This window comes from Pseudomonas sp. MT3 (genome assembly GCF_054720805.1).
The window spans coordinates 56,137-113,807 of record NZ_JBTVPY010000008.1 but is presented as its reverse complement, the minus strand read 5'-3'; the positions used below and the strand labels follow the sequence as shown (position 1 = coordinate 113,807).

Below are 57,671 nucleotides of genomic sequence, written 5' to 3'. Positions count from 1 at the left end.
ATCATTCGGTATTTCGGTGGTCGGTAATCTAGGCGGTCTGGAACGTTTGTCAGACAGAGTTGATGCCGGTATCGCGGCTGTCGGCAATAACAAACTGCGTGAGAGCTGGCAGGCGGCTCTGGTTGCGGCCCGGATCCCGCTAGCCTGCGTGGTGCATCCGAGGGCGTGGGTAAGTCCGTCTGCGCATGTCGGACCGGGAACCGCCGTTATGGCAATGGCCGTAGTGGGTACTGACGCGCGACTCGGGCAAGGAGTAATTGTGAATGCTGGGGCTGTAGTTGATCACGATGCGGAAGTGGGAGACTTTGGCCACTTGGGTGTCGGTGTCAGCTTGGCCGGTGGTGTTCGTGTGGCATCCGCAGCCTGGCTACAGGCGGGATGCAGTGCGGGTTATGGCGTTTCGGTTGAGAGTACGGCAGTGCTGGCTCCTGGCACGGTGCTGAAAGCAAAGGACTGAGGAACAGACATGGTGTGGCAATGGAGTAATCAAATTCGTCAGCGACTTTTGTGCTTACCCAGGCGGTACAAGCGCATCCTCCAGGTCACTGTCGATATCTTCCTCGTCTGGATCGCCCTGTGGCTGGCCTTCGTCGTTCGTCTGGGCGAGTTCGATGCCGTTCGCCCCTTCAACGGCCACGGATGGTTGTTCATCAGTGCACCGCTGATCGCCTTGCCGCTCTTCATCCGCTTCGGCATGTACCGGGCGGTGATGCGCTACCTGGGTAACGATGCGTTGGTCGCCATTGTCAAAGCTGTTTCGCTTTCGGCGCTGCTGCTGTCCCTGGCGATCTATTGGTACCGTGGAAGCCCGGTAAGCGTGCCGCGCTCGATGGTGTTCAACTACTGGTGGCTGAGCCTCGTGCTACTGGGTGGTTTACGCCTGGCGATGCGCCAGTTCTTTATGGGGAGCTGGTTCGACCCTCGGGCAAGAACCGATGTCGCTCGCGGTGACGGACGCATACGTGTGGCCATTTATGGCGCCGGCGCTGCCGGAAACCAGTTGGTGGCGGCCTTGCGCATGGGCCGCACCCTGCTGCCGGTAGCCTTTATCGATGACGATTCGTCCATAGCCGGACGGGTCATTTCCGGGTTGCAGGTGTACAAGCCCAAGCATATCGCGCAGTTGATCGATGAGACTGCAGCGAGCGAGGTGTTGCTGGCCATTCCGTCGGCGTCTCGTGGACGTCGTCGCGAAATGCTGGGGATGCTCGAAGCGTATCCGCTGCATGTCCGCTCGGTACCGGGGGTCACGGATCTTGCCAGCGGCAAGGTCAAGGTCGACGATCTGCAGGAAGTCGATATTGCCGACCTGCTCGGGCGCGATGCGGTGCCACCGCAACAGGCGTTGTTCGAGCGTTGCATCAAGAAACAGTCGGTACTGGTGACAGGAGCCGGTGGCTCTATCGGTTCGGAGTTGTGCAGGCAGATTCTTTCTTCCGGGGCTCGGGTGCTGATTCTGTTCGAGCATTCCGAATTCAATCTCTACAGCATTCACAGCGAGTTGGAGCGACGCATCGCTCGCGAATCGCTGAAAATCCAGCTGGTACCGATACTCGGCTCGATTCGCAATCCGCTTCGACTACAGGATGTATTGCGAACCTGGCAGGTCAATACCGTCTATCACGCGGCGGCCTACAAGCATGTGCCGATGGTTGAGCACAACATCGCCGAGGGGGTGCTTAACAACTTGCTAGGCACCCTGTATACCGCACAGTCGGCGATCAAGGCAGGCGTGGCGAATTTCGTGCTGATCTCGACCGACAAGGCGGTGCGGCCGACCAATGTCATGGGCAGCACCAAGCGGCTGGCGGAAATGGTGCTGCAGGCGCTGAGTCGAGAAGCTGCGCCGGCATTGTATGGAGACGATAGTGTTCGCCAGGTGAACAAGACCCGTTTCACCATGGTGCGTTTCGGCAATGTCCTGGGATCTTCCGGCTCGGTGATTCCGCTGTTCCGCGAGCAGATCAAGCGTGGCGGCCCAGTCACTGTTACTCACCCGAATATCACACGTTACTTCATGACCATTCCGGAGGCCGCTCAGCTGGTTATCCAGGCGGGGGCTATGGGACAGGGCGGCGATGTGTTTGTGCTCGATATGGGCAGCCCCGTGAAGATCGTCGACCTGGCGGAGAAGATGATCAGGCTGTCGGGCCTCAGCGTACGTTCCGAGTCCAACCCGCACGGGGATATCTGCATCGAGTTCTCCGGGTTGCGCCCGGGCGAGAAACTCTACGAAGAGCTTCTGATTGGCGACAACGTGCAGCCGACCGAGCACCCCATGATCATGCGAGCCAATGAGGAGTACCTGTATTGGGATGTGCTCAAGGAGCGCCTGGGAGCATTGCTCAAAGCTGTTGATTCGGACGATTTCGTGCAAATCCGGCAACTGCTACGTGAAACCGTCAGCGGTTATGTACCGGATGGGGAGATCGTCGATCACATCTATATCCAACGTCGAACGGACGTGTGAGGCGGATGGTTTGACCGGCGATTTTCAAGGCGGTTGCCACGTGAATGTCGTACGCCGCTCTCAAGGTATCCTGCTGTAGTGCATCCATCTCCGGACTCAAACAAACCGTGGCGCCAGTGGCCAGTTCCTGATCTGCAAACGCTCCATAGACACCGTCTTCCGCCCCCCTCAAGGAAAGACGTGGTCTATGGAGCGCGTATTCTTGCACTACCACCCGATCAAGCCAGAATGTAGGTGTCCTAACCACTCAGCCCCGGAGCACCGAGTCCCCCATGACCCTCCTCATAACCGGCAGCGCCGGCTTCATCGGTGCCAATTTCGTGCTGGACTGGTTCGCCAACCATGACGAACCAGCGATCAGTCTCGATAAGCTGACCTACGCCGGCAACCTGCAGAACCTCGCAAGCCTGGAAGGAAACCCACACCACACCTTCGTGCACGGCGATATCGGTGATACTGCACTGGTAAATCGTCTTCTCGCCGAGTATCGACCGCGGGCCGTGATCAACTTCGCTGCGGAATCGCACGTCGATCGCTCGATCCGTGGACCGGAGGACTTCATCCAGACGAACATCGTCGGGACGTTCCACCTGCTCGAGTCAGTGCGTGGCTATTGGGGAACTCTCGGCGCGGCGGAAAAATCCGGCTTCCGCTTCCTGCATATCTCCACTGACGAGGTCTACGGCTCGCTCGCCCCCACTGCGTCCGCCTTCACCGAACAACACCCCTATCAGCCCAACAGCCCCTATTCCGCATCCAAGGCGGCGTCCGACCATCTGGTCCGAGCCTATCACCACACCTATGGCCTGCCGGTACTGACCACCAACTGCTCGAACAACTACGGGCCATTCCATTTTCCGGAGAAACTGATCCCTCTGGTGATCCGCAATGCCCTGGCCGGAGAGATGCTGCCAATCTACGGCGACGGCCAGCAGATTCGCGATTGGCTGTACGTCAGGGACCACTGCAGTGCCATTCGCCGTGTCTTGGAAGCCGGACAAGTGGGCGAGACTTACAACGTTGGCGGCTGGAACGAGAAGTCCAACCTGGATGTGGTGTCGCGAATCTGCGATACGCTCGACCAGGAAGCCCCGCGCAGCGATGGCCGCAGCTACCGCGAGCAGATCCGCTTCGTCAAGGACCGCCCCGGCCATGACCGTCGCTACGCCATCGACGCTACCCGGCTGGAACGGGAGCTGGGCTGGAAACCTGCGGAAACCTTCGAGAGCGGTATTGCCAAGACCGTCCGCTGGTACCTGGACAACCAGGATTGGGTAGAAAACGTGGCCAGCGGGGCCTACCGTGAATGGCTGAACAAGCAGTACACGTGACCGACATCCTGATCCTCGGCGCCAATGGCCAGGTCGGCTGGGAGCTGCAGCGCGCCCTCGCCCCCCTGGGGCAACTGACCGTCTGTGATCGCCGGCGCGGCGATCTGGAAGACCTGGCGGGCCTGCGCGCCCTGGTAAATGCAGAACGCCCCTCGATCATCGTGAACGCGGCCGCCTATACCGCAGTGGATAAGGCCGAATCCGACAGCACCCGCGCGCATCTGGTGAATGCTGAAGCCGTCGGTCTGCTGGCAGAACTGGCCGCCGATCTGGATGCCTGGCTCGTACACTATTCCACCGACTATGTATTTGACGGCAGCGGCAGCCAGCCCTTTCGCGAGAGCGATCCGACCGGACCGCTCAATGTTTACGGCCAGACCAAGCTGGAAGGTGAGCAGGCGATTATCGCCAGCGGTTGCCGCCATCTGATCTTCCGTACCAGTTGGGTCTACGCCGCGCGCGGCGCGAACTTCGCCAGGACCATGCTGCGCCTGGCAGCGGATCGCGAGGAGTTGCGCGTGATTGCCGATCAGGTCGGCGCACCGACCAGCGCCGAGTTGATCGCCGACGTCACGGCTCAGGTGCTTGCACAGCTACGCCATCGTCCTGACGCCCGGGCGCTTGCCGGCCTCTATCACCTGACCGCGGATGGCGCAACCAGTTGGCACGGCTACGCGCGCTTCGTGATCGAGCAGGCCATCGGCCTGGGGTTTCCACTTCGTACCTCGCCAGAGCAGGTTCTGCCGATCTCGACCCAGGAATACCCGCTGCCGGCAACGCGCCCCCATAACTCTCGACTCGATACCCGCAAGCTGCGGGAAACCTTCGGTCTGACCCTGCCTGCCTGGGAAACTCACCTGAAGCGGATGCTGGTCGAGCTGGCAGGAGAAAAATCCGCATGAAGCGGAAGGGCATCATCCTCGCCGGCGGCGCCGGCACCCGGCTGCATCCCGCCACGCTCTCAGTGTCCAAGCAGTTGTTGCCGGTCTACGACAAACCGATGGTCTACTACCCGCTCAGCACCCTGATGCTGGCAGGTATCAGGGAAATACTGATCATCACGACTCCCCAGGATGCGCCCCAATTCAAGCATCTGCTTGGCAGCGGCAAGCAATGGGGCATCGAACTGCAGTATGCCGTACAGGCCTCACCGGACGGTCTGGCTCAGGCCTTCCTGATCGGTGAGCAGTTTCTGGGCGACAGCCTGAGCGCCCTGGTGCTGGGCGACAACATCTACCACGGTCACGACCTGCAGGAACTCCTGATCAACGCCACGCAACGGGCAAGCGGCGCGACCGTCTTCGCCTACCACGTACATGACCCCGAACGTTACGGCGTCGTGGAGTTCGATACCTGCGGCAAGGCCATCAGTCTTGAAGAGAAGCCGGCACGGCCGAAATCCAACTACGCTGTGACGGGGCTGTATTTCTACGACCAGCGTGTCATCGAAATCGCCAGAAGCCTCCGCCCCTCGGCACGCGGTGAACTGGAAATCACCGATGTCAACCGCATCTACTTGGAACAGAACGATCTGTCGGTGGAAATCATGGGCCGCGGCTATGCTTGGCTGGACACCGGCACCCATGAGTCGCTGCTCGATGCCAGCCAGTTCATTGCCACCCTGGAGAACCGGCAAGGGCTCAAAGTCGCGTGTCCGGAGGAGATTGCCTTCCGTCAGGGCTGGATCAGCCCCGAAGACTTGCAACGCTTGGCTGCACCACTATCCAGGAGCGGCTACGGCCTGTATCTCCAACGCCTTCTGACGCAAACGGTCTACCGATGAAAGCCACCCCGTTGACTATCCCCGATGTTCTAGCGATCGAACCTCAAGTCTTCGGTGACAGCCGTGGCTTCTTCTTCGAAAGTTACAACCAGCAGAAATTCGAACAGGCGATCGCCCGCCAGATCCATTTCGTACAAGACAACCACTCGCGTTCGTCCCGCAGCGTGCTGCGCGGGCTGCACTACCAGATACAGCAGCCCCAGGGAAAACTGGTACGTGTCGTCCGAGGCGAGGTATTCGACGTCGCCGTGGACCTGCGCCGCAGTTCACCTACCTTCGGTCAATGGGTCGGCCAGGTCCTCAGCGAAGAGAACAAGTTGCAGATGTGGATTCCCGAGGGATTCGCCCACGGTTTCCTGGTGCTCAGCGAAAGCGCCGAGTTTCTCTACAAGACCACGGACTTCTGGGCGCCGGAGCATGAGCGCTGCATCGCCTGGAACGATCCGGAGCTGGCCATCGACTGGCCTCTCGACGCAGAGCCGGCGCTGTCCGGGAAGGACCGCGAAGGGCGCCGTCTGGCAGATGCCGAACTCTTCGACTGAGACCTCGGGACGAGGTGAGCATCAAGGGCATCCATACCGGCCTGGAAGGTGGCTCGGCCAAGCGAGCCGGTCCGCATGATGCAGCCCGCCGGCCTTGATCGGTGTAGCATCCACAGCGAACACGCCCCATACGATGTATGCCGACTTGAACCATCAGCTCACACGCTGGCGCTCGCTGGCCCTTCTCGCCTTACTGCTGGCACCGCTGCTCTGGCCCCTCCACCACTTCGCCGAGCGTTACTACAGCGAACAACTGGCCGAGCAGAACCAGCAGACCCTCGACCTGTACGTCGCCAACCTGCTCGGCACCCTGCGCCGTTACGAGGACCTGCCGCCGATCCTCGGCGAGCTGCCAACGCTTCGCGCCGCGCTGCAGGCGCCTGATAGCGTCACCGCACAGAACGCCGCCAACTCCGAACTGCAACGCATCCGCGGGCGCACCGGGGCGGACGTCATTTACCTGATACAGGCGGACGGCATGACTCACGCCGCCTCCAACTGGGATCAGCCGGACAGTTTTGTCGGCCGCAACTTCGCCTTTCGTCCCTACTACAAGGAGGCGACTCAAGGTCAGCAAGGGCGCTTCTTCGGCCTGGGCACCACCTCCAAGCGACGCGGTTACTACTTCGCCAGCGACGTGCGCGAAGGCGGAAAGCTGCTGGGCGTGCTGGTGGTAAAGGTCGACCTCGAACACATGGAGCAGCTCTGGGGCAACACGCCGGAGCAATTGCTGGTCATGGACTCCAACGGCGTGGTCATCCTGTCTTCCAGCGACGCCTGGCGTTTCCATACCGCGAAGGAGCTATCGCCTGCCAAGCAGCGCGAAATCGCCGAGAACATTCCTTATCCGGTGCTCCATCCGGCACCGTTGAAGATCAACCAGCGCCGCTGGATCAGCCAGAGTCGCCTTCTGCCGGAAACCGGCTGGACAGTGAGCATCTATACCCCCCGCACCCAGGTGGACGGCCCGGTGCGCAGCGTCGTGCTGATCGGCGCGGCCACCCTCGTCGCGCTGCTCCTGCTGCTGTCGCTGCTGACCATCAGCCGCCGCCACTACCTGGAGCGCATCGAGCTGGAAGAACAGGCCAAGCACGAACTGGAGCTGCGCGTACAGGAACGCACCCAGGAACTGGAAGACGCCAACACCCGCTTGCAGGAAGAGGTCAGCAACCGCGAACAGGCGCAACGCGAGCTGATGCACGCCCAGGATGAAGTCGTACAGGCCGGCAAGCTGACCGCCCTGGGCACCATGTCCGCCAGCATCAGCCACGAGCTCAACCAGCCGCTGGCGGCGATCCGCAGCTATGCCGACAACGCCCGCGTGCTGCTCGACCATGAACGCTACGACGATGCACGCGGCAACCTGCAGCAGATCGGCGAACTGACCGGGCGCATGGCCTCGATCATCGGCCATCTCAAGGCCTATGCCCGTGGTGCACGGCGCGCGCCGGAGAACGTCGCGCTGCAACCGGCGATCAACGACGCCCTGGCGCTGGTCGCGCCGCGCCGGCAAGCGATGAACGTCGAGCTACTGCGCGATCTGCCAGATGCGGCGATCTGGGTACAGGCCGGCGAGACCCGACTACGACAGGTTCTATCCAACCTGCTCTCCAACGCCCTCGACGCGCTCACCGAAAAGGCACCGCCGCGGCGCATCTGGCTGACTGCCGAGCAGACGCCGGAGCGCATCATCCTGTCGCTGCGCGACAACGGCCCCGGTTTCTCCGAGCAGGCGCTGGCCCACGCTCGCGAACCCTTCTTTACCACCAAGACCAGTGCCAAGGGCCTCGGCCTCGGCCTGGCCATCTGCGACACCTTGTTACGTACTCTCGGTGGGCATCTGGAATTGGGCAATCACCCCGAAGGCGGCGCTCTCGTACAATTGCACCTGTTGCCGGGCATTCCCGGCGTGACTTCGACGCCGCAAGAGGAAACCCGCGCATGAGTTCGACAGCGCCCTTCGACTCCACCACCCAGGTGCTGTTGATCGACGACGATCCCCACCTGCGCCAGGCGCTGTGCCAGACCCTCGACCTGGCCGGCTTCAAGGTCGTCGCCCTGGCCGATGCGCGCCAGCTCGATACGCAGCAGGCACGGGACTGGCCCGGCGTGATCGTCAGCGATATCCGCATGCCCGGCATCGACGGCCTGCAGTTGTTGGAGCAGTTGCACGCGCAGGACGCCGAGCTGCCGGTGATCCTGGTCACCGGCCACGGCGACGTCCCGCTGGCGGTCAAGGCCATGCGCTCGGGCGCCTACGACTTCCTGGAAAAACCTTTCCCCAGCGATGCATTGCTCGACAGCGTGCGCCGCGCCCTCGATGTGCGCCGGCTGGTGCTGGAGAACCGCAGCCTGCGCCTGGCGCTGTCCGAACAGAAGGAATTGCGCGGCCGCCTGGTTGGCCAGTCAGCACCGATGCAGCGCTTGCAGCAGCAGGTCGCCTCGCTGGCGGCGATCCAGGCCGACGTGCTCATCCTCGGCGAAACCGGTTCGGGCAAGGAAGTGGTTGCCCGTGCCCTGCACGACCTGTCGAGCCGGCGCGACGGTCCCTTCGTTGCCATCAATGCCGGCGCGCTGGCCGAGTCGGTGGTGGAAAGCGAGCTGTTCGGCCATGAGCAAGGCGCCTTCACCGGCGCGCAGAAACGGCGCATCGGCAAGTTCGAATACGCCAACGGCGGCACCTTGTTCCTCGATGAGATCGAAAGCATGAGCCTGGACGTGCAGGTCAAGCTGCTGCGCCTGCTGCAGGAACGCACCGTCGAGCGCCTGGGCTCCAACCAGCTCATTGCGCTGGACATCCGCATCATCGCGGCGACCAAGGAGGACCTGCGCCTGGCCTCCGACGAGGGCCGTTTCCGCGCCGACCTTTATTACCGCCTGAACGTCGCCAGCCTGCGCATCCCGCCGCTGCGCGAGCGGGGCGACGACATCCTCCTGCTGTTCCAGCACTTCGCCGAACGCGGAGCGCAACGACATGGCCTGACAGCGCGCGCCCTGGACTCCGCACAACGCGCACAACTGCTCGCCCACGGCTGGCCGGGCAACGTACGGGAGTTGCAGAACGCCGCGGAGCGTTACGCACTGGGGCTGGACCTGGGGCTGGACGAAGGCGGCGCCCAAGGAGCGCCAGCCATCGCCGACGGGGGGCTGAACGAACAGGTGGAAGCCTTCGAGCGCTCGCTGATCGCCGCCGAGATGAGCCGCCCGCACAACTCGCTGCGCAGCCTTGCCGAAGCCCTGGGCGTGCCGCGCAAGACCCTGCACGACAAGCTGCGCAAACACGGGCTGCTGTTCTCCGGCAGTGGCGGAAATTCCGCCGACGATGGCGACAACTGAGCAAGAATCCGCCTATCTGGTTAACCACTTCATCACGCAGAGCCCGGAAGCCGGGGCTACGGCGTGCTGGCACAGCCCTTGCTCTTCATTTATCCAGTGCGCGTTGCGCATTGCTTCGTGCCGCACCCGCTTGCGGCACGCCCTCCGGGCCACGAACCCGGCGGTGTCCTTCAGGCTTCTTGCCATCTCGCGCCTGCGATTCGACAGGCGCATCGCCGGGTGCAGTGATCCTGCCCCGGCCAATTTTCCCTCCTCGCAGCTTCGTTCAGGACTTTCCTACATAACGGTCTTGCGCCTCCCTGTATCTGCGAATCAAGCGCAACGGCGCGTCCTGCGCGGGCCTGCGAATTCGACTGCCATGCTGCGGTCATGAAACCACGCTCAAATCTTCACGAAATCCCCTCTAAATCGGGCGCTAATGCAAAACCTCTCCTATGGTTTATGCGGGGTGGGCAGAGCAGGAAGTACTGCCCAATACATTGGATAGCAAGCTATTGACCTGAATCAGGAGTGCACCGCCAAGACGGGCGCTAAATAGCCTCACTCTCCAACTTCCTATAGGGAGATTCTTAAATGTCGCAAGAAAGCAGCCAAAAATTGAAACTCGGCGCGCTGACGGCCCTGGTGGTTGGTTCCATGATCGGCGGGGGCATTTTCTCCCTTCCGCAAAACATGGCCGCCAGTGCGGACGTCGGCGCTATCCTCATCGGCTGGGCCATCACCGCGGTCGGGATGCTGACCCTGGCATTCGTCTTCCAGACCCTCGCCAACCGCAAACCTGAACTCGACGGCGGCGTGTACGCCTACGCCAAGGCCGGCTTCGGCGACTACATGGGCTTCTCCTCGGCCTGGGGTTACTGGATCAGCGCCTGGCTCGGCAACGTCGGTTACTTCATGTTGCTGTTCAGCACCCTGGGCTACTTCTTCCCGATCTTCGGCAAGGGCGACACGCTGGCCGCGATCATCGGCGCTTCGGTGCTGCTGTGGGCCCTGCACTTCCTGGTACTGCGCGGGATCAAGGAAGCGGCGTTCATCAACACCGTCACGACCGTCGCCAAGATCGTGCCGCTGTTCCTCTTCATCCTGATCTGCGTGTTCGCCTTCAAACTGGACATCTTCACCGCCGACATCTGGGGCTCGAGCAATCCGGAGCTGGGCAGCGTGATGAACCAGGTGCGCAACATGATGCTGGTCACCGTCTGGGTGTTCATCGGCATCGAAGGCGCGAGCATCTTCTCCTCCCGTGCGGAAAAGCGTTCGGACGTCGGTAAGGCCACGGTCATCGGCTTCATCACCGTGCTGCTCCTGCTGGTACTGGTGAACGTACTGTCGATGGGCGTAATGACCCAGCCGGAACTGGCCAAGCTGCAGAACCCGTCGATGGCGCTGGTACTGGAGCACATCGTCGGTCACTGGGGTGCCGTCCTGATCAGCGTCGGTCTGCTGATCTCCCTGCTGGGTGCCCTGCTCTCCTGGGTCCTGCTCTGCGCCGAGATCATGTTCGCCGCGGCCAAGGACCACACCATGCCCGAGTTCCTGCGCCGCGAGAACGCCAACCAGGTACCGGCCAACGCCCTGTGGCTGACCAACATCTGCGTACAGGTCTTCTTGGTCATCGTGTTCTTCACCTCGGGCAGTTCCGACGGGATGGACCCGTACACCCGGATGCTGCTGCTGGCCACCTCGATGATCCTGGTGCCGTACTTCTGGTCCGCCGCCTACGCACTGCTGCTGACCGTGAAGGGCGAGACCTACGACAAGGACCCGGGCGATCGCGGCAAGGACCTGATCATCGCCGCCATCTCGGTCATCTACGCCATCTGGCTGATCTATGCCGGTGGCCTGAAATACCTGCTGCTGTCGGCGCTGCTGTATGCGCCGGGGGTCATCCTCTTCGCTATCGCGAAACGTGAAGTGGGCCAACCCATCTTCACCAATGTCGAGAAGCTGATTTTCGCGATCGTTGCAATCGGATTCCTGATCGCAGCTTACGGCCTCTACGACGGCTTCCTCTCTCTGTAACTCCTGGAGACATCTCATGAGCACGGAAAAAACCAAACTTGGCGTTCATTCTGAAGCTGGCAAACTGCGCAAAGTGATGGTCTGCTCGCCTGGACTCGCCCACCAACGCCTGACCCCGAGCAACTGCGACGAGTTGCTGTTCGACGACGTAATCTGGGTGAACCAGGCCAAGCGCGACCATTTCGACTTCGTCACCAAGATGCGTGAGCGCGGTATCGACGTCCTGGAAATGCACAATCTGCTGACCGAGACCGTCCAGAATCCCGAGGCCCTGAAGTGGATCCTCGACCGCAAGATCACCAACGACAGCGTCGGCCTGGGCCTGACCCAGGAGCTGCGTAGCTGGCTGGAAGGCCTGGAGCCGCGCAAGCTGGCCGAGTTCCTCATCGGTGGCGTGGCCTCTGACGATATCCCTGACAGCGAAGGCGCCAAGGCGCTGAAGATGTACCGCGACTACCTGGGCCACTCCAGCTTCCTGCTGCCGCCGCTGCCCAACACCCAGTTCACCCGCGACACCACCTGCTGGATCTACGGCGGCGTGACCCTGAACCCGATGTACTGGCCGGCGCGACGTCAGGAAACCCTGCTGGCCACCGCCATCTACAAGTTCCACCCGGAATTCACCAACGCCGAATTCGAAATCTGGTACGGCGATCCGGACAAGGACCACGGCATGTCCACCCTGGAAGGTGGCGACGTGATGCCAATCGGCAACGGCGTCGTCCTGATCGGCATGGGTGAACGCAGCTCCCGCCAAGCCATCGGCCAGGTTGCCCAGGCACTGTTCGCCAAGGGCGCGGCCGAGAAAGTCATCGTTGCCGGCCTGCCCAAGTCCCGCGCCGCGATGCACCTGGACACCGTCTTCACCTTCTGCGACCGCGACCTGGTCACCGTCTTCCCGGAAGTGGTGAAGGAGATCGTTCCCTTCGTCCTGCGTCCGGACGAGAAGAGCCCCTACGGCCTCAACGTCCAGCGCGAAGACAAGGACTTCCTCACCGTCGTCGCCGAATCGCTGGGCCTGAAGAAACTGCGCGTCGTGGAAACCGGCGGCAACAGCTTCGCCGCCGAGCGCGAGCAGTGGGACGACGGCAACAACGTGGTCTGCCTGGAGCCGGGCGTGGTGGTCGGTTATGACCGCAACACCTACACCAATACCCTGCTGCGCAAGGCTGGCGTGGAAGTGGTCACCATCAGCGCCGGCGAACTGGGCCGGGGCCGTGGCGGCGGTCACTGCATGACCTGCCCGATCATCCGCGACCCGATCGACTACTGATTACCCAACAGAGCGCACATACCTCACACGGCGGCCCGAACAGGGCCGCCTGCCTTGCCAACCACAAACGGCACTGACGAGGCAGAGACTTCCATCCCACAAGGAGAACGATCATGGCTTTCAACATGCACAACCGTAACCTGCTCAGCCTGATGCACCACAGCACCCGCGAGCTGCGTTATCTCCTGGATCTGTCCCGCGACCTCAAGCGCGCCAAGTACACCGGTACCGAGCAGCAACACCTCAAAGGCAACAACATTGCGCTGATCTTCGAGAAAACCTCGACCCGCACCCGTTGCGCCTTCGAAGTGGCCGCCTATGACCAGGGCGCCAACGTCACCTACATCGACCCGAACTCCTCGCAGATCGGCCACAAGGAGTCCATGAAGGACACCGCCCGCGTACTCGGCCGCATGTACGACGCCATCGAGTACCGTGGCTTCAAGCAGGAAATCGTCGAGGAACTGGCCAAGTTCGCCGGCGTCCCGGTGTTCAATGGCCTGACCGATGAATACCACCCGACCCAGATGCTGGCTGACGTGCTGACCATGCGCGAGCACAGCGACAAGCCGCTGCACGACATCGCCTACGCCTACCTGGGCGACGCCCGCAACAACATGGGTAACTCCCTGCTGCTGATCGGCGCCAAGCTCGGCATGGACGTGCGCATCGCCGCTCCCAAGGAACTCTGGCCGACCGACGAACACGTCGCCGCCTGCAAGAAGTTCGCCGAAGAAAGCGGCGCGAAGATCACCATCACCGAAGACCCGAAAGTCGCGGTCAAGGGCGTGGACTTCATCCACACCGACGTCTGGGTATCGATGGGTGAGCCGGTCGAAGCCTGGGGCGAGCGCATCAAGGAACTGCTGCCCTACCAGGTCAACATGGACATGATGAAGGCCGCCGGCAACCCGCGCGTGAAGTTCATGCACTGCCTGCCCGCCTTCCACAACAGCGAAACCAAGGTCGGCAAGCAGATCGCCGAACAGTACCCGAACCTGAAGAACGGCATCGAAGTCACCGATGACGTCTTCGAGTCCCCGTACAACATCGCCTTCGAGCAAGCGGAAAACCGCATGCACACCATCAAGGCGATCCTCGTTTCGACCCTCGCCGACATGTAATGCCGGACAGCCCCGGACCGCGACGACGTCGCCGGTCCGGGCGCTCCCACTCTTTCGGAGGAAATGAATATGCGTATCGTCGTCGCATTGGGCGGCAATGCCCTGCTGCGTCGTGGCGAGCCCATGACTGCCGACAACCAGCGCACCAACGTACGGATCGCTGCCGAACAGATCGCCAAGGTTGCCCCGGGCAACGAGCTGGTGATCGCCCACGGCAACGGTCCGCAGGTCGGCCTGCTGGCCCTGCAGGGCGCGGCCTATGAGAAAGTCAGCCCGTACCCACTGGACGTTCTCGGCGCCGAGACCGAAGGCATGATCGGCTATATGATCGAACAGGAAATGGGCAACCTGCTGCCGTTCGAAGTACCGTTCGCCACCATCCTCACCCAGGTCGAAGTCGACGCCAAGGACCCGGCCTTCCAGAACCCGACCAAGCCGATCGGCCCGGTCTACTCCAAGGAAGAGGCCGAAGCCCTCGCCAAGGAAAAAGGCTGGAGCATCGCACCTGATGGCGACAAGTTCCGCCGCGTGGTCGCCAGCCCCCGTCCGAAGCGCATCTTCGAGATCCGCCCGGTCAAGTGGCTGCTGGACAAGGGCACCATCGTCATCTGCGCGGGCGGCGGCGGCATCCCGACCATGTATGACGAAGCCGGCAAGAAGCTCTCCGGTGTCGAAGCGGTCATCGACAAGGACCTCTGCTCCTCGCTGCTGGCCCAGGAGCTGTCGGCTGACATCCTGATCATCGCCACAGACGTGGACGCGGCCTACATCGACTGGGGCAAACCGACCCAGAAGGCCATCGCCCAGGCCCACCCGGACGAACTGGAACGCCTGGGCTTCGCCGCCGGCTCCATGGGGCCGAAGGTCATGGCCGCCATCGAGTTCGCCCGCAACACCGGCAAGGACGCGGTGATCGGCTCGCTGGAAAACATCGTCGCCATCACCGAAGGCAAGTCCGGCACCCGCGTCAGCACCAAAAAGGCTGGCATCGAGTACCGCTGAGCACTACCCGCGACACCCCGGGAGCCCATCGTGGCTCCCGGCTCCCCCCTCCTTCAGCAGTCTCCGCTCGATCCATACGGAAATTCGTCGTCTTCTTCCGCCAAATCCTGGCATTGGCGTGACTCGGCGGTCATCATCCTCGTCAGCTAAAGCATTCGAATCACTCTAGCCACCGCCTGGCTTTGTGCCACCGGGCCGCCCCGCCTTGGGCAACCGCCGCCCGGCCGTACAAGATGGACTTGCTGAAGGAGTTTCCGAGAGATGTCTCGACTACCGGTCATCGTTGGTTTTGGTGGGTATAACGCTGCGGGTCGCAGCTCGTTCCATCATGGGTTCCGCCGCACCGTCCTCGAATCCATGGAGAGCGCCGCCCGCCAGGAAACCCTCGCCGGCCTCGCGGTGATGATGAAGCTGGTCAAGGTCGTCGACGGCCAGTACCAGGACGCCGACGGCGACAGCCTCGACCTCGCCGCCATCGAGCAGCGCTTCGAGCAGCAGATCCGCCAGTCCACCCTGATCCGTCGCATCGAGCTGCAATACCTCGACGTCGACGCCGCGCACTGCCACAAGAGCCTGACCGTCAGCGCCGCCAGCGGCCCGGTGACCTTCACCAGTCTGCGCAAGCAACTGCCCGAGCCGCTGCCGGCCAACTGGTCGGTGGAAGAACTCGAAGGCGGCGAGGTGCGCGTCACCCTGCACGACAGTTGCGAGTTCAAGGTCGACAGCTACCGCGCGCTGCCGGTGAAGTCCGCCGGCCAGTTGCCCACCGGCTTCGAACCCGGCGAGCTGTACAACTCGCGCTTCCACCCGCGCGGCCTGCAGATGTCCGTGGTCGCCGCCACCGACGCGGTGCGCTCCACCGGCATCGACTGGCAGACCATCTGCGACAAGGTGCAGCCCGACGAGATCGCCGTGTTCTCCAGCAGCATCATGAGCCAGCTGGACGAGAACGGCTTCGGCGGCCTGCTGCAGTCGCGCCTGCGCGGCCACCGCGTGTCGGCCAAGCAACTGCCACTGGGCTTCAACAGCATGCCCACCGACTTCATCAACGCCTACGTGCTGGGCAGCGTCGGCATGACCGGCAGCGTCACCGGCGCCTGCGCCACCTTCCTCTACAACCTGCAGAAGGGCATCGACGTCATCACCAGCGGCCAGGCCCGCGTGGCCATCATCGGCAACGCCGAAGCGCCGATCACCTCCGAGATCATCGAGGGCTACGCCGCCATGGGCGCGCTGGCCACCGAGGAGGGCCTGCGCCACATCGAAGGCCGCGACGACGTCGATTTCCGCCGCGCCAGCCGCCCGTTCGGCGAGAACTGCGGCTTCACCCTGGCCGAATCCGCCCAGTACGTGGTGCTGATGGACGACGCCCTGGCCCTGGAACTGGGCGCCGAGATCCACGGCTCGGTGCCGGACGTGTTCATCAACGCCGACGGCTTCAAGAAGTCCATCTCCGCCCCCGGCCCCGGCAACTACCTGACGATGGCCAAGGCCGTGGCCGCCGCCACGCAGATCGTCGGCGAAAAGAGCGTGCGCCAGCACAGCTTCGTCCACGCCCACGGCTCCAGCACCCCGGCCAACCGCGTCACCGAGTCGGAAATCCTCGATCGCGTCGCCACCGCCTTCGGCATCAGCGACTGGCCGATCACCGCGGTGAAGGCCTTCGTCGGCCACTCCCTGGCCACCGCCAGCGCCGACCAGATGATCTCCGCCCTGGGCACCTTCCGCTACGGCGTGATCCCGGGCATCAAGACCGTCGAAACCTTCGCCGACGACGTCTTCAGGGACCACATCGCCCTGTCCAGCAGCGACGTGCGCCGCGACGACCTGGAAGTCTGCTTCATCAACTCCAAGGGTTTCGGCGGCAACAACGCCACCGGTGTGCTGCTGTCCCCCGCCGTGACCGAGAAGATGCTGCGCAAGCGCCACGGCGATGCCGCCTTCGCCGACTACCAGGCCCGCCGCGAAGCCACCCGCAGCGCCGCCCGGCAGTACGATGAAGCCGCCAGCCAGGGGCGTTTCGACATCATCTACAACTTCGGCAACGACATGATCAACGAGAAGGCCATCGAGATCAGCGACAAGGGCGTACAGGTGCCGGGCTTCAACCAGGCCATCGCCTACAAGAAGGACGAGCGCTTCAGCGACATGCTCGACTGATCGCCGCCGCTCCACGAAAAAGCCGGGCATCTGCCCGGCTTTTTCATGCCCGAACGCAGTGCTTTTTTGTAGGAGCGAGCTTGCTCGCGAACCGCTCAACGCCTTACCCGCCGGGAAACTCGTTCGCGAGCAAGCTCGCTCCTACGAAGAGCCTACGCGGCGGTCAGTAGGTGCCCTGCCCCACACCCAGTTCGAGAATGCTGCTCTTGAGGTTCTCGAAGTCGTACTCGCTCAGCCCGACGTAATCCAGCACCCTGGCGCGGATGCTCTCCCACTCGTGGTCTTCCGGCTGGTTGCCCAGCACGCGGTGCGAGCCGCAGATGTGCTCGGCCATCTTGAGGATCGCCAGCAGGTTCTTCAGCTGCGTGTCGCGGGCACTGTCGTCGCTGAAGATCGACAACGCGTTGTGATGATTGGCGATGGCCTCGCAGACATGCTCCGGCAGGCGCCAGGAGCGCGCGGTGAAGTAGCCGACCACGGCATGGTTGGTGTTCAGCACGCGGTTCTCGGTGTCCACCACCCGGCGCTCGTCACTGGCGCTGGCATAAGCCTCCTCCAGCACCGCCATGTAGTGCGGGAAGCGCTTGAGCATCAGCGGAATGCCGCAGTTGTGGAACAACCCCAGCGCGTAGGCCTCGTCCACCGACTCGTAGCCGATGCGTTTGGCCAGGGTCAGGCAGCTCATCGCCACGTCCTGCGCGGTATCCCAGAAACGGTTGAGGGTGACGATGGTGTCGTCGCTCATCTCGCCCTTGATCGACTGCGCATTGATCAGGTTGATCACCGAGCGGCTGCCCAACAGGTTCACCGCCCGCTGGATCGAGGTGATGCGGTTGGCCAGGCCGAAGAACGGCGAGTTCACCAGCTTAAGCAGCGCGCCGGACAGCCCCGGGTCCTGGCTGATCAGCTTGGCGATCGCCTTCAGGTCCGGGTTGGGCATGAACTGCTCCATCTGCAGATCAACCATGATCTGCGGCTGCGGCGGCACGCTGATGCCCTGCAGGGCCTGACGGATCTGTTCGGCGGAGAGTTCCTGGGACATGGGCGGGCAGGTTGAAAGTTGACGGGGCGCACAGTTTACCCAGAGCGCAACGTTCTGGAACCGGCGTTTTAGACTGAACTTTCATCGGCGGCAGTGTCGGAACCTTTACACCCAAAAGGACGAAACGGGAGATTCGCCATGAGCCAGACACTCAACGGCAAGACTGTCGCCATCCTGGTCACCGACGGCTTCGAGCAGGTGGAACTGACCGGCCCGCGCGGCGCCCTGGAACAGGCCGGGGCCAAGGTACGCATTCTTTCCGACAACGCCGACAAGGTCCGTGGCTGGAACCATGACCGGCCCGCCGACAGTTTCAAGGTGGACGGTACCTTCGAGACGGCCCGCATCGACGAGTATGACGCCGTGCTGCTGCCCGGCGGCGTGATCAATTCCGACCAGATCCGCAGCCTGCCCAAGGCCCAGGAACTGGTGCGACGCGCCGACCACGCCGGCAAGCCCATCGCGGTGATCTGCCACGGCGCCTGGCTGCTGGTCTCCGCCGGCCTGGTGAAGGACCGTACCCTGACCAGCTGGAACTCCCTCAAGGACGACATCAGCAACGCCGGCGGCCATTGGGTGGACCGCCCCGTGGTCAAGGACGGCCACCTCATCAGCAGCCGCAAGCCAGACGACATCCCAGCCTTCAGCAAGCAGTTGATCGAAGCCCTCGCCGCCTGACCCCGAAGTCGACCAAAAGCGCACGCGCCCCGCTCCGGCGGCGCGTGCCGCTACGGTATAATCGCGCTCTTTTGCCGGAGCCTTTCCCCATGACCCTGCCCAGCCTGCGTCTGAAAGCCAACGCCGAGCGCCGCCTGCGCGCCGGCCACCTGTGGGTCTACAGCAACGAGGTGGACGTCGCCGCCACCCCGCTGAACGGTTTCGGCGCCGGCGAACAGGCCATCCTCGAAATGGCCAACGGCAAACCGCTGGGCATCGTCGCGATGAGTCCGAACAACCTCATCTGCGCCCGCCTGATTTCCCGCGATACCAAGCACGTCCTCGACAAATCCCTGCTGGTTCACCGCCTGAACGTCGCCCTCAGCCTGCGCGAGCGCCTGTTCGACAAACCCTTCTACCGCCTGGTCTACGGCGACTCCGACCTGCTGCCGGGCCTGGTCGTGGACCGTTTCGGCGACGTGCTGGTGGTGCAGCTCGCCTCGGCGACGATGGAAAAGCACCGCGACGACGTGCTCGCCGCCCTGCTGCAGGTGCTCAAACCCAGCGCCGTGCTGTGGAAGAACGACTCCAGCGCCCGCGATGCCGAAGGCCTGGAGCGCTACGTGGCCAACGCCTACGGCGAAGTCCCGGAATGGGTCGCGCTGGAAGAGAACGGCGTGAAGTTCGAAGCCCCGGTGCTGGCCGGCCAGAAGACCGGCTGGTTCTACGACCACCGCATGAACCGCGCCCGCCTGCAGCCCTATGTGCAGGGCAAGCGCGTGCTCGACCTGTTCAGCTACATCGGCGGCTGGGGCATCCAGGCCGCGGCCTTCGGCGCCAGCGACGTGATGTGCGTCGATGCCTCCGGCTTCGCCCTCGATGGCGTGGAGCGCAATGCCGCGCTGAACGGCGTGGCGGACAAGGTCGCCTGCGTCGAAGGCGACGTGTTCGAAGCCCTGCGCGAGCTGAAGGCCGCCGACGAGCGCTTCGACGTGATCGTTGCCGACCCGCCCGCCTTCATCAAGCGCAAGAAGGACCTGAAGAACGGCGAGGCCGCCTACCGCCGCCTCAACGAACAGGCCATGCGCCTGCTGTCCAAGGACGGCATCCTGGTCAGCGCCTCCTGCTCCATGCACCTGCCCGAGGACGACCTGCAGAACATCCTGCTGGGCAGCGCCCGCCACCTGGACCGCAATATCCAACTGCTCGAACGCGGCGGCCAGGGTCCGGACCACCCGGTGCACCTGGCGATCCCGGAAACCCGCTACATCAAGAGCCTGACCGTGCGCCTGCTGCCCAACGGCTAAGGCATCACGGCAGGTCAGAAAACGGGGCGTTTCCGCAAGGGAGCGCCCCGTTTTTCATTTCACCGGCATCAGCGAATCCGCCTCGCTGATCACCGCCTTGCCGGTCTTGCGCTCGAACAGGCACAGCTCGCGGCCCTGCTTGCCCTGCATGTGTTTTTGGGGATAGCGCCCACCGATCATCAGTGCCGTATAGCCCACACTGTCGTCGAACAGCACCGGCGAACCCAGCACCTCCTTGTTCTGCAGATGACTCAGCGCCAGGCAGGCTTCGCGCTGCTGCTTGTCCTGCGCCTGCCAGGCCTCATCGGACGAAGCCTGCACAGCGCCGACGAAAAGCACGGCGAGCAGGGCGATGCGGGTAACCTTCATGGGGTTGCTCCTTCAACGAATGGGACGGGAAAGCGCCACTGGCCATTCAGACCACGCCAGCGCGGCGAAAGTCTATGCCCCGTACCGACCGCCAGCCTTTCCCTGGCGGCAAGGCCCGGCGTAGAATCCGGGCATTCCTGCCATTTATCCCCCGGCGGGCCTGTGAGCCCCGGCCGAGCAGGCGGTGACCCCGCCACGCCCCGCGCCAACCTCGCCCATGCAAGGCCATCTGCTGTTTGCATCCGGTGCGTACCGCGCTCACGATACGAAATCAGAGTCCGCTCAAGGTCTCGCCGGCCAGCCCTACCCGCTGCACGCCGCCGCACTTAAAGACCCGGATCGACTCCCACCGTGACCTGATGCGCAGGAACCTGTCATGCCCGATTACCGCTCGAAAACCTCCACCCACGGCCGAAACATGGCTGGCGCCCGCGCCCTCTGGCGCGCCACCGGGATGAAGGACGAAGACTTCAAGAAGCCGATCATCGCCATCGCCAACTCCTTCACCCAGTTCGTGCCTGGCCATGTGCACCTGAAGGACCTCGGCCAACTGGTCGCCCGCGAGATCGAGAAAGCCGGCGGCGTGGCCAAGGAGTTCAACACCATCGCGGTGGACGACGGCATCGCTATGGGTCATGACGGCATGCTCTATTCCCTGCCGTCGCGCGAGATCATCGCCGACTCCGTGGAGTACATGGTCAACGCCCACTGCGCCGACGCCATCGTCTGCATCTCCAACTGCGACAAGATCACCCCCGGCATGCTGATGGCCGCCCTGCGCCTGAACATCCCGGTGGTGTTCGTCTCCGGCGGCCCGATGGAGGCCGGCAAGACCAAGCTGGCGAGCCACGGCCTGGACCTGGTGGACGCCATGGTGGTCGCCGCCGACGACTCCTGCTCCGACGAGAAGGTCGCCGAGTACGAGCGCAGCGCCTGCCCGACCTGCGGTTCCTGCTCCGGCATGTTCACCGCCAACTCGATGAACTGCCTGACCGAGGCCCTGGGCCTGTCCCTGCCGGGCAACGGTTCGACCCTGGCCACCCACGCCGACCGCGAGCAGTTGTTCCTGCGCGCCGGCCGCCTGGCGGTGGAGCTGTGCCAGCGCTACTACGGCGAAGGCGACGACAGCGTGCTGCCGCGCAGCATCGCCAACGTCAAGGCGTTCGAGAACGCCATGACCCTCGACATCGCGATGGGCGGCTCGACCAACACCATCCTGCACCTGCTCGCCGCCGCCCAGGAGGCGGAGATCGCCTTCGACCTGCGCGACATCGATCGCCTGTCGCGCAAGGTGCCGCAGCTGTGCAAGGTCGCACCGAACATCCAGAAGTACCATATGGAAGACGTGCACCGCGCCGGTGGCATCTTCTCCATCCTCGGCGAACTGGCCCGCGGCGGCCTGCTGCACACCGACGTGGGCACCGTGCACAGCCCGAGCATGCGTGAGGCCATCGCCGAGTGGGACATCACCCAGACGACCGACGAGAAGGTCCACACCTTCTTCAAGGCCGGCCCCGCCGGCATCCCGAGCCAGGTCGCGTTCAGCCAGAACACCCGTTGGCCGAGCCTGGACGATGACCGCGCCGAAGGCTGCATCCGCAGCGTCGAGCACGCCTACTCCCAGGAAGGCGGCCTGGCCGTGCTGTACGGCAACATCGCCCTCGACGGCTGCGTGGTGAAGACCGCCGGCGTGGACGAATCCATCCACGTGTTCGAAGGCCGCGCGAAGATCTTCGAAAGCCAGGACAGCGCCGTAAAGGGCATCCTCGCCGACGAAGTGAAGCCGGGCGACATCGTGATCATCCGCTACGAAGGCCCGAAAGGCGGCCCGGGCATGCAGGAAATGCTCTATCCGACCAGCTACCTGAAGTCCAAGGGCCTGGGCAAGGATTGCGCCCTGCTCACCGACGGCCGCTTCTCCGGCGGCACCTCGGGCCTGTCCATCGGCCACGCCTCGCCGGAAGCCGCCGCCGGCGGCGCCATCGGCCTGGTGCAGGACGGCGACAAGGTGCTGATCGACATCCCCAACCGCAGCATCAACCTGCTGGTGAGCGATGAGGAACTGGCCACCCGCCGCGCCGAGCAGGACAAGAAGGGCTGGAAACCGGCCCAGCCGCGCGCGCGCAAGGTGAGCACCGCGCTGAAGGCCTACGCCCTGCTGGCCACCAGCGCCGACAAGGGCGCAGTGCGCAACAAGGCGCTGCTGGACGGCTGAGCCTGGCAGTGACACTGAAAAGCCCGGCGAATGCCGGGCTTCTTGTTTCGGTCTGCGATGCTTTTCGTAGGAGCGAGCTTGCTCGCGAACAGAGCCCACCGGTGACGCCGAGGCTGATCGGGTTAGCGAGCAAGCTCGCTCCTACAGGTTCATGCGACCCCGCTACCTGATGACTGGTTGCGGATCTCGTTAAACCTTACGAGTCACCTTTCGCAGCCTTCGGACAATCACCATACCCCGGCTTCATGCCACGCTCCGCGTTGCAGATCGAACCTTTTTCTTCCCAGGTGATATTGCCGGTCTTGCTGTCCTTCGCAGGCGTCAACTTGATAGTCAGGGCATTGCCTTCCGCGTCGGTCGCCGCGGTATTCGCTTCGATGACACCACTGGCAACCGAATAGCCACCCGTGACGTTCGACGTTTCCGCGAAGGCTTCGGGAATCCCGAAGTCGCCTGTCTTGCATTCACTCAATTTCGCCGCCTCCGCGATACAGAGGCTGACTGCCGTCTTCACTCCGGACAACTCGGTCTTGGCCGCCGCCGCTCGCGCGCGCGATGAATAGTTCGAATACAAGGGAAGGGAAACCGAAGCCAGGATGCCGATGATCGCCACGACGATCATCAGTTCGATCAGGGTAAAACCACGTTGCACGTTCTTCATCATCAAATCCTTTTGTAGCGTTGATGGAAATCCGCCGCCGGTGAGCCGGGCCGGACTCGCTCCATTCAAGTCGCCGCAAAAGACCGCCGCATTCAGACAAATCCGCGCAAGATGCTGAAATTTCTCCCTTTTCTGAAACACTGAAAGACGCAGCCGCAGCCCTTTAGTGCCCATCTGAACGAAATCCTCCTTCCCGTTCGTCCTCCCTTGTCTCATGGCACTGTGCGATCCCGGTCCAGGCCAGTAAAATCGCGCTCTTTTTTCCCGGACCGCCCCCATGAGTTCCTTCGAAAACCCGTCCGCCGCCCAGTCCCAGCCCGATCTGGTCTACGGCCTGGAAGACCGCCCGTCCCTGCCGATCGCGTGGCTCGCCGCGCTGCAGCACCTGCTGGCGATCATCGTGCCCATCGTCACCCCCGGCCTGCTGATCTGCCAGGCGCTGGGCGTATCGCCGCGCGACACCAACCTGATCGTGTCGATGTCTCTGGTGATTTCCGGCATCGCCACCTTCGTCCAGTGCAAGCGCTTCGGGCCGTTCGGCGCGGGCCTCTTGATCGTCCAGGGCACCAGCTTCAACTTCGTCGGCCCGCTGATCGCCGGCGGTGCGCTGATGGTGAAGAACGGCACGCCGGTGGAAGCGGTGATGGCGGCGATCTTCGGCGTGGTCATGGCCGGCTCCTTCGTCGAGATGGGCGTGTCGCGCATCCTGCCCTTCGTGAAGCGCCTGATCACCCCGCTGGTCACCGGCATCGTGGTGCTGATGATCGGCCTCACGCTGATCAAGGTCGGTCTGATCAGCATGGGCGGCGGCTTCTCGGCGATGGGCAACGGCACCTTCGCCAACGGCGAAAACCTGATGCTGTCGGGCCTGGTGCTGGCGATCATCGTCATCCTCAACCGCATCCCGGTGGTATGGATGCGCAGCGGCGCGATCGTCATCGCCCTGGCCGTGGGCTACGCGCTGGCCGGCTACCTGGGCCGCCTGGACTTCACCGGCATGCACGAGGCGCCGGCCTTCCAGGTTCCGGTACCGCTGCACTTCGGCCTGGGCTTCTCCTGGAGCCTGTTCATCCCGATGCTGGTGATCTACCTGGTCACCTCGCTGGAAGCCATCGGCGACATCACCGCCACCAGCAAGATCTCCCGCCAGCCGGTTGAAGGCCCGCTGTGGATGCAGCGCATCAAGGCTGGCGTGCTGGTGAACGGTGCCAACTCGCTGCTGGCCGGCCTGTTCAACACCTTCCCCAGCTCGGTGTTCGCGCAGAATAACGGTGTGATCCAGCTGACCGGCGTCGCCAGCCGCCATGTCGGCCTGTGGATCGCCGCGATGCTCATCGTGCTGGGCCTGTTCCCCAGCGTCGCCGGGGTGATCCAGGCCGTGCCGGAGCCGGTGCTGGGCGGCGCCGCGATGGTGATGTTCGGCGCGGTCGCCGCCTCGGGCATCAACATTCTCGCCGGCATCCACCTGGACCGCCGCGCGCTGCTGATCATCGCCGTCAGCCTGGCCCTGGGCCTGGGCGTATCGCAGGTGCCGGAGTTCCTCGCGCACATGCCCCATGCGCTGCGCAACGTGCTGGAGTCCGGCGTCGCCACCGGCGGCATCTGCGCCCTGCTGCTCAACTGGTTCCTGCCCGAGCTCGACGCCGCCAAGGTCTCGCACAACGGCTGATCCAGCCACGACGCCACCTTCGGGTGGCGTCGTCGTTTATGCTCCCTGGCATGACCTCTTCCCTGCGCATCGGCGTCATCGCCGACACCCACGGCCTGCTGCGCCCCGAAGCGCTGGCGGCGCTGCAAGGCTGCGCGCGCATCCTGCACCTGGGCGACATCGGCCCCGAATCACTCCTCGATCAACTCCGCGAACTGGCGCCGCTGGACGTGGTGCGTGGCAACAACGACACCGAGGACTGGGCTGACGCACTGCCGGAAACCCTGCGGCTGGAACTGGGCGGGCTGCGGCTTTACCTGATCCATGACCTCAAGCAGTTGGCCATCGATCCAGTAACCGAGGACATCGACGTGGTGCTGGCGGGGCATTCGCACAAGCCGCTGAACGAGGTGCGCGATGGCGTGCTGTACCTGAATCCGGGCAGCGCCGGGCCGCGACGGTTCAAGTTGCCGATTGCGTTGGCGATCCTGACCTTGAGCGAGGAAAAGGCCGAGGTGAAGATGGTTTCGCTCGTCTAAGAGCGTTCGCGAGCAAGCTCGCTCCTACAGCGTGGGCGCAGCTCTTCGTAGGAGCGAGCTTGCTCGCGAACCGCCGCCACGCCGTGTTCACGGCTCGAGCAGTTGCGTGGCCAACTGCGCCACCGCCTCCTGTCGCTCGGTCTTCTCGCCGCGCCGGCGGCCATTGAGGGCGGACCACTCCGGATGCGCCCGCGCCTTGCGCAGAGCCTCGGGCAGCTTGCCCTCGCGCCACTGCTTGTCTTCCGGCGATTGCACCTGGATCGCCTCCACCGCCGCATGCCCGCGCGTCTGCAGGGCCGCCAGCAGTTGCCGTTGGCGCAGCGCCAGCAGGCGCAGCACGCTGTCATCCACCGACAGCTCGCGGCTGCCCTTCAGCTTGCCCAGCAGGCGCTGGCCGTAGTGGCCAACGGTCTGCCAGGCGCCGCCGGCGATGGCGCCCAGTGCGGTCGCCGCGCCAAGGGTCAGGCCGCCGACCAGCAGGTCGATCCCCGCCCCCGCCGCCGCACCGGCCGCAACGCCGCCACCGAGGCGAATGCCCAGTTGGCGGAGGGTTTCAGGGTTGAACAGATCATCGCCCCAGCGGCCGTCCAGCAGCGGCAGGTCGACGGCGCGGGCGTCGTCCTTGCGGAAGGCGTAGAGGCTGAGCAGCGCCTTCACGCAGGTGTCTTCGCGCTTGCGCACCTGATTGCGCAGCGCTTCGGTAGCGTCGCGCACCGCCGCGTCCCCCGCGGGCACCAGTTGGCGGCAAGCGGCGACATCCACCAGCAGTTCGGCGATCAATCGCGCCCCGGCCTCACGGCGTGCGACGGCCTGGGCTTCGTGATCGGCCACCAGCCGATCCAGTTGCGGGCGCGCACGCTCCAGCAGCAGCGCCAGGCTTTCGTACAGACGCCGCTCACCATCCAGCGGCGGCGCCACGCTGTCGAAACGCACCAGCGCATGCAGGCCGAGGCGGGACAGCGCCTCGCGCCACTGCTCCTCGCGGTGCTGCGGGCTGGCGACGAAGTTCAGCACCGGCAGCAGCGGCCGCGCGCAGGCGGCGAGCACTGCCAGTTCGTCGCGGTACTTGGCCAGCACCGGCTCGCGGGCATCGATCACGTAGAGTCCGGCGTCGGAGGCGAACAACTGGCGCAGCACCTTGGCTTCCTGCTCGAAGCGGCCACGGGCTTCGCTGCCGTCGAGGAAACGCCGCAGCTTTTCCGGGCCGTCCAGGCGCTCGCCGGGGCGCTCCAGGCCATCGAGGAAGTCGCGCAGGGCGATGGCATCTTCCAGGCCGGGCGTGTCGTACAGCTCCAGCAGCGGCTCGCCGTCCACCGACAGCCGCGCGCCTTCCACATGCCGCGTGGTGCTGGGACGGTGGGACACCTCGCCAAAGCCCACGTCGCGGGTCAGGGTGCGCAGCAGGGAGGTCTTGCCGACGTTGGTGTGGCCGACCACGGCCAGTTTCAGCGCATCAGTCATGCCCGGTCTCCAGCCAGCCCAGCGGCGACGCCGAGGTGTGCGGCAGTTGCAGGCGCTCGATGCCAGCGTGCCAGTCGCCCAGACGCTCGGCGTCCAGTGCCTCGCCCGCCGGCGCCTGCAACAGCCAGACGCGGGTGGCGGCGGCGCAGCGCGAGAGTTCGGCGATCAGCGCCAGGGTGCCGCGATCCGGCGAGCGACGCGGGTCGCAGGCGATCACCAGGCGCGCCGGCGGGTAGCGAGTGAGCTGCTCCAGCAGCCGACGGCGCTGGGCACCGTCGTCGAGGTCGCCGGCATTGGCGATGCCTTCGGCCAGCTTCGGCGGCCAGTTGGGCCGGTCGAGTAGTTCGATGGACACCAGCACGGCGCCGTCGGCGGTGGTCGCCGGGGCTTGCGCCTGCGGCTCGACCAGCTCGCCCGGCGCGGCATCGCTGACACCCAGGCGCTCGCTGGCCGGCATCAGGCGCTCGCGCAGCAGGGCGTAGCCGGGCAGCGAGACATCCAGCGCCAGCTGCGCACGCCCGCGCTTCCAGCGCCACAGGCAGAGCAGCCACAACGCACCGCGCAGCAGCACGCCGTACACCAGCAGGATCCCCACCAGCCAGCCGGCCCAGGCGTGGCGCGCGTTCTCGCTGGCCACCAGGGCATCGCCGCTGGCGCGCACCAGTTCGGAGTCCGGCTGCGGGAAGCCGAGCAGCGACGGCAGCGCGCCGAGGCCGTGGGTCAGGGCGATGAAGGTATCGCCGCCGAGGATGGTGGTCTCCCAGACGAAGCCGTAGCGTCGCGTCGCCAGCAGCGCCAGCATCACGCCCAGCGCGCTGACCAGGGCGACGAACCAGAGACCGTGGACCAGCAGGCCGAGCACCCAGCGCGTGAGTTTCTGCCGGTCCAGCAGCACCAGCAGCGCGGGCGCCAGTTGGGCGGCGTGGGCATCGCGGGCGAGCTTGCCGCTCAGCCACAACCACAGGCGGCCGAGCGCACCGGTCGCCTCGCCGCCGGCGAAGAAGGCCAGGGTCCAGCCCATCAGGGTAATCAGGTGCAGGCCGAGCAGGCTGGCCAGGGCCCAGAACACGTTGACCGGGCGCACTCCATCACCAAGGGCGGCGAAGGCCAGCCCGCCGCCGGTGAACAGCGCCAGCGCCAGCAGTAGGTACAACGCCAGGCGCGAGCCCTGCACCCAGGTGCGCAGGGCGGCGAGCTGGCCGTCGCGTTCGGCGAGCAGCAGCGCGCGCTGTTGCAGGCGGCGGGCGAGGTCACCGCCGCTGACGATGGCGCGGCGGTTGGCTTCGCTGTCTTCCAGCGGGCCGACCTGCTCCTCGCGCAGACGCACGGCCTCGCACAGCCACAGGGATTCGAGGGCGGAAGCGGGGGTTTCGCTCACGGGGTCTCCGACAATCGGTACTCGGCACCAAGGATAACCGCTGCTCGCCGCCACGTCCCGGCACCGCCGGTAACACCCGCTGGCGTCAACCAAACCAAGGAGGGGCTCTCGCCGCGAGCGGCCAGCCTCACACTCGGAAAAAACAACAAGAATGAGGCCTCGCCATGCTGCGCTCGCTGCTCAGTGCCTTGCCCCTGCTGCTCGCCGCCGCCACCGCGGCGGCCGTGGAAACCCCGCCGGTGCGCCCTTCCGACTGGGGCCCGGACACCCCGCTGATGCAGGCGGTGCCGCCGCGCGTGCTGGACGCCAAGGTCAGCGCCCGGCAGTCCGACAGCAACACCTCGCAACTGTGGATCAGCCACACCGACTTCCGCCTGCATGACGACATCGGCTTCTTCATCCGCAGGATGCTGATCCAGATGAGCCCGGTCGCCGGAGCCGGCACGCCGCTGATGCTGGATGATCCGAAATCTATGGTCGCGCGCATCCAGGCCGGCGATATCTTCGTCGCCGACGCGACCCTCGCCACGCTGCTCAACGAGGAGCTGCGCAACGCCAACGCGCCGGTGCGCAACCTCAAGCTCAGCACTCGCGCCGATGGCCAGGAAGTCCACGGCGAACTGCTGCGCAAGGGCCGCTGGCGGCCGCTGCGGATGGTCACCGGGATCGAGCAGGCCGGGCCGCTGAAGGTGGCGCTGGTACCGCAGCGGATCTTCGTCGACGGGGTGGACGTCACGCCCTCGCTGAGCGCCGCCTCCATCGAGATGTCCGAGGTGCTGCAACTGCACACCGCGCACATGCAGCTGATCGGCAACCGCATCCTGGTCGACCTCGACGGCCTGTTCCCGCCGCCGCGCCTGGACTTCACCGTGCGTAGCCTGAAGCTCGCCGACGGCGGCATGGACCTGCTGCTGGGCAGCGAGCTGGCCGAGCTGAAATGGCCGCAGCTCAAGGCGCCGCAGAGCTACATGTTCATCGAAGGCGGCGACATCAAGATGGCGCGGACCATCCTGGTGAAGGCCTACGCGCTGTTCACCAGCCTGAGCCCCGATGCGCCGCTGCTGTTCAATCTGTACGACTACCGCCGCCAGTTGCAGTACGGCGAAATCCGCCTGCGCGAAGACGGCATGGTACACATCGCCGTCTCGCCCGTTAAGGCGCCCGCCCCGGAGGAGAAAGCCCTATGAGAACCCTCCTTGCCTCCCTGCTCTGCCTCGCGCTGGCCGGCCAGGCCGGCGCCGAGAGCGCCATCGACAGGCAGCAGCGCGAACTGGGCGTGCTGCGCCAGGGCTGGTTCCAGCAGACGCCGCCGGCGCCGGACTTCAAGGCCAGCCGGCCGGGCGGCCTGCGCGATTCGGGCCAGGACGGCGTGGGCATCCTGCTGCACAACGTGGACATGTACTTCCAGGGCGACATCGGCTTCCACAGCCCGCAGCTCAAGGGCTGGCTAGTGCCGCTCAGGGCCGGCGAGCCGATCGACTTCGACCGCCCGCAGGACATGCGCATCAACGTCTCCGAGGGCGAGGTGATCCTCAGCCCCGCGCAGCTCGGCAGCCTGTTCAACCAGCACATCCTCGCCTACCCGCAAAGCATGCTACGCGACTTCACGCTCAGCGTCGAAGGCGACCGCCTGCTGGTGTCCGGCGAAGTGCAGCCGCTGGGCGTCGGCCCCTGGCTGCCGCTCAAGCTGTCCGGCACGGTGAAACTCGACGGCGACAACCTCGACTACCAGCCCGACAGCGTGAAGGTGCTCGGCGTGCCCAGCTACGGCGCCATGAGCCTGGTGGGCCTGCGCCTGGATTCGCTGGTGACCCTGGAGCGGCCCGGCGCGGTGCTCAAGGACAACGTGATGCACCTGAACTACCACCAGGTCTTCCCGCTGGTGGGCATCGACGGCCGCGTGGAGTCCAGCTGGCTGGACGCCAAGGGCCTGCACCTGAAGTTCGCGCCGAAGGACGGCGCCGCCGCGCTGGCCTTCGAGCCGCCGCGCCAGGCCGGGCAGTCCTACATCTGGCTGCAGTCGGGCGACCTGAAGATCTTCGAGATCCTCATCACCTACTCCCAGGTGCTGCTCAAGGCCGAGCGCCCGGACCAGACGCTGGCCTTCAACCTCAAGGACTACCGCAAGGTGCTGGCCACCGGCATCACCCAGGTCAACGAGGACGGCACCTTCTTCATGCGCGTTCCGCCACCGGCCGGCCCCGCCGATGGCGAGCGGCTGGTATCCTCTGGCAACGGGAGTTCCCGCTGATGTTCACCACTGGAGTCGAGATGGCCCAACTGCCCCTGGCGATGATCGCCGCCCTTGCCGAGAACCGCGTGATCGGCGTCGACAACCGCCTGCCCTGGCACCTGCCGCAGGACCTCAAGCACTTCAAGGCCATGACCCTGGGCAAGCCGGTGATCATGGGCCGCAAGACCTGGGACTCCCTCGGCCGCCCGCTGCCGGGCCGGCTGAACATCGTGGTCACCCGCCAGGCGGGCCTCACGCTGGAAGGCGCGGAAGTCTTCACCAGCCTCGACGCCGCCCTGGAGCGCGCCGAGCAGTGGGCCCAGCAAGAGGAAGCCGACGAGCTGATGCTGATCGGCGGCGCCCAGCTGTACGCGCAGGCCCTGGGCCGCGCCGAGCGGCTCTACCTGACCCGCGTGGGCCTGAGTCCGGACGGGGATGCGCACTTCCCCGAAGTGAACGAAGGCCAGTGGCACCTGGCGTCGAGCATCGAGCACGACGCGGAAGGCGAGACGCCGGCCTATGCGTTCGAGGTGTGGGAGCGGGCATAGCACCGCGTTCCAATCGACAGAGAATCGTTCGAATGCAGGCAATCACGCTCGAAATCCCCGAAGCCAATGTGGAGTTCTACATAGCGGCATTAGCGAGAGGCCTGCTTTCGGCGATGAAAACAGGCGTAATTCCTACCGAAGTGGGGATCTGGAGTCTGGGAAGACCAAGCGTACAGCGGGCTCTGGAGAGCAGGATCAGTCCTGAACTGGCGAGCATCCTGAGTGAGTTCGATGAGCTGGACGCCTTGCAGTCGCTCGGCGGAGATATCCAGGGAGCCTTGGACCGGCTGCTGAACCAATTGGACGAATGCCTACGAGGCGCTTCGTCTAGGGACACAGCGAATTATGTAATCAGAGCCACGCAGCAGTAGCCGCAGTCAGTACGAATAGAACGCCGCCCCGGTCACCCCGCGCGGCGTTTTTCATGGGCGCTCACACACGAAATCTCCGCTCACAACTCCACACCTTGACCCTGTAGGAACTACAGGCTGCCCAATGACTCCATCCCACGACGGGAAACGGGAGGTACATCATGGGTTGGCTCGAACGTTTGATGATGGGCGGTCACCACGGCCGCGGCGGTTATGGCGGCGGATACGGCGCACCGGGCTATCCGCCGGCACCCGCGCCACCACCGCCAGCCAATGCGGTTCCCTCCCAGCCCTGCCCGCAGTGCAGCGCACAGAACCCCCAGGGCAGTCGCTTCTGCCACAACTGTGGCGGATCGCTGCAGGCCATGCCCTGCAAGGGGTGCGACGCCGCTGTCGCGCCCCAGGCGCGCTTCTGCGCGCAGTGCGGCCAGGAGCGCGGCGGCTGACGGGGCCGGCGGATAGCCGCGGGCCCCGCCGGCTCAGAACGCGAAGTGCTCCGCGTCCAGCGCCATCAGGCAGTCCGCGCCGCCCAGCAGTGCCTCGCGGTGCATGCTGGCGCGCGGCAGGATGCGCTTGACGTAGAACTCGGCGCTGGCGAGCTTGGCGCGGTAGAAGTCCGCGTCGCCCTCGCCGGCCGCCAGCTTCGCCTGCGCCACGCCCGCCGCCTGGAGCCACAGGCCGCCGAGCAGCACGTAGGAGCAGTACTGCAGGAAGTCCACCGAGGTGGCGCCGATTTCCTGTGCATCGCGCTGGCAGGCGGCGATCACTTCGGCGGTCAGGCTGCGCCATTCCAGCAGGCGTTGCCGCACGGTTTCCGCCAGGCCGGCGAGTTCGGTGCGCGCACCGGCGGTTTCGCAGACCGCCGCCAGTTCGCCGATCAGCGCGTTCAGCTCCGCCCCGCCGTCGCCCAGCAGCTTGCGGCGGATCAGGTCGAGCGCCTGGATGCCGTTGGTGCCTTCGTAGATCTGCGTGATGCGGCTATCGCGCATCAGTTGCTCCATGCCCCACTCGCGGATGTAGCCGTGACCGCCGTAGACCTGCACGCCGAGGCTGGAGACCTCCTGGCCGACGTCGGTGAAGAACGACTTCACGATGGGGATCAGCAATGCCGCGCGCTTGCCCGCGGCCTTGCGGCCGTCCGCCTCGGGGTGGCCATGCTCCAGGTCCAGCTCGCGGGCGCACAGCGCGGCGATCATCCGACAGCCTTCGGTAAGGGTCTTCTGGGTCAGCAGCATGCGCCGCACGTCCGGGTGGACGATGATCGGGTCGGCGGCCTTGGTCGGCTCGGCCGCACCGGTCAGCGCCCGCGATTGCAGGCGTTCGCGGGCATAGGCCAGCGCGCCCTGGCACGAGCGCTCGGCGATGCCCAGGCCTTGCAGGCCGACCTGGAAGCGCGCGTCGTTCATCATGGTGAACATGCACGCCAGGCCCTGGTTGGCCTGGCCGATCAGCCAGCCGGTGGCGCCGTCGAAGTTCATCACGCAGGTGGACGCGCCCTTGATGCCCATCTTGTGCTCGATGGCGCCGCAGCTCAGGGCGTTGCGCGCGCCCGGCGTGCCGTCGGCGTTGGCGATGAACTTGGGCACCAGGAACAGGCTGATGCCCTTCACCCCGGCCGGGGCGTCCGGCAGGCGCGCCAGTACCAGGTGGACGATGTTCTCGGACAGGTCCTGCTCGCCGCCGCTGATGAAGATCTTGCTGCCGCTGACGCGGTAGCTGCCGTCCGCCTGGGGTTCGGCACGGGTGCGCAGCAGGGCGAGATCGGTGCCGGCCTGAGGCTCGGTGAGGCACATGGTGCCGGTCCATACGCCGCTGACCATCTTCGCCAGGTAGTCGCGCTGCAGTTCTGGCGCGCCATGCTTGTACAGCGCCAGCACCGCGCCTTCGGTGAGGCCGGAATAGACGCGGAAGGACAGCGAGGCGGCCATCAGCATCTCGTGGAAGCAGGCCGCGACCATCTGCGGGAAGCCCTGGCCGCCGAACTCGGTCGGCCCGGTCATGCTCGCCCAGCCGTTGTCGCAGTACTGCCGGTAGGCCTCGCGGAAACCGTCGGGGGTGGTGACTTCGCCACCCTGCAGGGTCGCGCCCTGCTCGTCGCTGTTGCGGTTCAGCGGGGCGACCACTTCGCCGGTGTAGCGCGCGCCTTCTTCCAGCACGCCGTCGATCAGCTCGCGGTCGAGGCCGTTGCCCAGCTGCTCGCAGTGGGCGCTGACGTCGAACAGCTCGTGGAGGACGAAGCGCATGTCGCGCAGGGGTGCCTGGTAGCTCATCTCAATGCTCCTGTTTTACGTCGGCGAAGCGGCCACCGGCGGCGGCCAGGCGCTCGATCAGCGCGGCCGGTTGCCAGTGCGCGCCGTGCTCGCCAGCCAGGTCGCGCAGGCGCGCCAGCACGCTCTGCAGGCCCTGGGCATCGGCCCAGGCCATTGGGCCGGACTTGTCCTTGGGGAAGCCATAACCATTGAGGTAAACGGTGTCGATGTCGGCGCTGGCGGAGGCGATGCCTTCGTCGAGGATCTTCGCGCCTTCGTTGACCAGCGCCAGCAGGCAGCGCTCGAGGATTTCCTCGGCGCCGATGTCACGGCGCTGGTAGCCCAGGCGCTCGGACTCGCGCAGCACCAGCGCATCCACTTCCGGGTCGTGCTCGGCCTGGCGGCTACCCGGCTCGTAATGGTAGAAGCCGTTGCCGCTCTTCTGGCCGAAGCGGCCCATCTCGCACAGGCGGTTGTCCACCTGCACGGTCGGCGCGTCCTGGCCCTTACCGGCCAGCTCGCGGGCGCGCCATTCGAGGTCGATGCCGACCACGTCGAACATGCGGAACGGCCCCATGGCGAAGCCGAAACCCTGGATCGCCGCGTCCACCCGATGCGGCAGCGAACCTTCAAGGATCAACCGGCGCGATTCCTGGACGTACTTCTCCAGCATGCGGTTGCCGATGAAACCGTGGCAGTTGCCGGCGACCACGCTGACCTTGCCCATGCGCTCGCCCAGTTCCAGGGCCGCTTCGAGCACCGCGGGAGCGGTCTTCGCGCCGCGCACGATCTCCAGCAGCTTCATGATATGCGCCGGGCTGAAGAAGTGCAGGCCGAGCACCTGGGAGGGCCGCGAGGTCACCGCGGCGATGGCGTCGACGTCCAGGTAGGAAGTGTTGGAAGCCAGGATGGCCGAGGGTTTCAGCGCCGCATCCAGCTCGCGGAAGATCGACTGCTTGAGCTCGAGGTTCTCGTATACCGCCTCGATCACCAGGTCCACCTCGCGGATCGCCGCGTAGTTCGCCACCTGGGAGATGCGTGCGCGGCGACGGGCGGCTTCGGCCTCGTCGATACGACCCTGGCGCACGTTGTGGGCGTAGGTATCGGCCACCGCGCCGAGGGCCTGGGTGAGCATCTGCGGATTATTGTCCAGCCACAGGACCTGCACGCCGGCGTTCGCCAGGCACATGGCAATGCCCCGGCCCATGGTGCCGGCGCCGATGACGGCGGCGCTGGCGATGCGGATGTTCTGGCTCATGTTGTTCCTCTTGTCAGCCGAAAACGCTCATTTGAAGACCACTCACCTTAGGGAAGGCGCTACTATTTTTGAAATTTTGAGTTGTGATACGTGGCATTCACTCAATGAATATGAACACCTTCGACCTCAACCTGCTGCGGGTGCTGGATGCGCTGCTGCGCGAGCGCAACGTCTCGCGCGCGGCGGAGCGCCTGTCGCTGAGCCAGCCGGCGGTGAGCAACGCGCTGAACCGCCTGCGCGAGCTGCTCGATGACCCGCTGCTGGTGCGCGTCGGCCGGGCGATGCAGCCGACGCCACGGGCGCTGGAACTGGAAGCGCCGATCCGCGATGCCCTGCAGCGCATTGGCCAGAGCCTGGCCGGCGGCGACACCTTCGACCCGGCGCGCAGCCGCCAGCGCTTCACCCTGGCGCTGACCGACTATGTCGAGGCGCTGTGCATGCCGCACCTGCTCGAAAGTCTGGGCAGCGCGGCGCCGGGTATGGGCCTGACCATCCAGCACCTGACGCCGACACTGCCGGCCGAAGCGCTGGATAAAGGCAATCTCGATCTCGTACTGGGCCGCTTCGAGGAGCTGCCGGCGCGCTTCCAGCGCCGCCCGTGGACCAGCGAGACGCTGCGCCTGCTGGCCCGGCGCGGGCATCCGCAGGTGGACGGCACGATCGATCTGGAGACCTTCCTCGGCCAGCGGCACCTGTGGGTTTCCGGCGGGCAGACCAAGGGCATGGTCGACCAGTGGCTGGCCAGCCAGGGGCTGAAACGGCAGATCGCCTACACCACGCCCAACTACCTGCAGGCGGCGCACTTGGTGGCGACCACGGACTTGCTGACGGTGCTGCCGACGCGGCTGGCGGCCTATTTCGCACAGTTGCTGCCGTTGCAGGTGCTGGAGCTGCCGTTCGACGTGGGGCAGTTCCACCTGGAGTTGGTCTATCTCGCCCAGCGCGAGCGGGATACGGCGCTGCAGTGGCTGGTGGAGCGGATTGTGGAGGCGGCGCCGAGGTGAATGAGTGGGCAGAGCCCACCTGTAGGAGCGAGCTTGCTCGCGAACCAGCCCAACATCGGAGCATCGGGTGACATCTGTTCGCGAGCAAGCTCGCTCCTACGAAGAGCAAAAGCAGAAACGCGCCCGAGGGCGCGTTTCGTGTGGCTCAGAAGCGATCGCGAACGATCGTCTCTTCCAGCGGCAAACGGCCGATGCGCGGTCGGGCTTCCACCGCCTGTTTGCCCACGGCGATCATCAGGCCGATCACATGGTTGGCCGGCAGGTTGATCAGCTTGCCCACGGCGTCGAAGTCGAAACCGACCATCGGCACGCTGTCCAGGCCGCGGCCACGGGCGGCGAGCATCAGCGTCTGGGCCACCAGGCCGCTGCTGCGCATGGCTTCGTCGCGCTGGGTCTGCGGCTTGTCGCGGTAGTAGCCGTCGATGGCGCCGACCATGTAGTTCTTCACTTCGACCGGGGCGCCGTCCCACACGCGCTCGGCGTTCCTCTCCCAGCTGTCGACCTGCGCGCAGACGACCACCAGCATCGAAGCCTCGGTCATCTGCACCTGATCCCAGCCCGCCTCGCGGATCTGCGCGCGTAGCTGCGGGTCGCTGACTTCCACCAGGCGCACGTGCTGCAGGTTGAAGGAGGTGGGGGCGAGCAGCGCCTGTTGCAGCAGGTCGTCCTTCTCCTCGCGGCTCATCACGTAGGAAGTATCGAAACCACGGATGGAGCGGCGGCTGCGGATGGCGTCTTCGATCAGCATGGAAAATCCTCTGGCTGGCATGGGCGGAAATGGCGCGCATGGTAAGCCGAGAGGCAGCCCCGTTGCAGGGCGGCGTATCGATAATGTCTATCCGATGCCTCGATAGAACGATGCCCGCCAGGGTAGGCGGGCTCCGACCGGAGATCAGCTCTCCAGCGCTTCCACCGGTGCCGCCGTGGCCTGGCGCTGTTTGGGCGAGGTGAAGCTCAGGTAGCCGTCCTCGACCTTGCCGAAGCGCAGCAGCGCCAGGTCCAGCGCGTAGTTCTGGTAGAGCTTCCACGGCGTGCGGTCGCCCTGCTTGGGCATGCGGTCGGCGGCGCGCTGGATGTAGCCGGAGTTGAGGTTGAGGAAGGGCTCTTCCTTCACCGAGCCGTCGGTCTGGCGCGGTGTGCACTGGCGCATGCCGATGGCATCGAGGTGGTTGATCAGGCGGCAGAAGTACTCGCTGGAGAGGTCGGCCTTGAGCGTCCAGCTGGCGTTGGTATAACCGACGATGGCCGCGAGGTTGGGCAGGTCGCGCAGCATGATGCCGCGATAGCCCATGCTCTGGGTGACGTCGAAGGGCTTGCCGTCGATGGCCAGCTCCGCGCCGCCGAACATCACCAGATCCAGCCCGGTGGCGGTGACGATCACGTCCGCCTCCAGCAGTTGTCCGGACTTGAGCAGGATGCCCTTCTCGGTGAAGCGCTCGATGTGCTCGGTGACCACCGAGGCGCGGCCCTGGCGCAGCGCCTTGAACAGGTCACCATCGGGCACGCAGCACACGCGCTCGTCCCACGGCTTGTAGCGCGGACTGAAGTGGCGCATGTCGAAATCCTTGCCCAGCTGCAGGTTGGCCAGCTTGAGCATGAGCTTGCGCACCGCGCCGGGGAACGCCTTGGAGGCCATGAAGAAGATCATCTGCATGGTCACGTTGCGCGCCCGCGCCTGGCGGTACACCCACTTCTCCGGCAGGAAGTTGCGCAGGAAGTTGGAGATCGGGTCCTTCGCCGGCAGGGTGATCACGTAGGACGGCGAGCGCTGCAGCATGGTGACGTGGGCGGCCTTGTCGGTCAGTGAGGGGACCAGCGTGACGGCGGTGGCGCCGCTGCCGATCACCACGATGCGCTTGCCGCTGTAGTCGAAGCTCTCCGGCCACAACTGCGGGTGGATGACCTGCCCGGCGAAGCTCTCGCGCCCGGCGAATTCCGGGGTGTAGCCGGCGTCGTAGCGGTAGTAGCCGGTGCACATGAAGAGGAACTGCGCACTCATGCGCACCGGCTCTTCCTCATCGCCGCGCTGCACGACGAGGTTCCAGCGCGCGTTATTGCTGTCCCAGTCGGCCTTGAGCACGCGGTGGCGGTAACGCACCTTGTCCTCGACGCGGTACTCGCGGGCGGTCTCGCGGATGTAGTTGAGGATCGACGGGCCGTCGGCAATGGCCTTGGGATCGGTCCAGGGTTTGAAGTTGTAGCCCAGGGTGTACATGTCCGAGTCGGAGCGGATGCCCGGGTAGCGGAACAGGTCCCAGGTGCCGCCCATCGCCTCGCGGCCTTCGAGGATGGCGTAGGACTTGCCGGGGCACTGTTTCTGCAGGTGACAGGCCGCGCCGATGCCGGACAGGCCGGCGCCGATGATCAGTACATCCAGGTGCTCGGTGGACATGCGCGGGGCTCCTTGCTGCAACGCCCTGAAGAGTCTAGGTGGGAATGTCTCCCTGCACCCTACAAGCGTCTCCCCCAACGCCACGCCGACCTTTAGTCGTGCGTGGCGCCGGCGCGGTTACAACTGAGCCTGTACCCAATCGCGCACCCTGGCGTAGGGGTAGTCCTCCAGCATCGCGTAGCCGGGCAGCGTGCGTGCGCGCATGCGGGTGAAAGCCGGCACGCTGATACCGCAGAGGAAACGCGTCACGCAGTCGGCGCTGGGTGCCAGGCCACGGGCGCTGCGGTACTTCTCCAGGAAGGCGGCACAGCGGTTGTGCAGGTTCTGCCCTTCCAGTGGCGGCAGCGCGGGCGGCTCCGGCAGGCGGGCGACGCGGCCGGCGCAGACCGAGCAGTGCCCGCAACGGCGGGGAGCCTGCTGGTCGCCGAAGTACTGCGCCAGCCGCCAGCTCAGGCACTCCGAACTGCCCAGCAGTTCGAGCATGGCGCCGATACGGGCGATTTCGCTGTCCTCGTGGCGCTTGAAGTAGCGATGCAGCTCGTCGCTCAACTCATCCACAGAGAAGGACGCATCGCGCACCGAGTAGACCTCGGTCATCTGCTTGCTTTCCAGCTCCACCCAGCCGCGTTCCTGGAAGTAGTCCAGCGCCTTCACCACCCGCGCGCGCTCGGCGCCGTGACGGTTGTAGAGGGTGTCGAAATCCAGGGTCGCCCAGGTCCTGGCCCGCGCCGAGGTGCTGAGGATGGCATCGACGAACTGGCGCCGCTCGCCCTGGAAATGCCCTAGCAGTTCAGCGGAATCGATCAGCAGCTTGAAGCGATATTCGGCGAAATAGGCGAACCGTGGAGCAATAATGCCGCGTAACTCCAGCTGAACCAGCAGTGTCTTCAATGGCAGCTGGCGGATGTTGGACTGGTCCGACAGCGGCACCAGCATGGTCTCCCACTGGCCACCTCCCTGATAGCCAGCAGCCTGGCGGATTTCCTCCAGCACGAAGCGAATGCCTTCGCGCTCGGGCGTGTCGCCGTAGACGAAGTTCTCCAGCACGTTGAGGCTGTCGCGGTTGGCCAGCACCAGGCATTCCGAGCGCTGGCCGTCGCGCCCGGCGCGGCCGGTCTCCTGGCTGTAGTTCTCCAGCGACTTGGGCAGGTCGTAGTGCACCACCTGGCGGATGTCGCTCTTGTCGATACCCATGCCGAAGGCGATGGTGGCGACGATGCAGTTCAGCCGCCCCTCCATGAAGCGGCGCTGGATGCCCTCGCGCTCCGGGTGTTCCATGCCGGCGTGGTAGGCGCAAGCGGGAATGCCGCGCTCGGCCAGGTGCGCGGCGACTTCCTCGGCGGTCTTCTGCTGGGTGACGTAGACGATGGCCGGCTGCCCGGCGCGCTCGCCAAGCCACTGCACCAGCCGCGCGCGGCGGGCGGCGCTGGCCACCGGCTCCACCTGCAGGTCGAGGTTGGCGCGGTAGAAGCCGGTGGTGACCACGTCGGACTCGGCGATGGCGAACTTGCCGCGCATGTCGGCAATCACCGCTGGCGTCGCCGTGGCGGTGAGCAGCAGTACCTGGGGAATGCGCAACTGCTTCTGGTAGTCCGGCAGCTTCAGGTAGTCGGGGCGGAAGTTGTGGCCCCATTCGGAAATGCAGTGCGCCTCGTCCACCACCAGCAGGGAGATCGGCACCTCGCTGATGAAATTGCGGAAACGCTCGTTCTTCAGGCGCTCCACCGAGATCATCAATACCTTCAGCTCGCCGCTGCGTGCCCGCGCCATCGTCTGCGCCGCCTACTCGCGGCTCTGCGCCGAGTCGATGCTGGCGGCGGCGATGCCGTGGCGGGCGAGGAAGGCGAGCTGGTCCTGCATCAGCGCCAGCAAGGGCGAGACCACCAGGGTCAGGTGCGGCAGCAGCAATGCCGGCAGTTGGTAGCACAGCGACTTGCCCGAGCCCGTGGGGAAGATCGCCGCCGCCGAGCGCCCGGCCAGCACCGCACTGACCGCTGCCTCCTGGCCGGGGCGGAACTGGCGGAAGCCGAAGACGCGTTCGAGGGTGTCGTGCATGTGGGTAACTCCTTTCATGGGCGTCCACCCAGCCTAGGAAGCGTCATTGTAGGAGCGAGCTTGCTCGCAAACCGGAGCTGGGCTGTTCGCGAGCAAGCTCGCTCCTACGAAGAGCCCAATGGCGTAGGACCGTTCCCAGGCACCAATGAAAAAGCCGCCCGAAGGCGGCTCTTTCGCAGAACGGGCGCGCTTAGAGCTGCGGGCCGGCGTTCTTGATGGCGTCGCTCACGTCGAACTTCTTGAAGTTCTCGATGAACTTGCCGGCCAGGCCCTTGGCGGCTTCGTCGTAGGCAGCCTTGTCTTCCCAGGTGTTGCGCGGGTTGAGCAGGTTGGTTTCGACGCCCGGAACGGCCTTGGGCACGTCCAGGTTGATGATGTCCAGGTGCTCGGTCTCGGCACCGACCAGAGCGCCGCTCTGGATGGCGGAGATCACGCCACGGGTGGTCGGGATGTTGAAGCGCTTGCCGACGCCGTAGCCACCGCCGGTCCAGCCGGTGTTGACCAGATAGACCTTGGAGCCGAAGGCCTTGATGCGCTTGATCAGCAGCTCGGCGTAGACGCCGGCCGGACGCGGGAAGAACGGCGCGCCGAAGCAGGTGGAGAAGGTCGACTTGATGCCGCCGCCCGAACCCATTTCGGTGGAGCCGACCAGCGCGGTGTAGCCGGACAGGAAGTGGTAGGCCGCCTGCTCGTTGTTCAGGATCGACACCGGCGGCAGAACGCCGGTCAGGTCGCAGGTCAGGAAGATCACGGCGTTCGGCTCGCCGCCGAGGTTCTTCTCGGAGCGCTTCTCGACGTTTTCCAGTGGGTAGGCCGCGCGGGAGTTCTGGGTCAGGCTGTCATCGGCGTAGTCCGGGGTGCGGTTGTTGTCGAGGACGACGTTTTCCAGCACGGCGCCGAACTTGATGGCCTTCCAGATCACCGGTTCGTTCTTCTCGGACAGGTCGATGCACTTGGCGTAGCAGCCACCCTCGATGTTGAACACCACGCCCTCGCCCCAGCCGTGCTCGTCGTCACCGATCAGGTAGCGGCTTTCGTCGGCGGACAGGGTGGTCTTGCCGGTGCCGGACAGGCCGAAGAACAGGGTGACGTCGCCGTCTTCGCCGATGTTGGCGGCGCAGTGCATCGGCAGCACGTCCTTCTCCGGCAGCAGGTAGTTCTGCACGCCGAACATGGCCTTCTTCATCTCACCGGCGTAGCGCATGCCGGCGATCAGCACCTTCTTCTGGGCGAAGTTGAGGATCACGCAGCCGTCGGAGTTGGTGCCGTCACGCTCGGGCACGCACTCGAAGTTGGCGACGTTGAGGACCTGCCACTCTTCGCGGCCAGCCGGGTTGTACTGCTCCGGCTCGATGAACAGCGCACGGCCGAACAGGTTCTGCCAGGCGGTGCCGGTGGTCATCCTGACGGCCAGGTAGTGATCCTCGGCGGAGCCTACATGGACGTGGGAAACGAAATGATCCTGGGCGTTGTTGAAGGCCTCGACGCGGTCCCACAGGGCGTCGAACTTGTCGGCCGGGAACGGGCGGTTGATCGCGCCCCAGGCGATGGAGTCCTTGCTGCCCGGCTCTTCGACGATGAAGCGGTCGACAGGAGAGCGGCCGGTACGATGGCCGGTGCGCACCACCAGCGCGCCGTTGTCGGCCAGCTCGCCTTCGCCGCGGCGAATGGCTTCCTCGACCAGTTGGGCAACGCTGAGATCGGTGTAAACGGCTTTATTGGCTTGCGTCATGTGGGTCCCCATCGGCCAGAGGCCGAGTCCTCCAAACTTTGCGTAGTGACTTCTAATTCCCACTACCGCGGAAAAAAGTCGCGGGATTATGCCAGAAAAGAACTGTTCTCGTGCAGCCTCTGATCCGGCAAGAGCGCCATTGGTGCGGCTATCGGACGGATAGAAGCGCTCAATGACGGGTTTCTGACGGGGTCTTGCTACCACCGCCGGAGAACAGCTGGGCAACGTCCGAACCGTCGAAACGGTAGCGCTGGTTGCAGAACTGGCAGTCGATGACGATCTCGCCATCTTCCTCGGCCAGCAGACGCTCGGCGTCGTCCTGCCCAAGACTGACCAGCGCGTTGGCCGAGCGTTCCCGCGAGCAGCTGCAACGGAAGACCAGCGGCTGCGGATCGAACAGGCGCACGTCGTCCTCGTGGTACAGGCGATGCAGCACGGTGGCGTTGTCCAGGCCCAGCAGTTCCTCGGCGGTGAGGGTGTCGGCCAGGGTGGTGACGTGTTGCCAGTTGGCCTCGCGGGATTCGGCATCGCGCTGGCGGTCGGCCGGCAATTGCTGCAGCAGCAGGCCACGGGCACGGCGGCTGTCGGCGTTGAGCCAGAAACGGGTGGGCAACTGCTCGGAGGTGGCGAAGTAGGTCGACAGGCACTCGGCCAGGGTCGCGCCTTCCAGCGGCACGATGCCCTGGTAGCGCTTGCCGTTCTTCGGATCGACGGTGAGCGTCAGCACGCCGTGGGGCATCAGCTCGGCGAGCCCCGCGGCATCGCCGATGGCATCCGCATCATAACGGGCCAGGCCGCGCACTTCGCGGTCACTGGAGCACTCCACCATCAGCAATGGCACCGCGCCGCTGGAGCGCGCCTGCAGGACCAGCAGGCCGTCGAACTTCAGGGTGCCGCACAGCAGCGCGGCGGCGGCTAGCATTTCCCCCAGCAGTTGGGCGACCGGCTGCGGGTAGGGATGCTTGGCGAGTACTTCGGCGTAGCTGCGCTCGAGCTCCACCAGTTCACCGCGAACATCGGTGTTGTCGAACAGGAAACGCTGACTTTGATCGATCTGGGACATGCTGGGCACAACGCTGGGAGAGGCACAAATAAATGACAAGTTGATGGCAAAGGCCTATAAAGCGCGCTTTGCAGCACCCACCCGTACCCGGGTGGTTCCGTAAGGGGGGATCGATTTTATGGACAAAACCACGCCGTTCCAAGCCACCTGGTCCTGGAAGCCCTTCATCGCCTGCCACCTGATGGCACTGTTCCTGCTCCTGCTATGGCTCTGGGAACCCACTCGCGGCGCGATGGACCTGTTCGATTTCAGCCTGTTCAGCCTGCTCAACCAGCCGCTGGCGACCCACTCAGCCTGGCGCCTGACCTGGGCCGTGGCCAGCACGCGGCCGTTCGACCTGCTGGTGGGCGTGATCCTGCTGCTTCTGCTGATCCGTGGCGACTGGGTGTTCAAGGCCACCCAGACCCGCGCCGCCACCTTCGGCTTCTTGTGCTCGGCCATCGTCCTGGTGGTGGTGCGGATCCTCTACGCCAAGATCGCCCACAAGCTGGGTTGGCAGCATCCGAGCATTTCCGCCGTGGCGCCGGACACCGTACGCCTGGAGAATTTCTTCCCGCAGTGGCAGGACACCGCTTTCGAAGTGAAGGACGAATCCGCCCGCAGCTTCCCCGGCGACCACGCCTCGGTGCTGCTGGTCTGGGCGCTGTTCCTCACCCTGTTCGCCCGCAATGCCCTGCAGTGGGTGGTGATCTGGGGCCTGGCGCTGCTGTTCATGCTGCCGCGCCTGGTGGCCGGCGCCCATTGGGGTCAGGACGATTACATCGGCGGCGTGCAGATGGCGCTGGTGGCCCTGGCCTGGAGCTGCTTCACCCCGTTCGCCGCCAGGGGCAGCGCCGCCCTGCTGCGCTGGACCGACCCGCTGTTCCGCCTGGCCGCGAAGATCCCGCTGCTCAACCGCCTGAGCGTCGTCGCGGCCTGACGGCCGCCCGATCCCGGCGAGGCGCCCGCCGCCCGCGCCGGTCGATCATTCCCGGTCGCGGAAACTGAACAGCTGGCGGCGCTGCTTCTTGGTCGGCCGCCCGTCGGTCTGCACGCCCAGCGCGCCAGCCTTGCGCAGCGCTGACGCGTCCTCGCGGCGCTTCATGCTGTCGGCGGTCTCCTCATAAAGAAGCTGCGCCTCGGGCGCGCCGCGACGCACCATCGACAAGGCCTTCACCACCACGGTGCGCTCGTCGAAGCCGGTGCGAATCACGTATTCCTCGCCGACCTTGGGTTCCTTGCCCGGCTTGCAGCGCTCGCCCCGGCAATGCACCTTGCCGCCCTCGATGGCCTCCTTGGCCAGGGAGCGGGTCTTGTAGAAGCGCGCCGCCCACAGCCACTTGTCCAGGCGGACCTTGTTGTCGTCTTTCTCGCTCACTTCATCACCTCGTCATGCGGGCCTGAGAGTGTACCGTGCGCCCCGCTGGCGGGGCACAAGCGGCCTGACTAGAATGCCGGCAAACGCCGGGGACGCCTGCCTTGAAGACATTCGACCAGCTATCGGTAATCGGTTTGCGCGAATGGATCGCCCTGCCTGAACTGGGCATGGTCGGCCTGCGCGCGAAGATCGACACCGGCGCCAGCACATCCAGCCTGCATGCCAGCGATATCGTGCCCTTCGTGCGCGACGGGCAGGACTGGGTGCGCTTCGTCGCCCATCTGGGCACCCAGGTGCAGCGTCGTCATCGCTGCGAGGCGCCAGTGGTGACGATGAAGACCATCAAGAGCTCCAACGGCCAAGCCCAGACCCGCTACGTGATCCGCACCCTGCTGGCGCTGGGCGACCGCGCCTGGTCGGTGGAATTCACCCTGGCCTGCCGCAAGACCATGCGCTACCGCGTGCTGCTGGGCTCCAAGGCCCTTGTGCAGGGCCAACTGGTGGTCAACCCCGGCCTCACCTACGTGCAAGACAAACCCCTCATCATGGTTCCCGCCACCCTTCCAGGTGATCAATGAAAATTGCTGTGCTGTCGCGCAATCCGCGCCTGTATTCCACCCGTCGGCTGGTGGAGGCCGGGCAGCAACGTGGCCACGAGATGGTGGTGATCGACACCCTCCGCGCCTACATGAACATCGCCAGCCACAAGCCGCAGATCCACTACCGGGGGCAGCCGCTGGAAGGCTTCGACGCGGTGATCCCGCGCATCGGCGCCTCGGTGACCTTCTATGGCTGCGCCGTGCTGCGGCAGTTCGAGATGATGGGGGTGTTCCCGCTCAACGAGTCGGTGGCCATCGCCCGCTCCCGCGACAAGCTGCGTTCGCTGCAGCTCTTGTCACGCAAGGGTATCGGCCTGCCGGTGACCGGCTTCGCCCATTCCCCCGACGACGTGCCGGACCTGATCGAGATGGTCGGCGGCGCACCCTTGGTGATCAAGCTGCTGGAAGGCACCCAGGGCATCGGCGTGGTGCTGTGCGAGACGGAGAAAGCCGCCGAATCGGTGCTGGAGGCCTTCATGGGGCTCAAGCACAACATCATGGTGCAGGAGTACATCAAGGAAGCCGGCGGCGCCGACATCCGCTGCTTCGTGGTGGGCGACAAGGTAATCGCCTCGATGAAGCGCCAGGCCGCGCCCGGCGAGTTCCGCTCCAACCTGCATCGCGGCGGCAGCGCCAGCCTGATCAAGATCACTCCGGAAGAACGCATGACCGCCATCCGTGCCGCGCGGGTGATGGGATTGAAGGTTGCCGGTGTCGACATCCTGCGCTCCAACCACGGCCCGCTGGTGATGGAGGTGAACTCCTCGCCGGGCCTGGAAGGCATCGAGACCACCACCGGCAAGGACATCGCCGGGGTGATCATCGAGTACCTGGAGAAGAATGGCGGGCCGCATCTGGCCAGAACGAAGGGCAAAGGGTGAGCCGGGGCTTTCGCGACGCCTGCGTCGCGCCGGCGAACGCCAGGCCAGGGATAGCCTGGCAGGGGTCTCAGAGAAGCACGTAGTCACGACAGGGATGTCTGGATTGTCTTCTCAGGAAGCACCTTCCAGCCAAACGGCGGATAAAGCGTCCCGCTTTATCCGCCCTACGGGAGCGAACCTCTTGCCTGCGTTGCCAGGCTGAACCATTCGCGAGCAAGCTCGCTCCTACAGGCTCCTCCCACCGCTATCGGATGCACTCATGCCCGCTTCCCGCCCCCACGCCGAACTCACCTGGTCGCCCATCGAGGGCCGCATCGCCCTGGTCGCACCGGCCTCGGCGATTGCCGAGGAGGTGCTGGAAGCCACCCTGCGTCAATTGGAAGTCCAGAGCATCGACTACCACCTGGGCAAGCACGCCGACGCGCGCTACCGCTACCTGGCCGGTACGCCGGAGCAACGCCTGGAAGACTTCCACGCCGCCTTCGAGCGGGAAGACGTCAGCGCCGTCTGGTGCCTGCGCGGCGGCTACGGCTGCGGACAACTCATCCCACAGCTGGACTGGCAGCGCATCAAGGCCGCCTCGCCGCGCCCGCTGATCGGCTTCTCCGATATCTCCATCCTGCTCAGCGCCTTCCACCGCCAGGGCCTGCCGGCGATCCACGGCATGGTCGCCACCGGGCTGGGCCTGCAGCCGCTGAGCGCCCCCAGCGAACAACGCGAACGGCTGGCTTCGCTGGCCTCGGTCAGCCACGTGCTGGCCGGCGGCCCCGGCAAGCTGGCGGTGCAGCACCTGGCAGGGCCGAAGGGCGCCGTGGAAGGCGAACTGATTGGCGGCAACCTGACCGCCCTGGCCTGCATGGCCGGCACCGACGGTGCGCTGTACGTGCCGGACGGCGCGATCCTGATCCTCGAAGACGTCGGCGAGCCCTACTACCGCCTCGAGCGCAGTCTCTGGCAACTGCTGAACAGCCTGGACGGCGCACGCCTCGGCGCGGTCTGCCTCGGCACCTTCACCGACTGCCCGCGCAAGGGCGTGGCCCACAGCCTGGAAGAAATCTTCGCCGAATACGCCGCGCAGCTGGGCGTGCCGCTCTACCACGGCCTGCCCAGCGGCCACGGCGCGCACAACCGCGCCTGGCCCTATGGGCGCCAGGCGGTTCTGGGAGGCAAGTCCCTGCGCTGGGATTAGAGTCTGTTTACGATCTCGCGAGCTAGAGCAGAACAAGGCGAGGGCAGCTGAGAAAGCGGAGTTGACTGTAGTCAATGAGCACTTCTCGGCTGGCCTCAACGCAGTTATGCCGACGCGCAGCAGATCGTAAGCAGGCTCTTAGTGCGCGTCGCGCGGCAGCAGCAGCCCCAGCGGCAGACAGACGCGCGCTTCCACGCCACCACCCTCGCGGTTGCGCAGTTCGATGCTGCCGCCGTGCTGTTCGGCGATGCGTTTGACGATGGCCAGCCCGAGGCCGGTGCCCTTGCCGCCGCGCGCTTTGTCACCCCGGAAGAAGGGGTTGAAGATGTTCTCCAGCTCCTGTGGATCGACGCCCGCGCCACGGTCCAGCACGCTGAGCACCACGTAGGGCGCGCCGCCGCCACCGGCCACGTGGGCCGCCACTTCGACCTTGCCGCCGCCGTGGTTCAGGCCGTTCTCGATCAGGTTGCCCAGCAGGCGCTTGATCGACACCCGGCGGAAACGGAACAGCGGCAGCGTCTCCAGGCACAGGCGCACACGGTTGCCATTCTGGTTGAAGGCATCGGCCACCTCACGGATCAGGTCGGCGAGGTCGCCTTCCTCCACCGACTCGTCGCGGCCGTCGCGGATGAAGGCGAGGAACTGGTCGAGGATGGCGTCCATGTCCTCGATATCGCGGACCATGTCCTCGACCATCTCGCGGTCGCTGTCGGGCATCAGTTCCAGTGACAGGCGCAGGCGCGTCAGCGGCGTCCGCAGGTCGTGGGAAACCCCCGCCAGCATGAGTTCGCGCTCGCGACCGCCCTGCTCGACATCGTCGGCCATCTGGTTGAACGCGCGGTACACCTCGGCCATCTCGCTGGGCGTTTCCGGCCCCAGGGGCAGGCGCACGCTGCGTCCCTTGCCGAACTCGCGGGAGGCGAACACCAGGCGCTTGAGCGGCTGGCTGAGCTGGCGTACGAAAATCCAGGCGGCGGCGGTGGAGAGCAGGCCGATGCCAAGGAACCAGCCGAGCACGCTCCAGATCTGCTGACCGCGCAGCGGGTGCGGGTAGAGCGGTACGCCGATCCAGCCGTCACCCAGGGTCGGAGCTCGCACCCAGAGCATCGACGGATGATGGATGCGCAGACGGGTCTCGGTGTCGATGCCCAGCTCCATGCGCATCTGCCGCTGGAAGATCTCGGTGTACGGCCAGTGCACTTCCTCCGGCTGCCCCTGCTCGTGGGGCGCCCACTTCAGCCCGGCGGACTGGGCGATGGCCTCCCGCGACTTCTCGTCCGCCGCCCAGTAGGCGCGCACGGTCAGCGCCGCGCCGTGGCTGTATTGGCGGTCGACCAGCATGTCTTCGTTCATCAGCAGGTAGACCAGGGTCAGCGCCTTGGAGAACAGCACGACGATGAGCACCAGCCAGAGGGTGCGGGAGAAGAAGCTTTGCGGGAACCAGAGGGGTGTTTTCAAGAACGGATTACCAGGAAGCACGAATTGTAGGAGCGAGCTTGCTCGCGAACCTGCATCGACGCGAGGTGTTGTTCGCGAGCAAGCTCGCTCCTACAGGGCAAACATCACTTGCGCGCGGCGCCATCGGGTACGAATACATAGCCCACGCCCCAGACTGTCTGGATGTAGCGCGGCTTCGACGGATCGGGCTCGATCAGCCGGCGCAGGCGGGAAATCTGCACGTCGATGGAGCGCTCCAGGGCGTCCCACTCGCGGCCGCGGGCCAGGTTCATCAGCTTGTCGCGGGTCAGCGGCTCGCGGGCATGCTGTACCAGCGCCTTGAGCACGGCGAACTCACCGGTGGTGAGCATGTGCACTTCCTCGCCCTTCTTCAGCTCGCGGGTGGCCAGGTGCAGCTCGTAGTCGCCGAAGGTGACGATCTCGTCCTCGCCCGCCGGCGCGCCCGGCACCAGCGGCGCCTGGCGGCGCAGCACGGCCTTGATCCGCGCCAGCAGCTCGCGCGGGTTGAAGGGCTTGGCCAGGTAATCGTCGGCGCCCTGCTCCAGGCCGGAAATGCGGCTGGCTTCATCGCCCTTGGCGGTGAGCATGATGATCGGAATCTGGTTGTTCGACTCGCGCAGGCGCTTGCATGCGGAGAGGCCGTCCTCACCCGGCATCATCAGGTCCAGCACCACCAGCTGGAACAGTTCGCGGGCCAGCAGGCGATCCATCTGTTCGGTGTTTTCGACGGCGCGGACACGGTAACCCTGCTCATCGAGGAAGCGTTCCAGCAGACGGCGCAGGCGCGCGTCGTCATCGACCACGAGGATCTTTTCGCCTTCCGGCAGGGTGGCAGCGTTGCTCATGGAAACTCCCAGAATCTGATTCGACGGGCATTATCGCCCAGCCGCCGTGGCACACGGCCTGTCCATTGTTAGCAGATTTTTCCCCGACCAGCCGACCACCGGGTGAAATTGTCGTGGGTATAATGCGGCGCTTTTGCGGCGGGGCGTTGTCACAGAGCCTGTCGAATGACCGGGAAGCCCGGCATTGGCGCTCTGTCACGGACCTCTCGATGATCCTGCGAGCTCACGCCGCAGATCATGCGTCCCGTTTTTCGATTGTCTTGTCAGGTGGATTCATGGACAGCATCAACACCCGTATCGCCGAAGAGCTTTCCGCACTGCCCTCCGGCCGCGTTCAACCGCAGCAAGTCGCCGCTGCCGTCGCACTGCTCGATGAAGGCTCCACCGTCCCCTTCATCGCCCGTTACCGCAAGGAAGTCACCGGCAGCCTGGACGACACCCAGCTGCGCATGCTCGAAGAACGCCTGCGCTACCTGCGCGAGCTGGAGGACCGCCGTGGCGCGATCCTCGCCAGCATCGAGGAACAGGGCAAGCTGACCCCGGAACTGGCCCGCGAGATCAAGCTCGCCGACACCAAGACCCGCCTCGAAGACCTCTACCTGCCGTACAAGCAGAAGCGCCGCACCAAGGGCCAGATCGCCCTGGAAGCCGGCCTGGGCGAGCTGGCCGACGCGCTGTTCGCCGACCCGACCCTGACCCCGGAAACCGAAGCCGCGCGCTTCGTCGATGCCGAGAAGGGCTTCGCCGACACCCGTGCCGTGCTCGAAGGCGCCAAGTACATCCTCATGGAGCGCTTCGCCGAGGACGCCACCCTGCTGGACCGCCTGCGCGGCTTCCTCAAGGACAACGCCACCCTCACCGCGCGCGTGGTGCCGGGCAAGGAAACCGAAGGTGCCAAGTTCAGCGACTACTTCGAGCATGACGAGCCGCTGAAGAACGCCCCGTCGCACCGCGCCCTGGCGATCTTCCGCGGCCGCAACGAAGGCGTACTGAGCGTCGCCCTGAAGGTCGGCGAAGAGCTGCCGGGCACCGCGCACCCGTGCGAGACCATGATCGGCGAGCGTTTCGGCATCAAAACTCCCGCTTCGCGGGAGGGGGGCCGCGCCGCCGACAAGTGGCTGTCCGAAGTGGTGCGCTGGACCTGGAAGGTCAAGCTCTACACCCACCTGGAAACCGACCTGCTGGGCGAGCTGCGCGAAGGCGCCGACGCCGAGGCGATCAACGTCTTCGCCCGCAACCTGCACGACCTGCTGCTGGCCGCCCCGGCCGGCCCGCGCGCCACCCTGGGCCTCGATCCGGGCCTGCGCACCGGCGTGAAGGTCGCCGTGGTCGATGCCACCGGCAAGCTGCTGGACACCGCCACCGTCTACCCGCACGTGCCGAAGAACCAGTGGGACCAGACCATCGCCGTGCTCGCCGCGCTGTGCGCCAAGCACCAGGTGGAACTGATCGCCATCGGCAACGGCACCGCCAGCCGCGAGACCGACAAGCTGGCCGCCGAGCTGATCAAGAAATACCCGGCGCTCAAGTGCACCAAGATCATGGTCAGCGAGGCCGGCGCCTCGGTGTACTCGGCGTCGGAACTGGCCGCGAAGGAATTCCCGGAGCTGGACGTATCGCTGCGCGGCGCCGTCTCCATCGCCCGCCGCCTGCAGGACCCGCTGGCGGAACTGGTGAAGATCGAGCCGAAATCCATCGGCGTCGGCCAGTACCAGCACGACGTCTCCCAGCTGCAGCTCGCGCGCAGCCTGGACGCGGTAGTGGAAGACTGCGTGAACGCCGTCGGCGTGGACGTCAACACCGCCTCCGCCGCGCTGCTGGCGCGCATCTCCGGCCTGAACAGCACCCTGGCGCAAAACATCGTCGCCCACCGCGACGCCAACGGCGCCTTCCGCACCCGCGACGATCTGAAGAAGGTCAGCCGCCTGGGCGAGAAGACCTTCGAGCAGGCCGCCGGCTTCCTTCGCGTGATGAACGGCGACAACCCGCTGGACGCCTCCGCGGTGCACCCGGAAACCTACCCGCTGGTGCAACGCATTGCCGCCGATACCGACCGCGACATCCGCTCGCTGATCGGCGATTCGGGCTTCCTCAAGCGCCTCGATCCGAAGAAGTTCACCGACGAGCAGTTCGGTCTGCCCACCGTCACCGACATCCTCAAGGAACTGGACAAGCCCGGCCGCGACCCGCGTCCGGAGTTCAAGACCGCCGAGTTCCAGGACGGCGTCGAGAGCCTCAAGGACCTCAAGCCGGGCATGGTGCTCGAAGGCGTGGTGACCAACGTCACCAACTTCGGCGCCTTCGTCGACATCGGCGTCCACCAGGACGGCCTGGTACACATCTCCGCGCTGTCGGAGAAGTTCGTCAAGGACCCGTACGAAGTGGTCAAGGCCGGCGACATCGTCAAGGTCAAGGTCATGGAAGTGGATATCCCGCGCAACCGCGTCGGCCTGTCCATGCGCATGGGCGATACCCCCGGCGAGAAGGTCGAAGGCCAGCGCGGCGGTCGTCCGGGCGGCGGTGCCCCGCGTGGCGACCGTGGCGCCCCGCGCCAGCAGGAGAAAGCCCCGGCGAACAACGCCATGGCCTCGCTGTTCGCCAACGCCAAGCAACTGAGGAAGTAACCGATGGCCGAAGAGCTCGATGTTTCCAGCGGCAGCGCCTTCAGCCGCCTGCTCGGCCTGGAGATCGTCCAGGCTGCCGACGGCAAGGCCGAAGTGCACATGACGATGCACGACGGCCTGCGCAACGTGCATGGCAAGCTGCACGGCGGCGCGCTGTTCTCGCTGATCGACACCGCCATGGGCCAGGCCTGCCACAGCCTGTCCGGCGGCATGGCGCAGAGCGTGACCCTGGAGAGCAAGATCAACTACATCCGTCCGGTCAGCGACGGCGAGGTGGCCTGCCGCGCCTGGGTGCTGCACAACGGCAAGCGCACGCTGGTGGTCGAAGCGGACACCTACCAGGGCGAGAAACTGATCGCCAAGGCCCAGGCGACCTTCGCCAGGACCTGACCCACCCGGGAGCCGGGCACGACACCCGGCTTCCATTCCGTCACAAAGCGGCACGCGCATATCCGGGATCGCCGCGCGCCAGGCCGCCGGCTTTCGCCGCACACTGCGCGCGACTAGGCTATTGGCGTTTCTCCCTTGCCCAGGCGGCGACGCCGGCATGCTTTCCCCTTGTAGACCGCCCAGTCCACCCCCATAGTGGGTCGACTGCCGTGTGAAGGATTTCCAACTTGAGCGACCAACTCTCCCGCCGCCTGGCCCTGCTCGACGATGCCGCCAACCTGTCCCTGCTCGCCCAGTGCCTGCACGGTATCGAACGCGAATGCCTGCGTGTCGACGAACACGGCAAACTGGCGCTGACCCCGCACCCGCGCGCGCTGGGCTCGGCGCTGACCAACCCGCAGATCACCACGGACTACTCCGAGTCGCTGCTGGAGTTCATCACGCCCACCTCCACCAGCGTCGAAAGGACCCTGGAGAACCTGGGCGAAATCCACCGTTTCGCCAACCAGAAACTCGACGGCGAATACCTGTGGAGCCCGTCGATGCCCTGCGAGCTGCCGGACGAGGAAAGCATCCCGATCGCCCGCTACGGCAGCTCCCACATCGGTCGCCTGAAATACGTCTACCGCAAGGGCCTGGCCCTGCGTTACGGCAAGACCATGCAATGCATCGCCGGCATCCACTACAACTTCTCCCTGCCCGAGGAGCTGTGGGAACTGCTGCGCCAGGAGGAAGGCAGCGAGAAGAGCGCGCGGGATTTCCAGTCGCACCGCTACATCGCGATGATCCGCAACTTCCGCCGCTACAGCTGGCTGCTGATGTACCTGTTCGGTGCGTCCCCGGCCCTGGACGCCGGCTTCCTGCATGGCCGCCCGCATGGTCTGGAAGCCTTCGACGAGAACACCCTCTACCTGCCCTACGCCACCAGCCTGCGCATGAGCGACCTGGGCTACCAGAACAACGCCCAGGCGGGCCTCACGCCCTGCTACAACGACCTGGACAGCTACATCGACAGCCTGCGCCGCGCGGTGAGCACGCCCTATGCGCCGTACGAGAAGGTCGGCACCCAGGTCAACGGTGAGTGGGTGCAGCTCAACACCAACATCCTGCAGATCGAAAACGAGTACTACTCGAGCATCCGTCCCAAGCGCGTCACCTACACCGGCGAACGGCCGATCCAGGCACTGATCTCCCGTGGCGTGCAGTACGTCGAGGCGCGCTGCCTGGACATCAACCCCTTCCTGCCGCTGGGCATCGACGTCACCGAAGCGCGCTTCCTCGACGCCTTCCTGCTCTACTGCGCGCTCTCCGACAGCCCGCCGCTGGGCGGCTGCGAGTGCGGCGCGGCCACCAGCAACTTCCTCAAGGTGGTCAAGGAAGGTCGTCGCCCCGGCCTGAAACTGGAGCGCGGCGGGCAGCAGGTGGAAATGAAGGACTGGGCCAACGGCCTGCTCGACGCCATCGCGCCGATCATCGACCTGCTCGACCGCGCCCACGGCGGCAGCCTGCATGCCGAAAGCCTGGCGCAACAGCGCGCCAAGGTTGCCGACGCCAACCTGACGCCGTCCGCCCAGGTCCTGGCGGAAATGCGCGAACGCGGCGAGAGCTTCGAAGCCTTCGCCCTGCGCTACAGCCGTCAGCACGCCGCGACCCTGAGCGCACAGCCGCTGTCCGCCGAGGAGCAGGCGCGCTTCGAGGACATGGCCAGTCAATCGCTGCAAGAGCAGGCGGAACTGGAAGCGCAGCCCGAAGGCGATTTCGACACCTTCGTCGCTGCCTACCAGGCGAGCATCCTCGGCCTGATCAGCGTCTGAGCGCGCCGCCACGCAAACGAAAAAGAGGCCTTCGGGCCTCTTTTTCGGTTCCACGGTACAGTACCCTGCAGGAGCGAGCTCGCGAATGGGCCCGCTGCGGGGTTGCTTCGCGAGGCCGAATCCATTCCCTACGGATAACGGCATTCCCCACATTCCTGTGGGTCACAAGCTCGCTCCTACGCAGGGCAGCCGTTACAAGGTCTTCTCGAACACCTGCGAATTGCGCTGGTAGTTGTACAGCGAGGCGCGCGCCGTCGGCAGCCGGTCGACGCTGCTGGGCTGGAAGCCGCGCTCGCGGAACCAGTGGGCGGTGCGGGTGGTGAGCACGTAGAGGGTCTTCAGACCGAGGTTGCGCGCGCGCTGCTCGATACGCTCCAGCAGCTCGTCGCCACGCCCGCCGTGGCGATACTCCGGGTTCACCGCCAGGCACGCCAGTTCGCCAGCCTCGGAATCGGCGATGGGATAGAGCGCCGCGCAGGCGATGATCAGCCCTTCGCGCTCGACGATGCTGAACTGCTCGATCTCGCGCTCCAGCACCTCGCGGGAGCGGCGCACCAGGATGCCCTGCTCCTCCAGCGGGCGGATCAGCTCCAGCAGCCCGCCGACGTCCTCGATGCCCGCCTCGCGCAGTTGTTCGAACTGTTCCTGGGCCACCAGGGTGCCGTTGCCGGTGCGGGTGAACAGCTCGCTGAGCAGCGAGCCGTCCTCGGTGTAGCTGACGATGTGGCTGCGGCGCACGCCCGCGCGGCAGGCCTGGGCGGCGGCATCCAGCAGCTCGCCCTGGTAGCTCGCGCCGAGGCGCTCCAGGTGCGCCGGCACCTGCTGCGGGCGCAGCTCGCGCACCAGCTTGTCGTTGCTGTCCAGCAGGCCGCGTTCGGCGCCGTAGAGGATCAGCTTGTCCGCGCCCAGGTCGATGGCCGCGCGCATGGCCACGTCCTCGCAGGCGAGGTTGAAGATTTCCCCGGTGGGCGAGTAGCCCAGCGGCGAGAGCAGCACGATGCTGCGCTCGTCGAGCTGGCGGTTGATGCCCTTGCGGTCGATCCGGCGGACTTCGCCGGTGTGGTGGTAATCGATGCCGTCGACCACGCCGATCGGCCGCGCGGTGACGAAGTTGCCGGAGGTCACGCGCATGCGCGAGCCCTGCATCGGCGAGGCAGCCATGTCCATCGACAGGCGCGCTTCGATGGCAATGCGCAGGTTGCCCACGGCGTCGATCACGCAACCCAGGGTCGGCGCGTCGGTCACCCGCAGGCCGCGATGGAAGCGTGGCGCCAGACCGTGCGAGGCCAGGCGCGCCTCGATCTGCGGGCGCGAGCCGTGCACCAGCACCAGGCGCACGCCCAGGCTGTGCAGCAGCACCAGGTCGTGGACGATATTGCCGAAATTGGGGTCTTCGACGCCCTCGCCGGGGAGCATCACCACGAAGGTGCAGTCCCGGTGCGAGTTGATGTAGGGCGAAGCGTGGCGCAGCCAGTTGACGTAGTCGTGCATTGCTTGAAAAGCCTGTCGTGCGAGTGGGCGGAAGTCTGTCGAATGCGGCCGGGGCCGGGCGGCGCGGTTATCGTCGTCGCAGGAACATCGACAGGCTTCTCCTCTACAGTACGTCGGGCCCTGTTGCGGGCGTTCTACAGGCGAATCTCCGCAGGCGACTTCCCGGAGGCACGCTCCAGGGACGACGCTCTACAGACAATAGTGGCGGATCAGTCCACGCAGCAATTCCACGGTCGGCTCGATGCGGTCCAGGGCAAGATGCTCGTCCGGCTGGTGGGCGCAGGCGATGTCGCCGGGGCCGAGCACCAGGGTCTGGCAGCCGAGCTGCTGAAGATACGGTGCTTCAGTGCCAAAGGCTACCGCTTGCGCCGAATATCCGCTGAGACTTTCGGCGATACGCACCAGCTCGCTGTCCGCCGCCTCTTCGAAGGGCGGCACGGCGGGGAACAGCGGGCGGTAGTCGAGCTGCACCGCATGGCGCTCGGCGACCGGCCGCAGGCGCTCGCGAATGGCCTGGCGCAGAGCCTCCGGCTGCATGCCGGGCAGCGGGCGCAGGTCGAACTCCAGGGCGCACTGGCCACAGATGCGGTTGGGGTTGTCGCCGCCGTGGATGCAGCCGAGGTTGAGCGTCGGCTGCGGCACGCTGAACTGCGGGTTGGCGAACTCGCGCTGCCACTCGCCGCGCAGCGCCAGCAGCTCGCCAATGGCGGCGTGCATGGCCTCCAGCGCGCTGCGCCCCAGGCTGGGGTCGGAGGAGTGGCCGCTCTGGCCCAGGATGTCGATGCGCTCCATCATCACGCCCTTGTGCAGGCGGATCGGCTTCAGGCCGGTGGGTTCGCCAATCACCGCCGCACGCCCCAGCGGCCGCCCGGACTCGGCCAGCTTGCGGGCGCCAGCCATCGAGCTTTCCTCGTCGCAGGTGGCGAGCAGGATCAGCGGTTGCTTCAACGGCTGGTCCAACAAGGGCAGCAACGCCTCGATGGCCAGGGCGAAGAAGCCCTTCATGTCGCAGGCGCCCAGGCCGTACCAGCGGCCATCGCGTTCGTCCAGGCGCAGCGGATCGCTGCTCCACAGCGCCTCGTCGTAGGGCACCGTGTCGGTATGCCCGGCCAGCACCAGGCCACCGGGGCCGCTGCCCAGCACGGCGATCAGATTGGACTTGCCCGGCGAGACGGCCTGCAGCTCGCAGGTGAAGCCCAGGTCATCCAGCCAACCGGCCAGCCGCTCGATCACCGGTCGGTTCGACTGGTCCAGCGCGGCCTGGGTGCAACTCACCGACGACAGGGCGATCAGTTCGGCAAAGCGTTGTTTCAAGGGCGGCAACGGCATGGTGTCCTCCGAGGGCGTGGTTTCCACTATGGACCATGCCGGCCTGCGGTAAAACCTCGCGCCGCCCGGCAGGCGCACCGAACTACCTGTAAACTGCACACCTTTGACGCCTTTTCCGTGCCCCTCTTCAGGCTTTTCGCCAGACGGGCGCATCCGCTCTGACCGGACATCGCCATGCAGAAAGAAACCGAAATCAAACTGCGCGCCAGCCGCGAAACTCTCGACGCCCTGCGCGATCATCCGGCGCTGAAGAAGCGCAACAAGTCCGGCTGGGAACTCCGCGAGCTGTTCAACCAGTACTACGACACGCCCACCCGCGAGCTGGCCCGCGCCCGCGTCGCCCTGCGCATGCGCCGCGACGGCGAGCAGTTCATCCAGACCCTGAAGACCCGCGGCCAGAGCGTCGCCGGGCTGTCCGAGCGCAACGAGTGGGACTGGTACCTGGAGAAGAACAAGCTCGACCTGAAGA

At 65.5% G+C, this 57,671-nt stretch carries 48 protein-coding genes and 1 pseudogene (2 of these 49 only partly in view); 32 read left to right on the top strand and 17 right to left on the bottom strand.

Annotated features, from left to right (window positions below):
- From ACYCAX_RS10395 to ACYCAX_RS10335, 13 genes are all read left to right on the top strand, one after another.
- Positions 1-457: the 3' portion of an acetyltransferase gene (locus ACYCAX_RS10395; protein ID WP_460247939.1), read on the top strand. It extends 131 nt beyond the left edge of the window; only the last 457 of its 588 coding nucleotides appear in the window; its start codon lies off the left edge, out of view; the stop codon is at positions 455-457.
- A 9-nt stretch (positions 458-466) separates the two neighbouring features.
- On the top strand, positions 467-2,470 hold the full coding sequence (locus tag ACYCAX_RS10390) for a polysaccharide biosynthesis protein (RefSeq protein WP_460247938.1): 2,004 nt from the start codon (positions 467-469) through the stop codon (positions 2,468-2,470).
- A 272-nt stretch (positions 2,471-2,742) separates the two neighbouring features.
- Entirely contained in the window at positions 2,743-3,801 is a 1,059-nt protein-coding gene (gene rfbB / locus ACYCAX_RS10385; RefSeq protein ID WP_460247937.1) for a dTDP-glucose 4,6-dehydratase, read from the top strand.
- Complete coding sequence (gene rfbD, locus ACYCAX_RS10380) at positions 3,777-4,703, top strand: dTDP-4-dehydrorhamnose reductase (RefSeq protein WP_460247936.1); 927 nt, start codon at positions 3,777-3,779, stop codon at positions 4,701-4,703. The genes rfbB and rfbD overlap by 25 nt, the downstream gene beginning before the upstream one ends.
- Complete coding sequence (rfbA, locus tag ACYCAX_RS10375) at positions 4,700-5,584, top strand: glucose-1-phosphate thymidylyltransferase RfbA (protein ID WP_460247935.1); 885 nt, start codon at positions 4,700-4,702, stop codon at positions 5,582-5,584. The genes rfbD and rfbA overlap by 4 nt, the downstream gene beginning before the upstream one ends.
- Positions 5,581-6,126: a dTDP-4-dehydrorhamnose 3,5-epimerase gene (gene rfbC, locus ACYCAX_RS10370; RefSeq protein WP_460247934.1), complete on the top strand. Its 546-nt coding sequence runs from the start codon at positions 5,581-5,583 to the stop codon at positions 6,124-6,126. Before rfbA ends, rfbC begins: the two co-directional genes overlap by 4 nt.
- A gap of 133 nt (positions 6,127-6,259) precedes the next feature.
- Complete coding sequence (locus ACYCAX_RS10365; protein ID WP_460247933.1) at positions 6,260-8,071, top strand: sensor histidine kinase; 1,812 nt, start codon at positions 6,260-6,262, stop codon at positions 8,069-8,071.
- On the top strand, positions 8,068-9,462 hold the full coding sequence (gene dctD / locus ACYCAX_RS10360; RefSeq protein ID WP_460247932.1) for a two-component system response regulator DctD: 1,395 nt from the start codon (positions 8,068-8,070) through the stop codon (positions 9,460-9,462). The genes ACYCAX_RS10365 and dctD overlap by 4 nt, the downstream gene beginning before the upstream one ends.
- 573 nt (positions 9,463-10,035) lie before the next feature.
- A complete protein-coding gene (arcD, locus tag ACYCAX_RS10355) occupies positions 10,036-11,484 on the top strand; it encodes an arginine-ornithine antiporter (RefSeq protein ID WP_015479377.1) in 1,449 nt (482 codons plus the stop codon).
- 16 nt (positions 11,485-11,500) lie between these two features.
- Positions 11,501-12,757 carry an arginine deiminase gene (gene arcA, locus ACYCAX_RS10350; RefSeq protein ID WP_015479378.1) on the top strand — a complete coding sequence of 419 codons (1,257 nt, stop codon included), beginning with the start codon at positions 11,501-11,503 and terminating at the stop codon, positions 12,755-12,757.
- Between the two features lie 113 nt (positions 12,758-12,870).
- Positions 12,871-13,881 carry an ornithine carbamoyltransferase gene (locus ACYCAX_RS10345; protein WP_015479379.1) on the top strand — a complete coding sequence of 337 codons (1,011 nt, stop codon included), beginning with the start codon at positions 12,871-12,873 and terminating at the stop codon, positions 13,879-13,881.
- Between the two features lie 69 nt (positions 13,882-13,950).
- Positions 13,951-14,883, top strand: coding sequence for a carbamate kinase (arcC, locus tag ACYCAX_RS10340; RefSeq protein WP_015479380.1), 933 nt, complete (start codon positions 13,951-13,953; stop codon positions 14,881-14,883).
- Positions 14,884-15,144: 261 nt separating this feature from the next.
- Positions 15,145-17,043, top strand: coding sequence for a beta-ketoacyl synthase (locus ACYCAX_RS10335; protein ID WP_460247931.1), 1,899 nt, complete (start codon positions 15,145-15,147; stop codon positions 17,041-17,043).
- A 163-nt stretch (positions 17,044-17,206) separates the two neighbouring features.
- On the opposite strand, the gene ACYCAX_RS10330 is transcribed toward ACYCAX_RS10335, so the two are convergent.
- On the bottom strand, positions 17,207-18,031 hold the full coding sequence (locus ACYCAX_RS10330; RefSeq protein WP_086009629.1) for an HDOD domain-containing protein: 825 nt from the start codon (positions 18,029-18,031) through the stop codon (positions 17,207-17,209).
- A 192-nt stretch (positions 18,032-18,223) separates the two neighbouring features.
- On the opposite strand from ACYCAX_RS10330, the gene ACYCAX_RS10325 reads away from it, so the two are divergent.
- Together ACYCAX_RS10325 and ACYCAX_RS10320 are read left to right on the top strand one after the other, a co-directional pair.
- A complete protein-coding gene (locus ACYCAX_RS10325; RefSeq protein WP_015479383.1) occupies positions 18,224-18,763 on the top strand; it encodes a type 1 glutamine amidotransferase domain-containing protein in 540 nt (179 codons plus the stop codon).
- A gap of 89 nt (positions 18,764-18,852) precedes the next feature.
- Complete coding sequence (locus ACYCAX_RS10320) at positions 18,853-20,049, top strand: class I SAM-dependent rRNA methyltransferase (protein ID WP_294981267.1); 1,197 nt, start codon at positions 18,853-18,855, stop codon at positions 20,047-20,049.
- Between the two features lie 54 nt (positions 20,050-20,103).
- On the opposite strand, the gene ACYCAX_RS10315 is transcribed toward ACYCAX_RS10320, so the two are convergent.
- On the bottom strand, positions 20,104-20,418 hold the full coding sequence (locus tag ACYCAX_RS10315) for a hypothetical protein (RefSeq protein WP_294981265.1): 315 nt from the start codon (positions 20,416-20,418) through the stop codon (positions 20,104-20,106).
- A gap of 376 nt (positions 20,419-20,794) precedes the next feature.
- On the opposite strand from ACYCAX_RS10315, the gene ilvD reads away from it, so the two are divergent.
- Positions 20,795-22,633: a dihydroxy-acid dehydratase gene (ilvD, locus tag ACYCAX_RS10310; RefSeq protein ID WP_460247930.1), complete on the top strand. Its 1,839-nt coding sequence runs from the start codon at positions 20,795-20,797 to the stop codon at positions 22,631-22,633.
- 196 nt (positions 22,634-22,829) lie between these two features.
- Here ilvD and ACYCAX_RS10305 read toward each other — a convergent pair whose 3' ends face one another.
- Complete coding sequence (locus ACYCAX_RS10305) at positions 22,830-23,468, bottom strand: pilin (RefSeq protein ID WP_330217869.1); 639 nt, start codon at positions 23,466-23,468, stop codon at positions 22,830-22,832.
- A gap of 103 nt (positions 23,469-23,571) precedes the next feature.
- Between ACYCAX_RS10305 and ACYCAX_RS10300 the strand changes: the two genes are divergently transcribed.
- Both ACYCAX_RS10300 and ACYCAX_RS10295 read left to right on the top strand, forming a co-directional pair.
- Complete coding sequence (locus ACYCAX_RS10300; RefSeq protein WP_460247929.1) at positions 23,572-24,963, top strand: uracil-xanthine permease family protein; 1,392 nt, start codon at positions 23,572-23,574, stop codon at positions 24,961-24,963.
- A gap of 50 nt (positions 24,964-25,013) precedes the next feature.
- Positions 25,014-25,481: a metallophosphoesterase family protein gene (locus ACYCAX_RS10295; protein WP_460247928.1), complete on the top strand. Its 468-nt coding sequence runs from the start codon at positions 25,014-25,016 to the stop codon at positions 25,479-25,481.
- 87 nt (positions 25,482-25,568) lie between these two features.
- Here ACYCAX_RS10295 and ACYCAX_RS10290 read toward each other — a convergent pair whose 3' ends face one another.
- Positions 25,569-26,942 carry a GTPase/DUF3482 domain-containing protein gene (locus tag ACYCAX_RS10290; protein ID WP_460247927.1) on the bottom strand — a complete coding sequence of 458 codons (1,374 nt, stop codon included), beginning with the start codon at positions 26,940-26,942 and terminating at the stop codon, positions 25,569-25,571.
- Entirely contained in the window at positions 26,935-28,320 is a 1,386-nt protein-coding gene (locus ACYCAX_RS10285; protein ID WP_294975417.1) for a DUF2868 domain-containing protein, read from the bottom strand. Before ACYCAX_RS10285 ends, ACYCAX_RS10290 begins: the two co-directional genes overlap by 8 nt.
- 164 nt (positions 28,321-28,484) lie before the next feature.
- Between ACYCAX_RS10285 and ACYCAX_RS10280 the strand changes: the two genes are divergently transcribed.
- The 5 genes from ACYCAX_RS10280 (at position 28,485) to ACYCAX_RS10260 (ending at position 31,918) form a co-directional block, all read left to right on the top strand.
- On the top strand, positions 28,485-29,507 hold the full coding sequence (locus ACYCAX_RS10280) for a hypothetical protein (protein ID WP_015479392.1): 1,023 nt from the start codon (positions 28,485-28,487) through the stop codon (positions 29,505-29,507).
- Positions 29,504-30,571 (top strand): hypothetical protein, encoded by a 1,068-nt coding sequence (locus ACYCAX_RS10275; protein ID WP_460247926.1) that lies wholly within the window; start codon positions 29,504-29,506, stop codon positions 30,569-30,571. Before ACYCAX_RS10280 ends, ACYCAX_RS10275 begins: the two co-directional genes overlap by 4 nt.
- 20 nt (positions 30,572-30,591) lie before the next feature.
- Positions 30,592-31,101: a dihydrofolate reductase gene (locus tag ACYCAX_RS10270; protein ID WP_416785416.1), complete on the top strand. Its 510-nt coding sequence runs from the start codon at positions 30,592-30,594 to the stop codon at positions 31,099-31,101.
- A 32-nt stretch (positions 31,102-31,133) separates the two neighbouring features.
- Positions 31,134-31,472 carry a hypothetical protein gene (locus ACYCAX_RS10265; protein ID WP_460247925.1) on the top strand — a complete coding sequence of 113 codons (339 nt, stop codon included), beginning with the start codon at positions 31,134-31,136 and terminating at the stop codon, positions 31,470-31,472.
- A 161-nt stretch (positions 31,473-31,633) separates the two neighbouring features.
- A complete protein-coding gene (locus ACYCAX_RS10260) occupies positions 31,634-31,918 on the top strand; it encodes a double zinc ribbon domain-containing protein (protein ID WP_460247924.1) in 285 nt (94 codons plus the stop codon).
- Between the two features lie 33 nt (positions 31,919-31,951).
- On the opposite strand, the gene ACYCAX_RS10255 is transcribed toward ACYCAX_RS10260, so the two are convergent.
- On the bottom strand, positions 31,952-33,742 hold the full coding sequence (locus ACYCAX_RS10255; RefSeq protein ID WP_460247923.1) for an acyl-CoA dehydrogenase C-terminal domain-containing protein: 1,791 nt from the start codon (positions 33,740-33,742) through the stop codon (positions 31,952-31,954).
- Position 33,743: 1 nt separating this feature from the next.
- Complete coding sequence (locus ACYCAX_RS10250) at positions 33,744-34,979, bottom strand: 3-hydroxyacyl-CoA dehydrogenase (protein ID WP_460247922.1); 1,236 nt, start codon at positions 34,977-34,979, stop codon at positions 33,744-33,746.
- Positions 34,980-35,083: 104 nt separating this feature from the next.
- Between ACYCAX_RS10250 and ACYCAX_RS10245 the strand changes: the two genes are divergently transcribed.
- Positions 35,084-35,983: a LysR family transcriptional regulator gene (locus ACYCAX_RS10245; protein WP_294975430.1), complete on the top strand. Its 900-nt coding sequence runs from the start codon at positions 35,084-35,086 to the stop codon at positions 35,981-35,983.
- A gap of 145 nt (positions 35,984-36,128) precedes the next feature.
- On the opposite strand, the gene ACYCAX_RS10240 is transcribed toward ACYCAX_RS10245, so the two are convergent.
- The 5 genes and pseudogenes from ACYCAX_RS10240 to hslO form a co-directional block, all read right to left on the bottom strand.
- Entirely contained in the window at positions 36,129-36,731 is a 603-nt protein-coding gene (locus tag ACYCAX_RS10240) for a nitroreductase family protein (RefSeq protein ID WP_460247921.1), read from the bottom strand.
- Positions 36,732-36,875: 144 nt separating this feature from the next.
- The gene (locus ACYCAX_RS10235; protein WP_460247920.1) at positions 36,876-38,375 is read right to left on the bottom strand and encodes a flavin-containing monooxygenase; all 1,500 of its coding nucleotides are present in this window, start codon (positions 38,373-38,375) and stop codon (positions 36,876-36,878) included.
- A 117-nt stretch (positions 38,376-38,492) separates the two neighbouring features.
- Positions 38,493-40,430 (bottom strand): annotated as a pseudogene (locus ACYCAX_RS10230) (RecQ family ATP-dependent DNA helicase).
- Between the two features lie 190 nt (positions 40,431-40,620).
- Positions 40,621-42,162, bottom strand: a complete 1,542-nt coding sequence (locus ACYCAX_RS10225) for a phosphoenolpyruvate carboxykinase (protein ID WP_460247919.1) — start codon at positions 42,160-42,162, stop codon at positions 40,621-40,623.
- Positions 42,163-42,331: 169 nt separating this feature from the next.
- Positions 42,332-43,225: an Hsp33 family molecular chaperone HslO gene (gene hslO, locus ACYCAX_RS10220; RefSeq protein WP_460247918.1), complete on the bottom strand. Its 894-nt coding sequence runs from the start codon at positions 43,223-43,225 to the stop codon at positions 42,332-42,334.
- 118 nt (positions 43,226-43,343) lie between these two features.
- On the opposite strand from hslO, the gene ACYCAX_RS10215 reads away from it, so the two are divergent.
- Positions 43,344-44,144 carry a phosphatase PAP2 family protein gene (locus tag ACYCAX_RS10215; RefSeq protein ID WP_460247917.1) on the top strand — a complete coding sequence of 267 codons (801 nt, stop codon included), beginning with the start codon at positions 43,344-43,346 and terminating at the stop codon, positions 44,142-44,144.
- Positions 44,145-44,189: 45 nt separating this feature from the next.
- On the opposite strand, the gene ACYCAX_RS10210 is transcribed toward ACYCAX_RS10215, so the two are convergent.
- Positions 44,190-44,582, bottom strand: a complete 393-nt coding sequence (locus ACYCAX_RS10210; RefSeq protein ID WP_460247916.1) for an RNA-binding S4 domain-containing protein — start codon at positions 44,580-44,582, stop codon at positions 44,190-44,192.
- Between the two features lie 101 nt (positions 44,583-44,683).
- On the opposite strand from ACYCAX_RS10210, the gene rimB reads away from it, so the two are divergent.
- From rimB to ACYCAX_RS10195, 3 genes are all read left to right on the top strand, one after another.
- The gene (gene rimB / locus ACYCAX_RS10205) at positions 44,684-45,160 is read left to right on the top strand and encodes a retropepsin-like aspartic endopeptidase RimB (protein ID WP_460247915.1); all 477 of its coding nucleotides are present in this window, start codon (positions 44,684-44,686) and stop codon (positions 45,158-45,160) included.
- The gene (gene rimK, locus ACYCAX_RS10200) at positions 45,157-46,062 is read left to right on the top strand and encodes a 30S ribosomal protein S6--L-glutamate ligase (RefSeq protein ID WP_294975453.1); all 906 of its coding nucleotides are present in this window, start codon (positions 45,157-45,159) and stop codon (positions 46,060-46,062) included. The genes rimB and rimK overlap by 4 nt, the downstream gene beginning before the upstream one ends.
- A 259-nt stretch (positions 46,063-46,321) precedes the next feature.
- On the top strand, positions 46,322-47,251 hold the full coding sequence (locus tag ACYCAX_RS10195; RefSeq protein WP_460247914.1) for a S66 peptidase family protein: 930 nt from the start codon (positions 46,322-46,324) through the stop codon (positions 47,249-47,251).
- Between the two features lie 138 nt (positions 47,252-47,389).
- On the opposite strand, the gene ACYCAX_RS10190 is transcribed toward ACYCAX_RS10195, so the two are convergent.
- Entirely contained in the window at positions 47,390-48,709 is a 1,320-nt protein-coding gene (locus tag ACYCAX_RS10190; RefSeq protein ID WP_015479408.1) for an ATP-binding protein, read from the bottom strand.
- A gap of 104 nt (positions 48,710-48,813) precedes the next feature.
- Entirely contained in the window at positions 48,814-49,554 is a 741-nt protein-coding gene (ompR, locus tag ACYCAX_RS10185; protein ID WP_015479409.1) for an osmolarity response regulator transcription factor OmpR, read from the bottom strand.
- 275 nt (positions 49,555-49,829) lie between these two features.
- Between ompR and ACYCAX_RS10180 the strand changes: the two genes are divergently transcribed.
- From ACYCAX_RS10180 to gshA, 3 genes are all read left to right on the top strand, one after another.
- Entirely contained in the window at positions 49,830-52,178 is a 2,349-nt protein-coding gene (locus tag ACYCAX_RS10180) for a Tex family protein (RefSeq protein ID WP_460247913.1), read from the top strand.
- A 3-nt stretch (positions 52,179-52,181) separates the two neighbouring features.
- On the top strand, positions 52,182-52,568 hold the full coding sequence (locus ACYCAX_RS10175) for a PaaI family thioesterase (protein ID WP_015479411.1): 387 nt from the start codon (positions 52,182-52,184) through the stop codon (positions 52,566-52,568).
- Between the two features lie 227 nt (positions 52,569-52,795).
- Positions 52,796-54,382, top strand: a complete 1,587-nt coding sequence (gene gshA, locus ACYCAX_RS10170; protein ID WP_460247911.1) for a glutamate--cysteine ligase — start codon at positions 52,796-52,798, stop codon at positions 54,380-54,382.
- 192 nt (positions 54,383-54,574) lie between these two features.
- On the opposite strand, the gene argA is transcribed toward gshA, so the two are convergent.
- Both argA and argE read right to left on the bottom strand, forming a co-directional pair.
- Entirely contained in the window at positions 54,575-55,873 is a 1,299-nt protein-coding gene (gene argA, locus ACYCAX_RS10165; RefSeq protein WP_015479413.1) for an amino-acid N-acetyltransferase, read from the bottom strand.
- A gap of 189 nt (positions 55,874-56,062) precedes the next feature.
- On the bottom strand, positions 56,063-57,202 hold the full coding sequence (gene argE, locus ACYCAX_RS10160; protein WP_294975468.1) for an acetylornithine deacetylase: 1,140 nt from the start codon (positions 57,200-57,202) through the stop codon (positions 56,063-56,065).
- Positions 57,203-57,376: 174 nt separating this feature from the next.
- On the opposite strand from argE, the gene ACYCAX_RS10155 reads away from it, so the two are divergent.
- A protein-coding gene (locus ACYCAX_RS10155; protein WP_460247910.1) for a CYTH domain-containing protein crosses the window boundary here: on the top strand, positions 57,377-57,671 show its beginning. It continues 1,070 nt past the right edge of the window; 295 of the gene's 1,365 nt are visible here — the first part of the coding sequence; its start codon is at positions 57,377-57,379; its stop codon lies beyond the right edge, outside the window.

Coding starts and splice junctions, on each gene's coding strand:
- ACYCAX_RS10390 (WP_460247938.1), top strand. CDS start 467: ATGGTGTGGCAATGGAGTAATCAAATTCGTCAGCGACTTTTGTGCTTA.
- rfbB (WP_460247937.1), top strand. CDS start 2,743: ATGACCCTCCTCATAACCGGCAGCGCCGGCTTCATCGGTGCCAATTTC.
- rfbD (WP_460247936.1), top strand. CDS start 3,777: ATGGCTGAACAAGCAGTACACGTGACCGACATCCTGATCCTCGGCGCC.
- rfbA (WP_460247935.1), top strand. CDS start 4,700: ATGAAGCGGAAGGGCATCATCCTCGCCGGCGGCGCCGGCACCCGGCTG.
- rfbC (WP_460247934.1), top strand. CDS start 5,581: ATGAAAGCCACCCCGTTGACTATCCCCGATGTTCTAGCGATCGAACCT.
- ACYCAX_RS10365 (WP_460247933.1), top strand. CDS start 6,260: ATGTATGCCGACTTGAACCATCAGCTCACACGCTGGCGCTCGCTGGCC.
- dctD (WP_460247932.1), top strand. CDS start 8,068: ATGAGTTCGACAGCGCCCTTCGACTCCACCACCCAGGTGCTGTTGATC.
- arcD (WP_015479377.1), top strand. CDS start 10,036: ATGTCGCAAGAAAGCAGCCAAAAATTGAAACTCGGCGCGCTGACGGCC.
- arcA (WP_015479378.1), top strand. CDS start 11,501: ATGAGCACGGAAAAAACCAAACTTGGCGTTCATTCTGAAGCTGGCAAA.
- ACYCAX_RS10345 (WP_015479379.1), top strand. CDS start 12,871: ATGGCTTTCAACATGCACAACCGTAACCTGCTCAGCCTGATGCACCAC.
- arcC (WP_015479380.1), top strand. CDS start 13,951: ATGCGTATCGTCGTCGCATTGGGCGGCAATGCCCTGCTGCGTCGTGGC.
- ACYCAX_RS10335 (WP_460247931.1), top strand. CDS start 15,145: ATGTCTCGACTACCGGTCATCGTTGGTTTTGGTGGGTATAACGCTGCG.
- ACYCAX_RS10325 (WP_015479383.1), top strand. CDS start 18,224: ATGAGCCAGACACTCAACGGCAAGACTGTCGCCATCCTGGTCACCGAC.
- ACYCAX_RS10320 (WP_294981267.1), top strand. CDS start 18,853: ATGACCCTGCCCAGCCTGCGTCTGAAAGCCAACGCCGAGCGCCGCCTG.
- ACYCAX_RS10315 (WP_294981265.1), bottom strand. CDS start 20,418: ATGAAGGTTACCCGCATCGCCCTGCTCGCCGTGCTTTTCGTCGGCGCT.
- ilvD (WP_460247930.1), top strand. CDS start 20,795: ATGCCCGATTACCGCTCGAAAACCTCCACCCACGGCCGAAACATGGCT.
- ACYCAX_RS10305 (WP_330217869.1), bottom strand. CDS start 23,468: ATGGGCACTAAAGGGCTGCGGCTGCGTCTTTCAGTGTTTCAGAAAAGG.
- ACYCAX_RS10300 (WP_460247929.1), top strand. CDS start 23,572: ATGAGTTCCTTCGAAAACCCGTCCGCCGCCCAGTCCCAGCCCGATCTG.
- ACYCAX_RS10295 (WP_460247928.1), top strand. CDS start 25,014: ATGACCTCTTCCCTGCGCATCGGCGTCATCGCCGACACCCACGGCCTG.
- ACYCAX_RS10290 (WP_460247927.1), bottom strand. CDS start 26,942: ATGACTGATGCGCTGAAACTGGCCGTGGTCGGCCACACCAACGTCGGC.
- ACYCAX_RS10280 (WP_015479392.1), top strand. CDS start 28,485: ATGCTGCGCTCGCTGCTCAGTGCCTTGCCCCTGCTGCTCGCCGCCGCC.
- ACYCAX_RS10275 (WP_460247926.1), top strand. CDS start 29,504: ATGAGAACCCTCCTTGCCTCCCTGCTCTGCCTCGCGCTGGCCGGCCAG.
- ACYCAX_RS10270 (WP_416785416.1), top strand. CDS start 30,592: ATGGCCCAACTGCCCCTGGCGATGATCGCCGCCCTTGCCGAGAACCGC.
- ACYCAX_RS10265 (WP_460247925.1), top strand. CDS start 31,134: ATGCAGGCAATCACGCTCGAAATCCCCGAAGCCAATGTGGAGTTCTAC.
- ACYCAX_RS10260 (WP_460247924.1), top strand. CDS start 31,634: ATGGGTTGGCTCGAACGTTTGATGATGGGCGGTCACCACGGCCGCGGC.
- ACYCAX_RS10255 (WP_460247923.1), bottom strand. CDS start 33,742: ATGAGCTACCAGGCACCCCTGCGCGACATGCGCTTCGTCCTCCACGAG.
- ACYCAX_RS10250 (WP_460247922.1), bottom strand. CDS start 34,979: ATGAGCCAGAACATCCGCATCGCCAGCGCCGCCGTCATCGGCGCCGGC.
- ACYCAX_RS10245 (WP_294975430.1), top strand. CDS start 35,084: ATGAATATGAACACCTTCGACCTCAACCTGCTGCGGGTGCTGGATGCG.
- ACYCAX_RS10240 (WP_460247921.1), bottom strand. CDS start 36,731: ATGCTGATCGAAGACGCCATCCGCAGCCGCCGCTCCATCCGTGGTTTC.
- ACYCAX_RS10235 (WP_460247920.1), bottom strand. CDS start 38,375: ATGTCCACCGAGCACCTGGATGTACTGATCATCGGCGCCGGCCTGTCC.
- ACYCAX_RS10225 (WP_460247919.1), bottom strand. CDS start 42,162: ATGACGCAAGCCAATAAAGCCGTTTACACCGATCTCAGCGTTGCCCAA.
- hslO (WP_460247918.1), bottom strand. CDS start 43,225: ATGTCCCAGATCGATCAAAGTCAGCGTTTCCTGTTCGACAACACCGAT.
- ACYCAX_RS10215 (WP_460247917.1), top strand. CDS start 43,344: ATGGACAAAACCACGCCGTTCCAAGCCACCTGGTCCTGGAAGCCCTTC.
- rimK (WP_294975453.1), top strand. CDS start 45,157: ATGAAAATTGCTGTGCTGTCGCGCAATCCGCGCCTGTATTCCACCCGT.
- ACYCAX_RS10195 (WP_460247914.1), top strand. CDS start 46,322: ATGCCCGCTTCCCGCCCCCACGCCGAACTCACCTGGTCGCCCATCGAG.
- ompR (WP_015479409.1), bottom strand. CDS start 49,554: ATGAGCAACGCTGCCACCCTGCCGGAAGGCGAAAAGATCCTCGTGGTC.
- ACYCAX_RS10180 (WP_460247913.1), top strand. CDS start 49,830: ATGGACAGCATCAACACCCGTATCGCCGAAGAGCTTTCCGCACTGCCC.
- ACYCAX_RS10175 (WP_015479411.1), top strand. CDS start 52,182: ATGGCCGAAGAGCTCGATGTTTCCAGCGGCAGCGCCTTCAGCCGCCTG.
- argA (WP_015479413.1), bottom strand. CDS start 55,873: ATGCACGACTACGTCAACTGGCTGCGCCACGCTTCGCCCTACATCAAC.
- argE (WP_294975468.1), bottom strand. CDS start 57,202: ATGCCGTTGCCGCCCTTGAAACAACGCTTTGCCGAACTGATCGCCCTG.